This is a genomic window from Aquincola tertiaricarbonis (assembly GCF_000969605.1).
Taxonomy (GTDB): domain Bacteria; phylum Pseudomonadota; class Gammaproteobacteria; order Burkholderiales; family Burkholderiaceae_C; genus Aquincola; species Aquincola tertiaricarbonis.
The window spans coordinates 55,902-113,267 of record NZ_JZUE01000020.1; the positions used below are offsets into that span (position 1 = coordinate 55,902).

Annotated in this window: 45 protein-coding genes (2 of these 45 running past the window's edge); 15 read left to right on the forward strand and 30 right to left on the reverse strand. The window is 71.3% G+C overall.

Annotated elements, in window-relative coordinates:
- A protein-coding gene (locus VO99_RS20455; protein ID WP_046114772.1) for a cupin domain-containing protein crosses the window boundary here: on the forward strand, positions 1-358 show its 3' portion. It extends 62 nt beyond the left edge of the window; only the last 358 of its 420 coding nucleotides appear in the window; its start codon lies beyond the left edge, outside the window; the stop codon is at positions 356-358.
- A gap of 19 nt (positions 359-377) precedes the next feature.
- Here the strand turns inward: VO99_RS20455 and VO99_RS20460 are convergent, their stop codons facing one another.
- Positions 378-1,034: a glutathione S-transferase family protein gene (locus VO99_RS20460; RefSeq protein ID WP_046114773.1), complete on the reverse strand. Its 657-nt coding sequence runs from the start codon at positions 1,032-1,034 to the stop codon at positions 378-380.
- An 83-nt stretch (positions 1,035-1,117) separates the two neighbouring features.
- Here VO99_RS20460 and VO99_RS20465 point away from each other — a divergent pair, with 83 nt between their 5' ends.
- Positions 1,118-2,335: a polyhydroxyalkanoate depolymerase gene (locus VO99_RS20465; RefSeq protein WP_046114774.1), complete on the forward strand. Its 1,218-nt coding sequence runs from the start codon at positions 1,118-1,120 to the stop codon at positions 2,333-2,335.
- Positions 2,336-2,356: 21 nt separating this feature from the next.
- Here the strand turns inward: VO99_RS20465 and VO99_RS20470 are convergent, their stop codons facing one another.
- Both VO99_RS20470 and VO99_RS20475 read right to left on the reverse strand, forming a co-directional pair.
- Positions 2,357-3,715: a GNAT family N-acetyltransferase gene (locus VO99_RS20470; RefSeq protein WP_083440780.1), complete on the reverse strand. Its 1,359-nt coding sequence runs from the start codon at positions 3,713-3,715 to the stop codon at positions 2,357-2,359.
- 117 nt (positions 3,716-3,832) lie between these two features.
- Positions 3,833-4,876, reverse strand: coding sequence for an isocitrate/isopropylmalate dehydrogenase family protein (locus tag VO99_RS20475; RefSeq protein ID WP_046114775.1), 1,044 nt, complete (start codon positions 4,874-4,876; stop codon positions 3,833-3,835).
- A 180-nt stretch (positions 4,877-5,056) separates the two neighbouring features.
- Here VO99_RS20475 and VO99_RS20480 point away from each other — a divergent pair, with 180 nt between their 5' ends.
- Positions 5,057-5,617 carry a PEP-CTERM sorting domain-containing protein gene (locus VO99_RS20480; protein ID WP_046114776.1) on the forward strand — a complete coding sequence of 187 codons (561 nt, stop codon included), beginning with the start codon at positions 5,057-5,059 and terminating at the stop codon, positions 5,615-5,617.
- A gap of 43 nt (positions 5,618-5,660) precedes the next feature.
- Here VO99_RS20480 and VO99_RS20485 read toward each other — a convergent pair whose 3' ends face one another.
- The 10 genes from VO99_RS20485 to VO99_RS20530 form a co-directional block, all read right to left on the reverse strand.
- On the reverse strand, positions 5,661-6,731 hold the full coding sequence (locus VO99_RS20485; protein WP_046114777.1) for a diguanylate cyclase domain-containing protein: 1,071 nt from the start codon (positions 6,729-6,731) through the stop codon (positions 5,661-5,663).
- Positions 6,732-6,831: 100 nt separating this feature from the next.
- Positions 6,832-7,842, reverse strand: coding sequence for an aldo/keto reductase (locus tag VO99_RS20490; protein WP_046114778.1), 1,011 nt, complete (start codon positions 7,840-7,842; stop codon positions 6,832-6,834).
- A gap of 78 nt (positions 7,843-7,920) precedes the next feature.
- Positions 7,921-8,724: a hypothetical protein gene (locus tag VO99_RS20495; RefSeq protein WP_052736496.1), complete on the reverse strand. Its 804-nt coding sequence runs from the start codon at positions 8,722-8,724 to the stop codon at positions 7,921-7,923.
- Positions 8,721-11,858, reverse strand: coding sequence for an efflux RND transporter permease subunit (locus VO99_RS20500; RefSeq protein WP_198157001.1), 3,138 nt, complete (start codon positions 11,856-11,858; stop codon positions 8,721-8,723). The genes VO99_RS20495 and VO99_RS20500 overlap by 4 nt, the downstream gene beginning before the upstream one ends.
- Before the next feature lie 37 nt (positions 11,859-11,895).
- Complete coding sequence (locus tag VO99_RS20505) at positions 11,896-13,110, reverse strand: efflux RND transporter periplasmic adaptor subunit (protein ID WP_046114779.1); 1,215 nt, start codon at positions 13,108-13,110, stop codon at positions 11,896-11,898.
- Positions 13,107-14,576: an efflux transporter outer membrane subunit gene (locus VO99_RS20510; RefSeq protein ID WP_083440782.1), complete on the reverse strand. Its 1,470-nt coding sequence runs from the start codon at positions 14,574-14,576 to the stop codon at positions 13,107-13,109. The genes VO99_RS20505 and VO99_RS20510 overlap by 4 nt, the downstream gene beginning before the upstream one ends.
- 243 nt (positions 14,577-14,819) lie before the next feature.
- Positions 14,820-15,530: a hypothetical protein gene (locus tag VO99_RS20515; RefSeq protein WP_046114780.1), complete on the reverse strand. Its 711-nt coding sequence runs from the start codon at positions 15,528-15,530 to the stop codon at positions 14,820-14,822.
- The gene (locus VO99_RS20520; RefSeq protein ID WP_052736497.1) at positions 15,527-19,633 is read right to left on the reverse strand and encodes an RHS repeat-associated core domain-containing protein; all 4,107 of its coding nucleotides are present in this window, start codon (positions 19,631-19,633) and stop codon (positions 15,527-15,529) included. Before VO99_RS20520 ends, VO99_RS20515 begins: the two co-directional genes overlap by 4 nt.
- A complete protein-coding gene (locus tag VO99_RS20525; RefSeq protein WP_046114781.1) occupies positions 19,630-21,168 on the reverse strand; it encodes a tetratricopeptide repeat protein in 1,539 nt (512 codons plus the stop codon). Before VO99_RS20525 ends, VO99_RS20520 begins: the two co-directional genes overlap by 4 nt.
- A gap of 4 nt (positions 21,169-21,172) precedes the next feature.
- Positions 21,173-23,230, reverse strand: coding sequence for a type VI secretion system Vgr family protein (locus VO99_RS20530; protein ID WP_157039675.1), 2,058 nt, complete (start codon positions 23,228-23,230; stop codon positions 21,173-21,175).
- Positions 23,231-23,457: 227 nt separating this feature from the next.
- On the opposite strand from VO99_RS20530, the gene VO99_RS20535 reads away from it, so the two are divergent.
- The 4 genes from VO99_RS20535 to VO99_RS20550 all read left to right on the forward strand — a co-directional run bounded on the left by VO99_RS20535 (position 23,458) and on the right by VO99_RS20550 (position 29,844).
- Positions 23,458-26,211 carry a M1 family metallopeptidase gene (locus VO99_RS20535; RefSeq protein ID WP_052736498.1) on the forward strand — a complete coding sequence of 918 codons (2,754 nt, stop codon included), beginning with the start codon at positions 23,458-23,460 and terminating at the stop codon, positions 26,209-26,211.
- Positions 26,212-26,332: 121 nt separating this feature from the next.
- Positions 26,333-27,028 (forward strand): PEP-CTERM sorting domain-containing protein, encoded by a 696-nt coding sequence (locus VO99_RS20540; protein WP_046114783.1) that lies wholly within the window; start codon positions 26,333-26,335, stop codon positions 27,026-27,028.
- A gap of 24 nt (positions 27,029-27,052) precedes the next feature.
- A complete protein-coding gene (locus tag VO99_RS31405; RefSeq protein ID WP_083440784.1) occupies positions 27,053-27,616 on the forward strand; it encodes a PEP-CTERM sorting domain-containing protein in 564 nt (187 codons plus the stop codon).
- 35 nt (positions 27,617-27,651) lie between these two features.
- Positions 27,652-29,844 carry a phosphocholine-specific phospholipase C gene (locus tag VO99_RS20550; RefSeq protein ID WP_046114784.1) on the forward strand — a complete coding sequence of 731 codons (2,193 nt, stop codon included), beginning with the start codon at positions 27,652-27,654 and terminating at the stop codon, positions 29,842-29,844.
- Positions 29,845-29,980: 136 nt separating this feature from the next.
- On the opposite strand, the gene VO99_RS20555 is transcribed toward VO99_RS20550, so the two are convergent.
- From VO99_RS20555 to VO99_RS20590, 9 genes are all read right to left on the reverse strand, one after another.
- On the reverse strand, positions 29,981-30,487 hold the full coding sequence (locus VO99_RS20555; RefSeq protein WP_046114785.1) for a response regulator: 507 nt from the start codon (positions 30,485-30,487) through the stop codon (positions 29,981-29,983).
- Complete coding sequence (gene nosR, locus VO99_RS20560; RefSeq protein ID WP_046114786.1) at positions 30,484-31,779, reverse strand: response regulator c-di-GMP phosphodiesterase, NosR family; 1,296 nt, start codon at positions 31,777-31,779, stop codon at positions 30,484-30,486. The genes VO99_RS20555 and nosR overlap by 4 nt, the downstream gene beginning before the upstream one ends.
- Entirely contained in the window at positions 31,776-32,678 is a 903-nt protein-coding gene (locus VO99_RS20565; RefSeq protein ID WP_046114787.1) for an ATP-binding protein, read from the reverse strand. Before VO99_RS20565 ends, nosR begins: the two co-directional genes overlap by 4 nt.
- A 5-nt stretch (positions 32,679-32,683) precedes the next feature.
- Positions 32,684-33,535: an HDOD domain-containing protein gene (locus tag VO99_RS20570; protein WP_046114788.1), complete on the reverse strand. Its 852-nt coding sequence runs from the start codon at positions 33,533-33,535 to the stop codon at positions 32,684-32,686.
- Positions 33,532-33,672: a hypothetical protein gene (locus VO99_RS30415; RefSeq protein WP_157039676.1), complete on the reverse strand. Its 141-nt coding sequence runs from the start codon at positions 33,670-33,672 to the stop codon at positions 33,532-33,534. The genes VO99_RS20570 and VO99_RS30415 overlap by 4 nt, the downstream gene beginning before the upstream one ends.
- Complete coding sequence (locus VO99_RS29110; protein WP_083440786.1) at positions 33,669-36,569, reverse strand: EAL domain-containing protein; 2,901 nt, start codon at positions 36,567-36,569, stop codon at positions 33,669-33,671. Before VO99_RS29110 ends, VO99_RS30415 begins: the two co-directional genes overlap by 4 nt.
- A gap of 89 nt (positions 36,570-36,658) precedes the next feature.
- Positions 36,659-38,131, reverse strand: a complete 1,473-nt coding sequence (locus VO99_RS20580) for an aminotransferase-like domain-containing protein (protein ID WP_046114789.1) — start codon at positions 38,129-38,131, stop codon at positions 36,659-36,661.
- Between the two features lie 158 nt (positions 38,132-38,289).
- Entirely contained in the window at positions 38,290-38,745 is a 456-nt protein-coding gene (locus tag VO99_RS20585; RefSeq protein ID WP_046114790.1) for a fasciclin domain-containing protein, read from the reverse strand.
- 62 nt (positions 38,746-38,807) lie between these two features.
- Positions 38,808-39,329 (reverse strand): fasciclin domain-containing protein, encoded by a 522-nt coding sequence (locus VO99_RS20590; protein ID WP_046114791.1) that lies wholly within the window; start codon positions 39,327-39,329, stop codon positions 38,808-38,810.
- Between the two features lie 147 nt (positions 39,330-39,476).
- Between VO99_RS20590 and VO99_RS20595 the strand changes: the two genes are divergently transcribed.
- Positions 39,477-40,133 (forward strand): TetR/AcrR family transcriptional regulator, encoded by a 657-nt coding sequence (locus VO99_RS20595; RefSeq protein WP_046114792.1) that lies wholly within the window; start codon positions 39,477-39,479, stop codon positions 40,131-40,133.
- 15 nt (positions 40,134-40,148) lie between these two features.
- On the opposite strand, the gene VO99_RS20600 is transcribed toward VO99_RS20595, so the two are convergent.
- Complete coding sequence (locus VO99_RS20600) at positions 40,149-40,445, reverse strand: polyhydroxyalkanoic acid system family protein (RefSeq protein WP_046114793.1); 297 nt, start codon at positions 40,443-40,445, stop codon at positions 40,149-40,151.
- A 254-nt stretch (positions 40,446-40,699) separates the two neighbouring features.
- Here VO99_RS20600 and VO99_RS20605 point away from each other — a divergent pair, with 254 nt between their 5' ends.
- Positions 40,700-42,874: a hypothetical protein gene (locus VO99_RS20605; RefSeq protein ID WP_046114794.1), complete on the forward strand. Its 2,175-nt coding sequence runs from the start codon at positions 40,700-40,702 to the stop codon at positions 42,872-42,874.
- Between the two features lie 10 nt (positions 42,875-42,884).
- Here VO99_RS20605 and VO99_RS20610 read toward each other — a convergent pair whose 3' ends face one another.
- From VO99_RS20610 to VO99_RS20630, 5 genes are all read right to left on the reverse strand, one after another.
- Positions 42,885-46,028 carry an efflux RND transporter permease subunit gene (locus tag VO99_RS20610; RefSeq protein ID WP_046114795.1) on the reverse strand — a complete coding sequence of 1,048 codons (3,144 nt, stop codon included), beginning with the start codon at positions 46,026-46,028 and terminating at the stop codon, positions 42,885-42,887.
- Between the two features lie 10 nt (positions 46,029-46,038).
- Complete coding sequence (locus VO99_RS20615) at positions 46,039-47,211, reverse strand: efflux RND transporter periplasmic adaptor subunit (RefSeq protein WP_046114796.1); 1,173 nt, start codon at positions 47,209-47,211, stop codon at positions 46,039-46,041.
- 166 nt (positions 47,212-47,377) lie between these two features.
- Positions 47,378-48,658, reverse strand: a complete 1,281-nt coding sequence (locus VO99_RS20620; protein WP_046114797.1) for a cyclic di-GMP phosphodiesterase — start codon at positions 48,656-48,658, stop codon at positions 47,378-47,380.
- Positions 48,659-48,725: 67 nt separating this feature from the next.
- Positions 48,726-49,835, reverse strand: coding sequence for a chorismate synthase (gene aroC, locus VO99_RS20625; protein WP_046114798.1), 1,110 nt, complete (start codon positions 49,833-49,835; stop codon positions 48,726-48,728).
- 87 nt (positions 49,836-49,922) lie between these two features.
- Positions 49,923-50,402, reverse strand: a complete 480-nt coding sequence (locus VO99_RS20630) for a CBS domain-containing protein (protein ID WP_046114799.1) — start codon at positions 50,400-50,402, stop codon at positions 49,923-49,925.
- Between the two features lie 110 nt (positions 50,403-50,512).
- On the opposite strand from VO99_RS20630, the gene VO99_RS20635 reads away from it, so the two are divergent.
- The 3 genes from VO99_RS20635 to VO99_RS20645 are packed head-to-tail and all read left to right on the forward strand — an operon-like array spanning position 50,513 to position 52,841.
- Positions 50,513-51,811, forward strand: coding sequence for an O-acetylhomoserine aminocarboxypropyltransferase (locus VO99_RS20635; protein WP_046114800.1), 1,299 nt, complete (start codon positions 50,513-50,515; stop codon positions 51,809-51,811).
- A complete protein-coding gene (locus VO99_RS20640) occupies positions 51,808-52,656 on the forward strand; it encodes an alpha/beta fold hydrolase (RefSeq protein ID WP_046114801.1) in 849 nt (282 codons plus the stop codon). Before VO99_RS20635 ends, VO99_RS20640 begins: the two co-directional genes overlap by 4 nt.
- Positions 52,653-52,841, forward strand: a complete 189-nt coding sequence (locus VO99_RS20645) for a hypothetical protein (RefSeq protein WP_046114802.1) — start codon at positions 52,653-52,655, stop codon at positions 52,839-52,841. Before VO99_RS20640 ends, VO99_RS20645 begins: the two co-directional genes overlap by 4 nt.
- Before the next feature lie 4 nt (positions 52,842-52,845).
- Here VO99_RS20645 and VO99_RS20650 read toward each other — a convergent pair whose 3' ends face one another.
- Positions 52,846-54,075, reverse strand: coding sequence for a YihY family inner membrane protein (locus VO99_RS20650; RefSeq protein WP_046114803.1), 1,230 nt, complete (start codon positions 54,073-54,075; stop codon positions 52,846-52,848).
- Between the two features lie 19 nt (positions 54,076-54,094).
- On the opposite strand from VO99_RS20650, the gene VO99_RS20655 reads away from it, so the two are divergent.
- Together VO99_RS20655 and VO99_RS20660 are read left to right on the forward strand one after the other, a co-directional pair.
- A complete protein-coding gene (locus VO99_RS20655; protein WP_046114804.1) occupies positions 54,095-54,505 on the forward strand; it encodes a DUF2069 domain-containing protein in 411 nt (136 codons plus the stop codon).
- Positions 54,505-55,989, forward strand: coding sequence for an FAD-binding oxidoreductase (locus VO99_RS20660; protein WP_083440788.1), 1,485 nt, complete (start codon positions 54,505-54,507; stop codon positions 55,987-55,989). Before VO99_RS20655 ends, VO99_RS20660 begins: the two co-directional genes overlap by 1 nt.
- On the opposite strand, the gene VO99_RS20665 is transcribed toward VO99_RS20660, so the two are convergent.
- Complete coding sequence (locus tag VO99_RS20665) at positions 55,925-56,575, reverse strand: LysE family translocator (RefSeq protein ID WP_046114805.1); 651 nt, start codon at positions 56,573-56,575, stop codon at positions 55,925-55,927. The genes VO99_RS20660 and VO99_RS20665 overlap by 65 nt on opposite strands.
- A 48-nt stretch (positions 56,576-56,623) precedes the next feature.
- Between VO99_RS20665 and VO99_RS20670 the strand changes: the two genes are divergently transcribed.
- On the forward strand, positions 56,624-57,366 hold the 5' portion of the coding sequence (locus VO99_RS20670; RefSeq protein ID WP_046114806.1) for a protein kinase family protein. Its footprint extends 349 nt past the window's final position; 743 of the gene's 1,092 nt are visible here — the first part of the coding sequence; the start codon lies at positions 56,624-56,626; its stop codon lies beyond the right edge, outside the window.

The window sequence follows — 57,366 nt, forward strand, 5'->3', positions numbered from 1 at the left end:
CGAGGGCCTGCGGGACTTCTTCCTCTACCGCGACCTGGGCGTGGCCGAGGCCACCCACGGCCAGGTGATCGCGCAGCTGGTCAAGGCCAACGAGGCGCCCGAAAAAGGCACCGGCTGGCACCGCCACGAAGCCAGGTTCCACCTGGTGTACATGCTCAAGGGTTGGGCGCGTTTCATGTACGGCGACCAGGAAACCCGGGTGGAAGCGGGCGACATGGTGCACCAGCGCCCCGGCATCGTGCACTTCCTGTTCGACTACTCACCGGACATGGAGTACCTGGAGATCGTCAGCCCGGCCGACTTCGGCACGCTGGACGCCGAGGCCCCGGCCGCGGTGCCGGCGCCCGGGAAGTGGTGACAACGCCGCGGCAGCCGGTTCAGAACTCCATCTGCAGCTCTTCGATGTCGTCAGGCTCCTCCAGCGCGGCGCGGGTCCATTCCTGCATCTCGGGCTCGGCCAGCAGCCGGGCCGCGTAGGCGCCGCACACCTCGTCCAGGCCCACGTGGTAGGTCTTGAAGCGGGTGGCCACCGGCGCATACATCGCGTCGGCCATGCCGCGCTTGGCACCGAAGAGATAGGGGCCGCCATGGGCCTGCAGGCAGTCGCGCCAGATCTCGAGCACGCGATCGATGTCCGCCTGCGCGCGGTCCCAGATGCGGAAGCCCGGTGAATCGCCCTTCAGGTTCATCGGCAACGCCGAGCGCAGGTTGTTGAAGCCGGAGTGCATCTCGCCGCACACCGAGCGGCAATGCGCGCGCGCCACGCGGTCGGCCGGCAGCAGGCCGGCGGCGGGCTTGAGCTCGTTGAGGTATTCGCCGATGGCCAGCACGTCCCACACGGTGGCGCCCTCATGGCGCAGGCAGGGCACCAGGATGGAAGGCGACATCAGCAGCAGCTCCTTGCGGGCGGCGATGTCGTCGGGCGCCACGCGGATCTCGTCGAAAGCCAGGCCCGCATAACGCGCCATCAGCCAGCCGCGCAGCGACCAGGACGAGTAGTTCTTGCTGCTGATCGTCAGACTGGCGCGGGCCATTGCAACTCCTGGTAGCCATCAACGGGTGCGACGCGGGACGCAATCGCTGTGCCACGCTGGCGCATTAGTTGCGTGTCCGGCCCATGCTGTACGACACCTACCAGGCGCATGCCGACCTGATGTGGCCCTGGCGCGCAATGGCCAGGACCAGCCTGCCGGTGCTGCAGGGCCCGCTGAAGGCGCTGCTGGACGTGCCGGCGGTGCGCAAGGCCGCCGCCGCGCTGGACGTGTTCGCGCTGGCCGAGGTGACGCACCAGCGGCTGCCCTTCGGCATCCACGAGGTGCTGGTGCATGGCCAGCCGGCGGCGGTGGAGGAAGAGGTGGTGTACGCCACGCCGTTCGCCACGCTGCTGCATTTCAGGAAGCCGGGCATCGACGACCAGCCGCCGCTGCTGATCGCCGCGCCGATGTCGGGCCACTTCGCCACGCTGCTGCGCGAGACGGTGCGCACCACGCTGCGCGACCATGACGTCTACATCACCGACTGGCACAACGGCCGCGACGTACCGCTGGCGGCGGGCCGCTTCGGGCTGGACGAATACACCGGGCACCTGATGGACTTCATGGCCCGTATCGGCCCCGGCGTGAACCTGCTGGCCATCTGCCAGCCCTGCGTGGCCGCGCTGGCCGCCACCGCGCTGATGGCGGAGGACGACCATCCCGCCACGCCGCGCACGCTGACGCTGGCCGCCGGCCCGCTGGACTGCCGCATCAGCCCCACCGCGGTGAACAAGCTGGCCGTCACCAAGCCGATGTCGTGGTTCGAGCAGCGGCTGATCTCGCGGGTGCCGGTGCGCTTCCGCGGCGCGCTGCGGCGGGTGTACCCGGGCTTCGTGCAGCTGAGCGCCTTCATGAGCATGAACCTGGAGCGGCATGTGCACTCGCTGCGCGAGATGTATGCGCAGATCGCGGCCGGCGAGCATGAGAAGGCCGAGCCGGTGCGCCGGTTCTACGAGGAGTATTTCGCCGTGGCCGACCTGCCGGCGGAGTTCTACCTGGAGACGGTGCAGCGCGTGTTCCAGGACTACGACCTGCCGCTGGGCAAGCTCACCTGGCGCGGCCGCCCGGTGCGGCCCGCGGCCATCCGCCGCACCGCGCTGCTCACCATCGAAGGCGAGCGCGACGACATCTGCGCCGTGGGCCAGACGCTGGCCGCGCACGACATGTGCAGCGGCCTGCGCCCCACTCTCAAGGACCACCATGTGCAGCCCGGCGTGGGCCACTACGGCGTGTTCAGCGGCCGCCGCTGGGACACGCAGATCTATCCGCTGCTGCGCGACGTGGTGTACCGCTGGCGTTGAAGGGGGCGCCGCGCCGGGGGCCTACCCCAGCGCCACGTCCGCCAGCCGCGCGGCGGTCGGGCCCACCGGCGTGGCCACGGCGATGGGCATCGGCCGCATCAGGTCGGCCGCGGTCTGGCCCTGTTCCAGCGCGGCCACGCAGCGGCGCCACACCTCGTCGGTGGCTTCCAGCTTGAAGCCGTAGAAGCCGCCGTACTGCGAGCTGGGCCCGCCGTTGCGCACGATGCGCACCTGCACCGTGGAGCAGTCGCGCGTGCCCAGCTCCACCTGCGCGATGCCGTCGGCATCCAGCGGCAGCGGCACCTTGGACTCGGCCTGGAAGCCGCCGGCCGACAGCTCGATCACCGTCAGCGGCAGCGGCGCATCGTCGCCCAGCACCAGCTGCGCCGGGCAGCGCAGCGAGAAGCGCTGGTGCCGGCGCAGCGGATGGTGGCCGGCGACCGAGGGCGGCGTGGGCGGCAGCACCGCGTCGTAACCCGGCAGGCCGTAGATGGAGCGCAGCAGCAGCCGGCGGCGCTCGTCCAGCTCGGCGAAGCCCTGCGTCTGCTGGTTGAAGAAGTGGTCCAGGATCTCCGGCGTCATCACCGGATCGTTGGTGGTGTGGTAGCGCCGGCGCGGGCTCTGGATGTTGGGCAGGCGCGTCTGCACGAAGTACTTGAACAGGTTCTTGCGGGTGCTGCGGCCGCCGTACACCTGCTCGAACAGCGCCGGCGCATGGGCCAGGTCGAGCGTCGCGCCCACCGCCGGCGCGCCGTTGGCGAAGTCGTAGCGGTCGACCACGTTGTCGCGCAGCCGCTTGAAGAACAGCAGCGACTCGTAGAGCTCGATCTTGTCCGGGTTCACCGCGATGACCAGGTGCCGCGTGTCGAAGTACTCGGTGCAGTACTCGTACATGAACTTCATCAGCGGAAACAGGATGGCGCCGCCGGTCTTGCGGTAGTCGGGATGCACCGCCAGCGCGCTGATCTCGGCGATCTGGCCTTCCTTGGCCCGCACCTCGCTCAGGTCGAAGGCGGCCTGCAGCGGAAAGCCGAACACGCCCTCGCGGATCATCGACATGGTGCCCACGACCACGCCATCGATCTTGGCGCACAGCGTGGTGGTGGTGGGCAGCGCGTGGTACTGCGTGACGCGCATGCCCGAGGGATGCGGCTTCATGAAGCCGCTGCCCACGTAGGCGTCGTGCAGCAGCGCGAAGCAGGCGGCCAGCTCCTCGCGGGTGTCCGCGATCTTGAGCTGCAGGTTGGCCGGCGGCGCCGGATCGCAGTCGATCATGCGGCGGTACAGCGCGAAGCGCCAGGCCGTGGGCAGCACGTTGAGTGCGTGCCGCAAGGCCTGTCGCAGTTGCTTGCGGATGCTGGATCGTTGGATGCGCGACATGCTGGGCCTCGGTGGTGACGTGAGCATCGTCACAACTTCGGCCCTACTTGAGCGGGCGAAACGTCTTGATACCGCCGCGCAACTGCCGACAGGGCGGCGCCGCGCAGCGGGCCGCGGTCAGCCGGCCTGGATGCGAGCGACCACTGCCTGCGCGAACTGCGAGGTGCTTGCCTTGCCGCCCAGATCGCCGGTGCGCACCTGGTCGATGTTGAGGGCCTGGTCGATGGCGGTGCGCAGCCGCGTGGCCAGGTCCTGGCGCTTCACGTGGTCCAGCATCATGGCCGCGGCGAGCATCAGCGCCACCGGGTTGGCCTTGCCCTGGCCGGCGATGTCGGGCGCCGAGCCGTGCACCGCCTCGAAGATGGCCGCATTGGCGCCGATGTTGGCGCCCGGCGCCATGCCCAGGCCGCCCACCAGGCCGGCCACCAGGTCGGAGATGATGTCGCCGAACAGGTTGGTGGTGACGATGACGTCGAACTGCCAGGGGTTGAGCACCAGCTTCATCGCGCAGGCGTCGACGATCACCGTCTCCAGCTCGAACTTGCCCTTGTACTTGGCCTCGTACAGTTCCTTGCCGGTCTCCAGGAAGATGCCGGTCAGCGCCTTCATGATGTTGGCCTTGTGCACCACCGTCACCTTCTTGCGGCCGTTGGCCAGCGCATATTCGAAGGCGAACTCCAGCGCGCGGCGGCTGCCCTGGCGGGTATTGATGCCGGTGGCCATCGCCACGGCATGCGGGTCGTCGTCGATCTGCACGTAGTGCTCGTGGCCGATGTACAGGCCTTCCAGGTTCTCGCGCACGATCACCAGGTCGACGTTGTCGTAGCGGCCGCCGGGCACGATGGAGCGGGCCGGGCGCAGGTTGGCATACAGCTGGAATTCCTCGCGCAGGCGCACGTTGGAGGAGCGGTAGCCGCCGCCCGAGGGCGTTTCCAACGGTCCCTTGAGCGCCAGCCGGGTGCGGCGGATGCTGTCCAGCGCCGCACGCGGCAGCGGATCGCCCGCGGCCTGCACACCGGCCAGGCCAGCCACCTGCGTGTCCCATTCGAACGGGGCGCCCAGGGCGTCCAACGCGGCCAGCGTGGCCTCGACGATCTCGGGTCCGATGCCGTCGCCGGGAATCAGGGTGGCGGGAATGGGGGAAGCGTTGGAAGCGGCCATGGTTCGGTCTGGGTCGGAGGTCAGGAAGGGGCGTTGCGGCTCATGGTATGCCATCCCCCTTCGAACGTGGGGGCTGGCGTAACCGCTTGTGAACACGGCTTGAAGCGCCCGGCGGCAGCGACGAATCTGAGGCTTGCGGCCGCGTGTCGCGTGCCGCGCCAAGGAGTGGAGGATCACGCCATGAAGTCGCTCGTCACCGTGCTGGGCTCGAGCCTGGCCGCCGGCATGCTTGTGTGCAGCGCACCCGCGCAGGCATTCACGCAGCCGGTGATGTTCAACCTGCTGCAGGCCTCCGGCACGGTGCAGACGCCGCTGGGCGTGGACGACTCGCTGTTCGTCGACACGCTGGTCACCACCGAGGTGGGCGCGCTGCTGCAGCAGGTGACCTTCACCGTGGCCAGCGGCGTGTCGATGCTGGAAGGCTCGGCCGTCTGGCAGATCAGCACCGCCACCGGCGCCGGGCCACGGCTGGTGGGCGTGAACATCGACATCCTGGATGCCGGCAACAACGTGGTGCTGAGCGACACCTTCGCCGGCGTGCTGGCCGGTTATGCCCACTCCACCCTCACCGGCCCCATCGGGCCGGGCACCTACACGCTGCGGGCCACCGGCAACGGCGTGCGGGATTCGTCGCTGGACATTTCCATCACCATGGCGGTGCCGGAGCCGTCGACCTGGGCGCTGATGCTGGGCGGCGGCCTGGGCATGTGCTGGCTGGCTGCGCGGCGCCGGCAGGGTTGATGGCACCCTGGCCGCGGCGTCGCGGCCGGGGCGTGCCCCCTCGTCAGGCGGCGCCGGCCTCGCTGCGGCTGGCCACCAGGCGCAGGGCGGGCGCTTCCAGCAGCTTGCCCACCATGTTCACCCGGCGTTCCAGCCGCTCGGCGGCCAGGCGCTGGGCACGGTGGGCGCGGCCGAACAACTGCGCGGCGGACACCACCTCGTCGTCGTAGGCACCCACGCCCAGCGACAGGCTCACGCCCAGCGATTGCCCATCGCCCAGCTGCACCGGCTCGGCCATCGCCGATTCGATGCGCGCGGCCAGCGCGCGGGCCTCCGCCTCGGCGCCGTGGCGCATCACGATGCCGAATTCGGCCTGGCCCAGGTGCGACAGCAGGTCGCCCACGCGCACCTGCTGCGCCAGCCGGCGCGACACCTCGCGCAGCACGTCGTCGGCCACGCCGCGGCCGAAGCCGGTGACGATGTCGGTGTGGCCGTTGATGGCCAGCGACAGCACGCTGAACGGCTCGCCGGTGCGCATGGAGTACTGCAGCTCCACGTCCAGCGCCTCGTCGAAGCGGCGGCGGTCGGCGGTGCCGGTGACCGGATCGGACTTGGCCGCGCGTGCCAGCGACACCGCGCGGTAGTGCGCGGTGAGCGCGGTGCCGGCCAGCAGCGCGGCGTCCTGCAGGCGCTGCAGCTCGGCCGGGCCGAAGGCGCCGGCGCTCGCCGACAGCACGCCCAGCGTGCCCAGCTGGCGGCCGGCTTCGTCCAGCAGCGCCACGCCGGCATAGGCATGCAGGCCATCGGCCAGGCTGCGCAACGCGCGGGCGGTGGGGCCGGGCTCGGTGGACAGGTCGTGGATCACCCGCAGCGGCTGGCCGGCGTGGGCGGCATCGGTTCCGGCCTGGGCCAGGTCCACGCCCATGGCCGACTTGAACCACAGGCGGTCGGCATCCAGCAGGCCGATGAAGGCGGCGCAGGCGCCGGTCAGCGCGGCGGCGCTGCGCACCACCGCGTCGAATGCCGGGTCCTGCGGCGTGTCCAGCAGCTCGTGTGCGTACACGGCAGCCAGGCGGGCCTGCTCATCGGAAGCGCCGGCGGTGGCGGAACGGTTCTGAACAACGAGTTGCGACATGGAATGAGCCTTTCTTGGCAGATTCCACCGTATCGGCAGCGCGGCCAGAAAACCAAGTGGCCGGTGAAAACGGAGGCTGTAACAGCCGGCCGCGCCGCCTTCAGCCGCGCAGCACCCGCCCCGTCACCGGATAGGCCGGATCGGTGTAGTGGTGGGTGGAGGCATGGCCGGGCGGCACCAGGCCGTCGACAAAGGCCTCGTCCTGCGGCGTGAGGCTGACCTCCAGCGCGCCCAGGTAGTCCTGCCACTGCGCCAGGGTGCGCGGGCCGGCGATCACGCCGTCGATCAGCCGGTTGTTCAGCACCCACGCCACGGCGAACTGCCCGGGCGTCAGGCCGCGCTGCGCCGCATGGGCGGCCAGGCGCTGGGCCCCGTCCAGCGACTCGGGCCGGAACTCGGTCTGCAGCAGCCGCGTGTCGGCGCGGGCGGCGCGTGTGCCCGGCGCCGGCGCCTGGCCCGGCAGGTACTTGGCGGTGAGCACGCCGCGGGCCAGCGGGCTGTAGCTCACCACGCCCACGCCATAGTGGGCGCAGGCGGGCAGCACCTCGACCTCCACGCCGCGGCTCATGGCGTTGTAGGGCGGCTGGCACACGATGGGCGGCGGCACGCCCATGCGCTGCGCCGTCTCCACCAGGCGGGCGATGCGCCAGCCGCGAAAGTTGGACACGCCGTAGTAGTGGATGTGGCCGTCGTCGATCAGCCGCGCCAGCGTGGAGAGGGTTTCCTCCACCGGCGTGGCCTCGTCGTCGCGGTGCAGGTACAGCACGTCGATCCAGTCGGTGCCCAGCCGGCGCAGGCTGTCCTGCACCGCCTGGCGCAGATGGCGGCGCGACAGGCCGCGGTCGTTCGGCCCCGGGCCCATCGGATTGAAGGCCTTGGTGGCCAGCACCCAGCGGTCGCGGTCGCCGGCGATCAGGCGGCCCACCATGCGCTCGGACTCGCCGCGCGCATAGGAATTGGCGGTGTCGATGGCATTCAGGCCGGCGTCGCGCGCCAGGTCCAGCATGCAAGCGGCCTCGGGCTCGGCCGTCTGGTCGCCGAACATCATCGTGCCCAGCCACAGCGGCGAGACCTGCAGGCCGCTGCGGCCGAGGGGGCGGTAGGCCGGCATCTCAGTGCCGCCAGGCCGCCCGAAGGCACTGAACGCCCCCATGGGGGGCAGCGAGCGGAGCGAGCTTGGGGGCTGTCATCACACCACCACCTCCGCGATGGAGAAGACGACGCGCGCGTCGCCCAGGCGGCCCTCGTACGTCCCCGGCTTCATCGTGTCATGCGGCCGGATGAGCGTGCCGGTGGTCACCAGCGCGCCGGCCGGCACGGCCAGGTCGAGGGCGGCGGCATGGGCCCAGAAGTGCTGCATCGCAGCCAGCGGATCGGTGCGGTCGTCGCCGGCCAGGGCCGGGCCCACCACCTCGCCGTAGTGCAGCAGCTGCGCCGGCGCCGCCAGCAGCGCCGAGGCCGCGCCCTGCGGCAGCGCGTCGCCCTTGACGAAGGCATGGAAGCCGGCGTTGTCGCCGATGAAGCTGGGCACGCCCACCGCCTTGCGGTCGATGAAGCGACTGCACACCACCTCCACCGCCAGGTAGGCGGCGTCGATCATCGTGGCGGGCTCGAACACCTCGGCCGACGGGCGGCAGGCGCGGGCGAAGCGCAGCGCGATCTCCACCTCCAGCGTGAACACCGCGCCATTGGGCGGCGCGGCCAGCACCGCGCCCGACGGATGCACGCAGGGGTCGCGCAGGTAGCCGAACACCGGGGCGCCGTGCGGCGCCGCCTTGATGCCGCTGACGCTGGCGCCTGCGATCTTCCAGCCGGCACTGCCGTCGGCCATGCGCCGCTGCAGCGCGGCCTGGATGGCATAGCCCTGGCTGATGCCGGCCGGCCGCTCGTCGGCGGGCAGCTCGGTCAGCCGTCGACGGTGGCGCCAGGCCTCGGCCAGCCGGGCGGCGGCGGGTTCGGGGTCGAAGTCTTGCAGCATCTCGGTCGAGGTCATGGGGCACGCTCCGGGGCGGTGGGGGTGTGCACGGGGGGCACGGCAGGCCCATGCGGCGCGGGCGCGGCATGCGGCGTCCTGAAAGTGTGCTTGCGCAGGAAGTTCACCATGTCGTCGACATAGGTGAACACCACCGGGATCACCAGCAGGCTGAGGAAGGTGGAGGTGATGAGGCCGCCGATCACCACGATGGCCATCGGCGCGCGGAAGCTGGGGTCCACGCCGATGCCCAGGGCAATGGGCAACATCCCGGCGCCCATGGCCACGGTGGTCATCACGATGGGCCGCGCGCGCTTGTGGCAGGCGTCCAGCAGCGCTTCCCAGCGCGTCATGCCGCGGTCGCGGCGGGCCACGATGGCGTACTCCACCAGCAGGATGGAGTTCTTGGTGGCGATGCCCATCAGCATGATCATGCCGATCATCGACGGCATGGACAGCGCGGTGTTGGTGACGAACAGCGCCAGCGCCGCGCCGGGCAGCGACAGCACCAGCGCGGCCAGGATCGTCACCGGCTGCACGAAGTCCTTGAACAGCAGCACCAGCACCACGTAGATGCACAGCACGCCGGTGAGCATGGCCAGCGAGAAGCTCTGGAACAGCTCGCCCATCGCCTCCGCATCGCCCACCGCGGTGACGATGACGCCCGGCGGCAGGTTGGCCAGGCTGGGCATGGCCAGCGCCTGCTGCTCCACCTTGCCGAGCGGCTGCTGGTTCAGCTCGATCTCGAAGTTGATGTTGCGCAGCCGGTCGTAGCGGCCGATGACGGCCGGCCCGCTGCCGATGGAGATGTCGGCCACGTTGCCCAGCATCACCGGCCCGCGCGCGCCGGGGATTGCCAGGCGCGCGATGAGGTCGGGGTCCTGCCGCGCCTCTTCCTTGAGCTTGACCAGCACCGGCACCTGCCGCTGCGACAAATTCAGCTTCGGCAGGTTCTGCTCGTAGTCGCCGGCGGTGGCGATGCGCAGGGTGTCGGCGATGGCGGCCGAGGTGACGCCCAGGTCGGCCGCGCGCGCCGCATCCGGCCGCACGATCAGCTCCGGCTGCACCAGGCTGGCGGTGGAGGTGACGTTGCCGATGCCGGGGATGGTGCGCAGGTCGCTCAGCACCTTGGTGGCATGGCTGGCCAGGGCGTCGCCGTCCTCGCCCGCCAGCACCAGCACGTATTTCTCCGACGAAGCCCCCAGGCCCACCTTCATGCGGGCGCCGGGCAGCACCGCCAGCGACTGGCGCAGCTGCTCCTCGATGGCCTGCTTGCTCAGGCCGGGGCGGTCGCCGCGCGGCGTCATGTTGATGGTGAGCGTGGCCTTGCGCACCTGCGGCGGGCCCTGCGGCGCGAAGGGATCGCCGCCCGCGCTGCCGCCGCCGATGGCGGTGTAGACCAGCTTCACATGCTCGTTGCGCTGCACGATCTCGCGCGCCTGCTCGGCCAGCGACAGCGTCTGCTTCAGCGTGGCGCCGGGCGGCAGCTCCAGCGTCACCTGCGTCTGCGAGAGGTCGTCGGGCGGGATGAAGCCGGTGGGCAGCAGGCCCATCAGGCTCAGCGAGCCGAAGAAGAAGGCCACCGCGGCCAGCGCGGTGAGGATGCGGTGCTTCAGGCACCAGGTGACCCAGCGCATGTAGCTGCGCATCACGCGGCCGTCCTGCTCCTCGTGTCCGCCGGGGCGCAGGATGTAGGCCGACATCATCGGCGTGAGCATGCGCGCCACCACCAAGGAGGCGAACACCGCGATGGCCGCCGTCCAGCCGAACTGCACGAAGAACTTGCCCGGCACGCCGCCCATGAAGGCGGTGGGCAGGAACACCGCGATCAGCGTGAAGGTGGTGGCGATGACGGCCAGGCCGATCTCATCCGCCGCTTCCATCGCGGCCTGGTACGGCGTCTTGCCCATGCGCAGGTGGCGCATGATGTTCTCGATCTCGACGATGGCATCGTCCACCAGGATGCCCACCACCAGCGACAGCGACAGCAGCGTCACCACGTTGATGCTGAAGCCCAGCAGGTACATGCCCGCGAAGGCCGGCAGGATGGACAGCGGCAGCGCGGTGGCCGCGACGAAGGTGGCGCGCCAGTCCCGGAGGAACAGCCACACCACGATGACGGCGAGGATGGCGCCCTCGTACATCAGCTTCATCGAGCCGTCGTAGTTCTCGACCACCGGGTCGACGAAGTTGAAGGCCTCGGTGATGGTGATGTCGGGGTGCGCGGCCTTGAGCTGCTCCAGCTTCTCGCGCACGCCATCGGCCACCGACACCTCGCCCGCGCCGCGGCTGCGGGTGATCTCGAAGCCCACCACCGGCTGGCCGTTGAGCAGCGCGGCCGAGCGGATCTCGGCCACGGTGTCGCGCACGCTGGCGATCTGGTCCAGCCGCACGCGGCGGCCGTCGGACAGCGGGATCTCCATGCGGGCCAGCTCTTCGGCGGTGGCCACGGTGGCGATGGTGCGCACCGACTGCTCGGCGCCGCCCAGGTCGGTGCGGCCGCCGGAGGCCTCCTGCTGCACCTGGCGCAGCTGGCGCGAGACGTCGGCCGCGGTGGCGTTCAGCGCCAGCATGCGCGCCGGATCCAGCTCCACCGCCACCTGGCGGGTGACGCCGCCCACCCGGCCCACCGCGCCCACGCCGGGCACGCTGAGCATGGCCTTGGCCACATCGTGGTCCACGAACCAGGACAGCGCCTCGTCGTCCATGCGGCTGGAGGCCACGGTGTAGGTCAGGATGGGCAGGCCGGCCAGGTTCACCTTGCTGATGACCGGGTCGCGCAGCTCGCCGGGCAGGTCGGAGCGCACCCGTGCCACCGCATCGCGCACGTCGTCCACCGCCTCCTGCGTGGGCTTCTCGAGCCGGAACTCCACCGTGGTGCTCACCAGGCCATCGGTCACCGAGGTGTAGATGTGCTTGATGTCCTGCAGCGTGGCGATGGAGTTCTCCAGCTTGCGCGCCACCTCGGTTTCCAGCTGCGCGGGCGATGCGCCGGGCAGCGACGCGCTCACCGCCACCATCGGCAGGTCGATGTCGGGGAAGTTCTGGATCTTCATCGCCCGGAACGACATCAGCCCCGCCAGCGTGAGCATCACGAACAGCAGGATGGAGGGCGTCGGGTTGCGGATCGACCAGGACGAGACGTTGATGGCCATGGGGGCTCCGGCTCGGTTGTCTAGACAGCTCGCGCGTTCAGCGCGAGGCCGGGCGGGCCGGCGCGGCAGCAGCGGCCGGCGTGCCGTCCACCACCCGCACCAGGTCGCCATCGGTGAGGAAGCCCACGCCCTGCGCCACCACGCGCGCATCGGGCGCCAGGCCGCCGGTCACCTCCACCCGGTCGGCCAGCCGCCGGCCCAGCTGCAGCTTGGCCTGCTTGACCCGCCACAGCCCCGGCGCGGCCTCCGATTCCAGCGCGAAGGCGTACTGGAAGCCGTCGCGCAGCGCCACCGCCGCCTGCGGCAGCGTGAGCGCGGGCGTGCTGCCCAGCGCGAACTCGCCGCGGGCGAACATGCCGGCCCGCACCGCGGCCGAGGCCCCGGCCTGCGCCGCGGTGAGGTCCACGTACACCAGCCCGTTGCGGGTCTGCGGATCCACCGTGGGCGCCACCATGCGCACCCTGCCGGCGGTGGTGCTGCCGTCGGGCAGCTGAAGCTCGGCCTGCATGCCGGTGCGGATCTGCGACAGCTCGGCCGCGGTGACCTCGGCGCGCCACTCCAGCCGGCCGCCGCGGATCAGGCGGAACAGCTCCTGCCCGTTGCCGGCCACCGCGCCGACGGTGGCCAGGCGGGCGGAGATCACGCCGTCGTCCGGCGCGGCGATGGTGGTCTTGCGCAGCCGCAGCTCGTCGGACTGCAGGCGCGCCCGCTGGGCCTGCAGCCGCGCGCGGGCCGTCTTCTCGGCGGTGATGTACTGGTTGATCTGCTGCGCGCTGATGGCGCCGGTGGTCTGCAGCTGGCGGGCGCGTTCGGCATTGGCCTGCGCCTCGGCCAGCGTGGCCTCGGTCTCGGCCAGCGCGGCGCGGGTGGCCGCCAGCTCCACCTGCACCGTATCGACCGCCATGCGGGCCAGCACCTGGCCGCGCTTGACGCGGTCGCCCACGTTCACCAGCACCTCGGCCAGGCGGTAGCCGCCCTGCTCGGCGCTGACGATGCTTTCCTGCCAGGGCGCGATGCTGCCGTTGGCGCTCAAGGTGCGCGACCAGTCGCTGCGCTGCGGCACCACCACGCTGACGGTGAGCGCGGGCTTGCCGGCAGAGGCGGCCGCATCGGGCACCGGCACGCCGGTGGGGCCCGATGCGGCGCTCACCGGAGCGGCGGCGGGTTCGTCGCGGCCGCCACAGGCCACCAGGACGGCCGCCGTGGCCACGGACACGGCCAGCACGGCCACTTGTCTAGTCAACTTGCTCACTTGCTGTCCCCTGTCGTCATGGTGGCCTCGGTGCCTGCGGCAGCAGGCTGCCAGCCGCCGCCCACGGCCTTGTAGAGCGCCAGCCAGGCGCCCACCCGTTCGCGCCGCACCTGCACCAGGGTGGCATCGGCCACCAGGGCGCTGCGGCGGGCCTGCTCCAGGTCCAGCAGGCTGCCGGTGCCCACCTGGAACTGCGTCTGCGCCGCGGCCAGGAACTCGGCATAGCCCTCGGCGGCGCGGCGGGCATCGTCCTCCCGCTGGCCGGCGGCCTGCAGCCGCACCAGCGCTTCCTCGACCTCGCGCGCGGCACCCAGCACCCGTTCGCGCCAGGCGGCCACGGCCTCCTCGTAGCGGGCCTGCGAGGCATCCACCGCGGCACGCCGGCGGCCGCCGTCGATCAGCGGCGCCAGCAGGCCGGGGCCGAAGCTCCAGGTGTCGCCGTTGAAGGTGGCACCCCCGGCCCGCACGGCCGCGCGGCCGATGGAGCCGGTGATGGACAGCCGCGGCAGCCGGTCGGCCTGGGCGGCGCCCACGTCCGCGGAGGCGGCGGCGATCTCGCGCTCGGCCGCCGCCACGTCGGGCCGCTGGGCCAGCACCTGCGCCGGCACGCCGGGCACCTCGAAGGCCTGCGGCTGCGGCAGCCGCGCCCGGCCTTCGGCCAGCAGGCTGCGCAGGGCGGGCTCCGGCTCCACCGTCAATGCGGCCAGTTGCTTGACCAGCAGGTCGCATTCAGCCCGCTGTCCGACCACGCGGTTGGCCGCCTCCGCGGCGCCGGCCCGGGCCAGCGCTGCATTGGCCGGGGCCTGGAAGCCGGCGTCGGCCAGGCGTTGGGTGAGGCCGCTGGTCTGCGCGGCGGAACCGGCGTCCTGCTCGTACACCGCCAGCACCGCCTCGCAGGCGCGCAGGCCGACGTAGACGTTGGCCACCTCGGCGGCCAGGCTGACGCGGGCGTTGTGCCACAGCGCATCGGCGCCGGCCGCACGGGCCTGCGCGGCGGCCACGCTCTGGCGGGTGTAGCCGAAGAGGTCGATCTCCCAGGCCGCATCCAGCGTGGCGGTGCCGTAGCTCTGCTGGCCGGGCGTGGGCGGCAGGTCGGTGCTGGAACGCTGCAGCCCGGCATTGGCATTGAGCGCCGGCAACGCGGCCGCACCGGCGATGCGCGCCGCCGCACGCGCCTGGGTGATGCGGGTGGCGGCCTGGGCCAGCGTGGGGTTGTTGCGCTGCGCGGCATCCACCAGCCGGCCCAGCAGGGCATCGTCGAAGCGCTGCCACCAGCCGCTGAGCTGGGCCGCATCACCGCCGTGCGGCAAGGTGGCCTGCCATTGCAGCGGCACCGCATCGGCGGGTGGCGCGGCCGGCGGCGGGGTGGCGCAGGCGGTGAGCAGCAGGGCCAGCAGGCCCGTGGGCAGCAGGCCCGCCCTGCGCGGCCGGGTAAGGCCACGCGGGCATTCGTCTCTTGTTGTCATGGCTCGGTGGGTGACGGAGCGGGAGGCCGGCGGCAGTGTATCGGCGGCGCATGGGCCCACCGGCGCGCGGGTGGGTCAGGTCAATATGCGCCAGAGCTCGCGCAGGAAGTGGCGCACGGGCTGGGCCCATTCGGGCGGGATGAAGGGGTGCAGCAGCCAGGCCAACGCCAGCAGCGCTGCCAGCACGGCCCAGCGGTGCCGGTGCGGTGGAGGCGGCCACGGACGGCGCATGCTGCGGGCGCTTCAGCACAGCCGGCGGTCGAGCACGGGCGGCGGGTCGGCCTGCAGCGGCAGCTCGGGCACGGCTGCCAGCTTGTGCTGCGCCACCTGTGCCTCCACCGTGGCGCGCAATGCCGGGCCGGCGCCCGGGCTGCACAGCGGCGCCATGCGCTCGGCCCAGGCCTGCGGGCTCTTGATGATGTTGAAGGCCCGCGGCGGCCATTGCGCCATCTCGGCCAGCGCCGCTTCGCGTACGGCCTGGGCCAGCTCGGGCCGTTCCAGCCAGGCGCAGGCCTGCAGCACCAGTTCCACCGGCGCGGTCTGGAACGGCACGACGCCACCGAAGCGGCCAGCCACATAGTCGGCCACATGGTCCACCACCTCGGCCAGGCCGAGGCGCTGCTGCTGCAGCCAGGGGTGCGCCGCCAGCAGCGATTGCGCGGCCGCGGCCGCCTTGGCCTCGTCCTCCACCTTCACTTCCATTGCGGCCCCGCGTGCATCCAGTGCCGGCGCCGCAGCCGTGATGGAAAGCACCGGAAACGGCTGCGCCAGGTTGTGGAAGAACGCCCGGGGCACGTAGGCATCGGGCCGCAAGGTGGCGTCCAGGCACACGCCGCACAGCAGCGGGCCGTGGCGGCGCAGCAGGAACAGTGGCTGCACCGAGGCCAGTGCCGGCAGCAGGCCCAGCCAGCGCTGGGTGAGGGGCTTCTTGCCCTTGCTCAGGGTGGTGCTCATGGATTGATCTCGACTTGTCGAACGACACCGGGCACGTTGGCGGCGTTCTTGTTGACCTGGGAAGCGCGAAGACCCTGGCCCGGCTGGCCCACGAACTTGTAGTCGTAGATGTTGCCGGTCAGGGGGTCGAACACATCGGGCCGTGCACTGCCCTTGGTGCCATGCGGCACCTGCACGCCGCCGAGGAAACTGGTCTCGCGCAGCAGGTGCGTGCGCTGCCCGGTGAGGCGCTGGTAGCGCTCCAGCAGGTGGTCGGCATGGGCGTGCTTCTTGGTGCCCTGCACGGCGCCGGTGCCCGCGGCGCCGAGCCCGTTCCTTATACCGTAGCGCTCCGCGCGGGCCGCGATCTCCTTGAGGAACTGCTCGTCGGTCAGCGACGACAGGGCCTTGCAGCTCAGGCCCAGCGGATCGATCCAGTCGAACACGCTGCCCGCCATCGCATACAGCTGCTCACCGGCGGCCAGCCGGAGTGGATCGATGCTGATGAACTGGCCCAGCGCGGCATCGAAGTACCGGTGGCGGTTGTAGGCCAGTCCGGTTTCCTCGTCGAAGTACTGGCCCTGCAGCCGCAACGGACAGGCGGCGGCCTCGCCCTCGACGATGCGGGCCCGGCCGTGTGCGTCGTAGCCGGCGGCCCAGAGGCAACGGCCATCGGGCGCGCGCAGCTGGGCGGCCGCGCCATTGAGGTCGTCCAGCACCCAGGCCAGCGAGGCGGTGGCGGCGCCCGCCGGCTGCTCCAGCTGGGCCAGCGGCTCGAAGCCATCGGGCCGGTGCACCCAGGTGCGCACGCGGCCAGCCACCGCATCGGCAACACACAGGTCGCCGTCCCAGCCAAAGCGGGTGCGCAGCCCGCCGGTCTGCTTGAACAGGCGCCGGCCCAGCGGGTCGTAGCCGTACACCGTGGTGCTGTGGTGGCCGCCTTGCTCGCGGCGGCTGGCCACCAGGCGCTGGCTGCCGTCCCAATGCAGCTGCAGGCCGACGCCGGCCTCGTGCCGCTGCACCAGATCGCCGGCGGCGTCCAGCCGCCAGGCGATGCCGTCCACGCTGCCTTCGCGCTGGCCGGCCCGGCCCCCGGCCTGCACCGGCCGCAGGGCCATGCGTTCGCCGGCCGCATCGCGTGCAAACACATGCACCTGGCCGAGCGCGTCCAGATGCTGCCGGATGCGGCCCATCGGGTCGAGCTGCCAGCGCTCGCTGCCCAGCAGGCTGTCTTCCCGGGCCACCAGCCGGCCCGCGGCATCGAAGGCATGGCTGGTGGCCTGCAGCAGCGTGTCGCCCTGCCACAGGCCCTGGGCCCGCAGCCGGCCCACCGGGTCGTGCTCGTAGCGGCGTTGCAGGCCGTGGCCCAGCTGCTCGGCCGCCAGCCGGCCGGCGGCATCGCGCTGCATCAGCACCTGGGCCTGGCCGTCGATGTGCACGCCGCTGCAGCGGTTCAGCGCGTCGTAGGCATAAAGCACCTCGTGCACCTGCTGCGCAGGCGCCTCGCGGCCGGCTTCGGCCGGCAGCTGCAGCCGGGTGATGCGACGCAGCCGGTTGCCCACTGCGTCGTGCACTTGCTGCACGCTGAACAGCGTGCCGTCGGCATGCTGCTGCCGTTCGGTCAGCAGGCGGCCTTCGGCATCCAGCTCACGGCGCAGCACGACATGCGGGTTGGCTGCCTCCAGCAGCTGGCCGTTGGCGTCGTAGGCATAGGTCTCGCGCCAGGTCCGCGCGGCGTCGAAAGGGTCTTGCGACAGCTTGGCGAGCACCCGGCCCACCGGGTCGCATTCATGGCGCACGCGTTGCTGGTGGGCATCCTGCGACCACAGCGTGTGGCCGCCGGCGTCATAGCCATGCCGGCGGGTGTGGCCCCAGTAGTCGGTCTCGGCGACGATGCGGCCCAGCGCATCGCGCTGCAGCGCATACAGCTCGCCGCGGGCATTGCGCACGCCCACCAGGCGTTCCTCGGTGTCGTACAGGTACGCCACCACGCCGCCGTCCGGCTGCAGCCGCCGGCACAGCTGGCCCAGGCCGCAGTAGCTGAACAGGGTGCGGGCGCCCATCTCATCCACATAGGCCGACAGGCGCCCTTCGGCATCCCACTCGCAACGCACCGTTGCGCCGCTGGGCAACCGGGCCGCGGTCAGGCGGCCCAGGGCGTCGTGCTGGTAGTCGGTGCGCTGGCCGGCAGCGTCCACGCGACAGCGCAGCCTGCCCAGCACATCGTGCAGCAGGGTGCTGCGGCCGCCCGCCGCATCCACCACCTCGCTCGGCAGTCCGCAGGCGTCGTAGCGCAGCGCGGTGCGTCGGCCCAGCGCATCCACCTGGGCCACCACCTGGCCGTGGGCATCCAGCTCCTGCCGGCTCAGGTGGCCCAGCGGCGACCGCTCCTGCAGCAGCCCGCCGCGTTCATCGAAGCGGCGCTGCCAGCGTGCGCCCAGCGCATCCAGCGCCTCTACCGGCCGGTCGTCGGCATCGAACACGCTGCTCACCATGCTGCCGTCGGGCCGCTCGATGCGCAGCACGTTGCCGCGCTCGTCGTAGGTCCACGCCGTGCGCCGCCCGGCCGGGTCCACCACCGCCGTGGTGCGGCCGGCGTCGTCGTATTCGTACACCGTCATGCCGCCCAGCGGATCGATCTCGTTGATGGGCAGGCCGCGGTCGTCCAGCTTGACGAGGCTCACATGGCCCAGCGAATCGGTGATGCGGCGTTCGTTCAGCGCATCGAGGTACTGGAAGCGGTAGTCGTACAGGCCGCCGTCGCCCCAGCTGTGCACCACGCGCTGGCTGCCGTCGGGCGCGGGTTCGTACTGGTAATGGAAGCTCAGGCCGACACGGTTGGTGTGGCGCACCAGGTGGTGTGCGGTGGCGCCGCCGCCGTACGCAAATCGGTAGGGGGCGCCCAGCGCATCGATCGCCGCCACCAGGTCGCCAGCGGCGTCGTAGTCGTAGCGCACGAAGCCGTGCTCGGTGCGCGTGGCCTCGTCCACCAGCGTGACGGCCACCAGCCGCCCGTCCTGCATCGTCAGCGCCAGGCGGCGGCCGGCGGCTTCGGTGAGTGCATGCGGCAGGCCGTTGCGGTAGTCGATGGTGAGCGCATTGCCGCAGCGATCGGTGATGCGCCCGATCGGCACCAGGCCGCCGCCTTCGGCGGTGCGCCGCGCCAGATGCTTGGGGAAGCAGTGGATGCGGCCGTCCTTGGTGCGCACCTGCCATTCGTCGCCCTCGTCGGTGAGGCGGGCGCCGTCGGTCAGCTCCAGCTGCATGCCCGCGGCACCGGGCACGGCGGGCAGGCGCTCGAAGGCCAGCGGGCCGATGCCCGGGCCATGCAGCATCACGCTGCCGTCGGCCGCATCCACCTCCAGGCGGATGTCCAGCAGCGTCTGCCAGCCGGTGCCGCACACGCCCACATGGCGGTCGGCCGAGGAATAGCAGCGCAGCCAGTCCACGTCGATGCGGCCGGGCAGCTGGAAGTCCTGCTGTTCCAGGCTCACCGCGCCGTTGAGGATGTTCACCGGCTCGGCACGCAGCACGGTGCACTTGAGGAAGCCGGGCTTCAGGTTCTTGAACAGCTTCTGCCGCAGCCGCTTGAACACGCCGCTCTTGGCCAGCTTGCCCAGGCCGGCGAACACGCCCTTCATCGCCATGCCCATCAGGCTGATGGTGGGCGGCCCGCCGACGAACACCGTGGTGGGCGTGGCCAGGTTGAACACCGTGGGCAGCACCATTGCCCGCGGGCCGCCCTTCTTCTTCAGGCGGAAGGGGCTCATCATGCCGGCGGCCTGGCAGGACAGCACCGGATGCGAGATGTGCGACATCGGGTCGCCATCGGCCACCACGGTGCTGCTGCCCATGAACAGCTCGTCCTCGGTGTCGGGCAGCTTGGGCGCGAACGGAAAGCCCGGCGGGATGTGCACCACCTTGCCCGCAGTGCCGGCGGTGGCGCGCTTCATGCCGCACACGGTGATGGTGGCGCCGATCACCGGCACGTAGTCGAACGGATCGAACACCACCGACATGTGCGGCGTGGGCAGCGGCGTGGGCGTGGGTGCCGGCGTGGGCACCATGCACAGGTGGATGTCCACGCCCATCTGCACGTCGCCGTGCTTGGCGGCCGGCATCATGGCAAGGGCCCGGTCGACGGTTCGAATGGCGGCGGCAAGGCCAGGTCGCTGTCCACCAGCCAGGCCTCGCCCAGCAGGCGGCGGCCGTGCGCTGCCCACTGCTGCATCGGGGCCGGGCCCTGGGACACCAGCCCGTCGATCTGCTGGCGCGCCGCCGCCGCCGCGGCCTCGGCCTGCGTGGCCCGCAGGCCTTCCACCTGCGCCAGCGCATCGGGCCGCCGGCAATCGGTGAGCGCCAGGGCCAGCGCATCGGCGCGCTCGCGCACCTGCTCCAGCTGCTGCTGCAGCCAGCGCTTGGCCTGCTGCATCGCCTGCACGCGGGGCGGGTCGATCCAGCGCATCTGGTCCACCAGCGCCACCGCCAGCGTGGTGAGCCCGCGCGCCTCGGGCTTGAGCGCCTGGCCGAGCTGCAGCACGCAATGGCCGCGCTCCTGCGCGCCCGGCCGGTCGCCGGCCCGCGCGGCGCAGAAGGCCGCCATGCGAAAGGCCTCGATGGCGAGGATGGGGTTGGCATCGTGCTGCGCCACCTGCGCCGCTTCGTCGTAGCAGCGCATCGCCTGCGCGTCGTCGCCCGTGGCCAGGTGCACCGCGGCCTCGCCGAAGCAGGTCTGCAGCACCAGCTTGTGGCCGCAGGGGTGACGCGCGGCCACGGTGTCGTCGGCGGCCTGGCGGGCGGCGCGATAGACGGTCACCGCCTCGGCATGCCGGCCTTCCTTGAGCAGCGCACCGGCCACCATCACCCGCAGGGCCACTTCCTGGTCGGCCCAGCCCTGCTGGCGGGCGAACTGCAGCGCATCCACGGCCTTGGCCTTGACCTGGTCGGCGCCGCCGTGGGCCAGCAGCGCCACCACGCCCATCATCAGGTTGCGGAACACGGCCGCGGGCCCGACACCGCCTTCCTGCGCGAAGGTCTCCTGCGCCAGCGCCAGGCCATCGATGTCGATGCGCTGCACCTGCACACGGTCGTCGGCGGCGGCCAGCAGCGCGGCAAAGCGCGGCACCTCCTGCGCATCGGCCATCAGCACCCGCAGCCGCTGCGGCAGGCCCACGTCCAGCAGTTCGCGCACCCAGCGGGCGAAGCTGGCGGCATGGGCCACGGCAGTGGGCATGAGCACGATGCACAGCTGCGCGCCCGGCGCCATGGCCTGGTGGTGGCGCGAGCCGAAGGACCGCAGCGCCTCGGCGAACCAGGCGGCGGTGTCGGGCGTGGCCGCGGGGTCGTAGGGCCAGTCGGTGGCCATGCCCTGGGCGCGCAGCTCGTCCGCGCTGGCGTCGTAGATGCCGCGCAGCGCTTGCTTGAGCGCGCGGCCGTACTGCAGGCCGTGCACGAAGGGCTGCTTGAACAGCAGGAACACGTCGCCGGTGGCATAGGGCAGCTCCAGCTTCTGCGCCTCGACGAAGCATTCGGCCAGGCGCAGCCCGCTTTCGGGCAGCTGCCACATCAGCAGCCGCGCCTGCGGCATTGCACGGAAGGCCTGCCACTGGTCGGCGAGCTGCATCAGCCGCCGCTCCACCGGGTTGAGGTCCGCGCCCATGGGCTCAACCGTTGAGCGAGATCTTGGGCGCGGTGATGCTCACGCCCGACGGATCGATCTTCACGGTGGACGGCCCGCAGCTCAGCGTGATGCCGCCCGGCGCCAGCTCGATGGTGGAGGGGCCGACGTGGATCGTGATCCTGGCCTTCGAGGTGACGTCCATCTCGCCGGTGGCGTCCAGGCCCAGCGTGCCCTGGACGGTGACGGTCTCGTTGCCGCTGACATCGGCGGTGCGGTGGCCGGTGACGGTCTCGCTGCGGTTGCCGCCCACCGTGAGCGTGTCGTCGGCGGTGATGTCGGTGCTTCGCCGGGCCTTGACGGTGACGGTCTGGTCGGCCGTCACCGTCTGCGTGTGCTTCGATTCGTAGGTCTCGGCGACGTCGCCCTTGACGTGGTAGGTGGCCGTGTTGGCCGCCACGTCGTGGCTGAAGCTGCCGGCGCTGATGGTGATCTTCGTGTCCTGCTTGATCGTCTCGGTGTGGGTGCCGTCCACCGTGATGGTGCGGTGGTTGTGCACCGTCTGCGTGTCGTCATGCTCCACCGTGGTGGCCATGTCGTGCTGCGCATGCACGGTGATCTTTTCCTTGCCGGCGGTGTCGTCCATCGACATCTCGTTGAAGCCGGCGCCCTTGTGGCTCTTGGACTTGATGCCGCTGGTGGCGGCCGCGGCCGGCAGGCCGTAGGGCGGCGGCATCGCACCGTTGTAGACGCGGCCGGTGACGATGGGCCGGTCGGGGTTGCCCTCCAGGAAGTCGACGATCACCTCCTGCCCGATGCGCGGGATCGATACCGAGCCCCAGCCCTGCCCCGCCCACGGCTGCGACACCCGCACCCAGCAGCTGCTGTTCTCGTCGCGCCGGCCCAGCCGGTCCCAGTGGAAGTGCAGCTTCACCCGGCCATGCGCGTCGGTGAAGATCTCCTCGCCCGCCGGACCCACCACCACCGCCGTCTGCGGGCCGCTGACCCGCGGCTGCGGCGTGCGGGCGCGGCTGCGCCACACCTCGTCGCCGCCGATGGCCTTGAAGCGGCAGCGGAAGAAGGGCACCGCCGTGCCGGAGCGGTGGCCGGCCGCGGCCATCTCGATCTCGGTGGCGATGGCCAGCCATTCGCGGTTCTGCGCGGCCTGCGGATGCTCGGCCAGCGCAAAGCGGCCGCCCGCGGCCAGCGTGCGCATCAGGCCTTCGCCGTCGATGCGCAGCACCCGCGCATCGAACACCTGCTGGCGGATGCCGGCGTAATGATCGCCCTCGGCCTTGCTGGCGTAGTCGCAGGGGTAGTCGTAGATCTCCAGCGCCGGCAGGCCCTGCGGCTGCGGCGCGGCGCTGCCGGCATGGGCCTCGGCCTGCAGCGAGGTGTCGGGCCTGGCGAAGTCGTAGTCGGTGATGGCCACGCGCAGCGGCTGCACCCGCTGACTGGCGCGCCATTGCGTCACCGGCTCCAGGTCGGTGGCGCTGTCGGCCGTTTCGCGGTAGACGAACTCATGGCCGCCTTCGCAGGGCATGTGCGCGCCGGGGGCATCCACCAGCACCAGCGTGTGGCGCTGTGCCTCGTGGCGGAAGAAGTAGTAGATGCCCTCCTTCTCCATCAGCCGGCTGGCGAAGGCGAAGTCGGTCTCGCGGTACTGCACGCAGTACTCCACCGGGCCATAGCGGCCGGTGAGCTGGAAGTCCACCTCCACCGCGAACGGCTCCAGCACCTTCTTCAGGATGTCGGGCACCGACAGCGCCTGGAAGATGCGGGTGTCGGCCCGCCGCGTGAGCAGCCACAGCGCGGGCCGCAGCACCAGCCGGTAGCTGAAGCGGTCCTCGCCGGATTCGCCCAGCAGGCCCATCTCGGCCACGATGCCATGGAAGAAGCGGTCCTGCCCGTCGGCGCGCTGCAGGGCCACGCAGGCCGGCTGGCCCAGCAGGTCCACCGGCGCCAGCATGGGGTCGGCCGAACTCGCCTCCACCTCGAACTCGAAGGGCTCGCCCAGGGCCTCGCGGGCCCGCATGCGCCTGAACATCAAGGCATCGCCCAGCGGGGTGGTCAGCCGCATCAGCAGGGGCGTGGGTTGGGGCAATGCAGTCTCCGGCGTGTCGGGGCGGGGCCATGGTGGCCGCGCGCGGCGGCGCCCACATCCCCCATGGGCCGGAAGCCGGCCCGCCCGCCGGAGGGGAAGTTGTGAACAAACGTCACACGCGGCTTGCCCGATGGACACGGCCCTTACGATGCCGCGCTCACCGCAGTTCCGATCAAACAGACCACGGCCGCTGCCGACCGCACGCGCCGTGCCGAGGAGGACTTTCCATGACGCTCACCAGCGTGCTCTGCGGTGGCCGGCGTGCCATCCGCATGCTGAAGACTGCCGCCGTCTGCGGCCCCCTCATGGCCCTGCCCATGGCCCTGCCCCTGGCTCTGCTGCCTGCCACCACGGCGGTGGCCCAGCCCCGCTTCGACTTCGCCGCGACGCCCGGCCGGCTGTCCAAGCAGGTGGTGCCTACGCACTACCAGCTGCTCATCGATGCCGACCCCGCGCGCGACGGCTTCCAGGGCGAGGTGACCATCCGCGTGGACGTGAGGCAGCGCACCGACGCCATCGTGCTCAATGCCCACCAGCTGCAGGCCACCGGCGCCATGCTGCACGACGCCAGCGGCCTGCGACCACTGGACGTGGTGCCTGACGAAGCCCGCCAGACCTGGCGCCTGGTGCCGCAGGACGGCCAGCCCATCGCCGTGGGGCCGCAGCGCATCGAGATCGACTACACCGGCACGGTGCAGAAGACCGGCCAGGGCCTGTTCCGGGCCGACTACCGCGACATCACCGCGCCGGCCGATGCGCCGGCTGCACGCACGCTGGCCACCCAGCTGGAAGCCATCTACGCCCGCAGCGTGCTGCCCGCCTTCGACGAGCCGGTGTTCCGCGCGGTGTTCGAGCTGAGCGTGCGCGCGCCGGCCGGCCAGCAGGTGGTGGCCAACATGCCGCTGCAGGCCGAGACGCCCGAGGCCGACGGCCGCGTGCTGCACCGCTTCGCGCCCACGCCGCCGATGCCCAGCTACCTGCTGGGCTTCACCATCGGCCGCTTCGATGTGCTGGAGGGCAGCGCCGGCGCGCTGCCGCTGCGCATCCTCACCGCGCCGGGCAAGCGGGAGCAGGCGCGCTTTGCGCTGACGGCCACCGAGCAGCTGCTGGGCTATTTCACCGACTACTTCGGCCAGCCCTATGCGCTGCCCAAGCTGGACCAGCATGCGGTGCCCAGCACCCGCTGGGGCGCGATGGAGGACTGGGGCCTCATCTCCTATGCCGAGGGCGGCCTGCTGGTGGACCCGGCGCGCAGCACGCCCGATACGCCGCGTCGCGTGTTCAACCTGCTGGCCCACGAAATCGCGCACCAGTGGTTCGGCAACCTGGTCACCGCCGCCTCCTGGGAGGAAATCTGGCTGAACGAAGCGTTCGCCACCTGGATGGCCACCCGTGCTTCCGAGCACTTCCACCCCGAGTGGCAGGTGCGGCTGCGCGAACGCGGCTGGGTGGAGGAGACCATGGCCGAAGACAGCGGCCAGGCCACGCGCGCCATCCGCTCCGGCCGGGTGGACGAGCAGGCCATCTGGGACGTGTTCGACAACATCACCTATGCCAAGGGCGGCGCAGTGCTGAGCATGATCGAGCAGTGGCTGGGCCCCGAGGTCTTCCAGCGTGGGCTGGCGGCCTACATGGCCGATCGCCGCTTCAGCAATGCCACAGCGGGCGACCTGTGGCACCACATCGGCCAGGCCGCGGGGCGCGACGTGCGCCGCGTGGCCGCCAGCTGGACCGACCAGCGCGGCTTTCCGCTGGTACAGCTGAGCAGCCGCTGCGTGCGTGGCCGCACCGAGGTCACCCTGGCGCAGCGCCGCTTCACCGCCGGACCGGCCGACCGCATGCAGCGCACCTGGCACATCCCGGTGCGGCTGGCCCGCGTGAGCGGCGGCGAAGAGCCGCCGCATACCGTGATGCTCGACCAGCCCCGGCGCACCGTGCAGCTGCCCGGTTGCAGCGACGCACCGCTGCTGGCCAATGCCGGCGGCCGCGGCTTCTATCGGGTGCAGTACACGCCGGCCCACCAGCGGGCGCTGGCCGCCGCCTTCACCGAGCTGGCGCCGGCCGACCGCGTCGCCCTGATGGCCGATGCCTTCGCGCTGGCGCGCGCCGGCGAGGCACCGCTGGACGGCTGGTTCGCGCTGCTGGCCGCCGCACCGCGGGTGCAGGACGACAGCCGCGGCGCCCTGCTCACCATGGCGCTGCATTCGCTGGAGGCGCTGGATGCGGTGGTCGAAGGCCTGCCGGTGCAGGCCCGGCTGCACGAGGCCGCACGCGCGCTGCTGGCCCCCGAGCTGGCCCGCCTGGGCTGGCAGGCGGCCGATGGCGAAGGCTCCGAGCCGCGGGCGCTGCGCAACCTGCTGATCCGCCAGCTGGCCGGCTTCGGCGATGCCGAGGTGCTGGCGCGGGCGCAGGCGCTGTTCGATGCCGACGAGGCCGGCCGCGAGCCGCTGCCCGCGGCCATCCGCAGCGGCGTCATCGGCGCGGTGGGCGCACGCGCCGACGGTCCGCGCTTCGGCCAATTGCTGCAGCGCCTGCAATCGGCGCAAGGCGACGAGGACCGCTGGACCTATGCCCGCGCACTGGCTTCCGGCCGCGACGAGGCACAGGCGCGGCGGCTGCTGGAGGCGGCCCTGGCCGGCATCGCGCCGCCCAACGTGGCGTCGACGCTGCCCTCGCTGCTGGGCACGCAGGGGCCCTTCGGCGAGATGGCCTACCGCCATGTGCTGGACCACTGGGCCGGCTATGAGCCGCTGGCCGGCATGCAAGGCCGGCAGTACCTGCTGCCGGGCGCGGCCGGGCGCTTCGTGCAGGCTGGGCAGGCCGCTGCGCTGCTGGCAGACCAGGCCCGGCTGGTGGGCAAGGGCGGCGCCCTCACCGCCGGCCGGCAGGCCGAGCAGATCCGGCTCAATGCACGCATGCGTCAGCGCGACGTGGCGGCGCTGGACACGCTGCTGAAAGGATGGCGGCCCGGCGCGCCGTGAGGCGCCCGCCACTTGTCTAGACAAGCCGGCAGCGCCGGCTTTCTTCTGCCCGTCACATTGCCTGGCTAACGTGGCTGCGCGGGGGCCTCGATGCCCCCGGCAACGCCAGGAGGGCAATCACATGAAGTACTCGACCGCCCAGGTCGCGGCCGCCGCATGGCTGGCCATTTCCGCCTGCGCAGCACAAGCGGCTGCCTATGAGACCAACCTCATCGTCAACGGCAACGCCGAGCAGGGCACGGCCGGCTGGCAGGCCTATGACGGCACGCCGCTGTTCAGCGCGGTGGACTACGGGCCCAACTGGGTGCAGCCCAGCCAGCCCGGCCCGGCCGACCGCGGCGCCAACCTGTTCGTGGGCGGCAGCGGCGTGCCCTATGCCGCCGGCTACCAGCTGCTCGACCTGGGCGCCAACGCCGCCGCCATCGATGCCGGCCGGGTGAGCTTCGCGGCCAGCGGCTGGCTGGGCGGCTGGACGAACCAGGCCGACAACGCGCTGGTGTTCATCAGCTTCATGGACGTGGCCGGCAACACGCTGGCCAATGCGATGCTGGGCCCGGTGACGCCGGCCGACCGCAACAACACCACCGGCCTGTTCGCGGTGAGCACCAGCGGCTGGGTGCCGGTGGGCACCACCAGCGCCAGCTTCGCGCTGTCGATGGAACGCCTGGTCAGCGGCGACAACGACGGTTATGCCGACAACCTCGCCTTCAGCATCTCGGCCGTGCCCGAGCCAGGCACCTACGCGCTGATGCTCGGCGGCCTGGCCGCCGTCGGCCTGTTCGCCCGCCGCGCCCGCCGCAGCGGCGCCGCCGCCTGACACCCATCCACTGGAGCACCTCACATGTCTAGACAACTCACCCGCCTGGCCGCCGCCGTGGCCTTCGCCCTGCTCGCACCGCTGGCCTCGGCCGCCACCGTGCTCAGCTTCGACGACCTGGCCGACGGCGCCCTGCCCTCGGGCTACGGCGGCCTGCAATGGTCGGCCGCCTGGCTGTCGTTCGCCGATGCCGGCGAGCCCTTCGGCACCCATTCGGGCAACCGCCAGCTCGCCACCGACTGGGGCGCCGACAACACCGCCACGCTGATCCGCTTCGGCCAGGCCGCCACCTTCCAGGGCGCCTGGTTCTCGGGCTACGAGGACGCCGCCGTCAGCTTCAGCCTGTACTACCAGGGCCAGCAGGTCGCCACCTCGGCGCTGCTGACCCCGGCCCCCAGCTCGGCCTTCCTGGCCAGCGGTTATGCCGGCCTGGTGGATGCAGTGGCCGTCAACAGCGCCGCACACGGCGGCTTCGGCATGGACGACTTCACCTTCACCGCCGCCGTGCCCGAGCCCGAGACCTACGCCCTGATGCTGGCCGGCCTGGCCGCCGTGGGCCTGGCTGCCCGCCGTCGCCGCGCCGCCTGAGCGCGCGGCCAACGTCATCCTCCAAGGACCTCTACATGACCCAGAACGACCGCCGCGGCTTCCTGCGCAGCATGGCCACGGCCACCGGCGCCACCGCCGTGATGACGACCTTTCCGCCGGCCATCCAGCGCGCGCTGGCCATCGAGGCCAACAACCGCACCGGCACCCTCCGCGACGTCGAGCACATCGTCGTCCTGATGCAGGAGAACCGCTCCTTCGACCACTACTTCGGCACGCTCAACGGCGTGCGCGGCTTCGGTGACCGGTTCCCGATCCCGGTGGCCGATGCCGGCAGCATCGTGGGCCGCACGGTGTTCGTGCAGCCCAACCCGCAATCGCAGCAACAGCCCGGCCGCCCGCCGGTGGGCGGCCCGCCGGCCATCGCGCCGTTCGCGCTCAACACCCAGCAGACCTTCGCCCACATGCGCGTGGCCGGCACCCCGCACAGCTGGACCGACTCCCAGGCCGCCTGGGACCAGGGCCGCATGAACCGCTGGACGGTGGCCAAGAACAACCACTCGCTGGGCTACTACACCCAGGCCGACCTGCCTTTCCAGTTCGCGCTGGCCAATGCCTTCACGCTGTGCGACGCGTACCACGCTTCGTCGCAGACCGGCACCAACACCAACCGCCTCTTCCAGTGGACCGGCACCAATGACGGCCTGGGCCTGGGCGGCGGCCCGGCCACCGACAACAGCCGCGACTGGTTCAGCGAGGACCGCAGCACCGACTACACCTGGACCACCTACCCCGAGCGCCTGCAGGCCGCAGGCATCTCGTGGCAGGTCTACCAGAACATGGCGGACAACTTCACCGACAACCCGCTGGCAGGCTTCCGCGCCTACCGCGACGGCTGGTACAACCGGCCCGGCCATTCGGTGGCGCTGAAGGAGCGCGGCATCTCCACCCGCGACCTGGACAAGCTGCGCGAGGACGTGCTGGCCAACAAGCTGCCGCAGGTCTCGTTCATCGTGGCCACGGCCGAGGGCTCGGAGCACCCGGGCCCCTCCAGCCCGGCGCAGGGCGCCGACTACACCGCCAAGGTGCTGGAAGCGCTGACCGCCAACCCCGAGGTGTGGAGCAAGACGGTGCTCTTCATCAACTTCGACGAGAACGACGGCTTCTTCGACCATGTGCCGCCGCCTGCACCGCCGGCCTGGACGGCCGCCGGCCAGTACGCCGGCGCCACCACCGCCGATGCCACGCCCGAGTACAACGAGATCCTCAAGGGCTCGTCGCCCACCTACCTGCACCGCACCTATGGCCTGGGCCCGCGGGTGCCGATGTACGTGGTGTCGCCGTGGAGCAAGGGCGGCTGGGTCAACTCGCAGGTGTTCGACCACACCTCGGTGCTGCGCTTCGTGGAAGCCCGCTTCGGCGTGATGGAGCCCAACATCAGCGCCTGGCGGCGCGCGGTGTGCGGCGACTTCACCTCCGCCTTCAACTTCAGGAACCCGAACGACAACGCCTTCTTTGCGCAGCTGCCCGGCACGCTGGCGCTGGCCAACCAGGCCCGTGCGCTGACCCACACCACCACGCCGCCCACGCCGGCCAGCCTGGCGCTGCCGTCGCAGGCGGTGGGCTCGCGCCCCTCGCGCGCCCTGCCCTACGAGCTGCATGCCAGCTGCCGCGTGGTGGCACCGGCACGCCAGCTGGCGGCGGTGCAGGTGGAGATCGGCTTTGCCAACACCGGCGCGCAGGCCGCGGTCTTCCATGTGTACGACCGCAAGAATTTGTCGGCCATCCCCCGCCGCTACACGGTGGAGCCGGGCAAGCAGCTCAGCGGCCAGTGGGCCCCGCAGGCCAACGGCGCCTACGACCTGTGGGTGCTGGGCCCCAACGGCTTCCACCGCCACTTCACCGGCAATGCGCGGCGCGCGGTGTCGGCGGCACAGCCCAATCCTGAAGTGCAGGTGAGCTACGACAAAGCCACCGGCGACCTGGTGCTGCGGCTGCACAACCCGGGCAGCGGCCCATGCAGCTTCAGCATCGTGGCCAATGCCTATTTCGCAGCCACGCCGGGTGTGTACAAGGTGCTGGCGCGCAGCGAGCAGGTGGTGCGCTGCCCGCTGCAGGCCAGCGGCTTCTGGTACGACTTCACCGTCAGCGTGGCCGGCCAGGCCGACTACAGCCGGCGCGTGGCCGGGCGGATGGAGACGGGCGTGGATGGGATCAGTGATCCGGCGATGGGGGGCGTGGCGATCGCGGATCAGGTGAAGGTCGGCTGATCGCCGGCACGCGTGTGCCCCGCAGTGGACCCGGGTTGGCATCCGGGCCCGGGCAGCGAACGAACGCCGCGAACGTGGCAAGCCGGTTCAGCGGTCCCGTGCGTCGGCTGCATCCATCGGCCGGCGCATTCGCGGACTAACGGACCCTCGGCAGGTCGCCTGGCATTAGCACCTCTCCGTTGGGCCCCCAGTCGACCCGGGTGATGCCGGGTTCCAGCGCCTCCAGCCGGCGTCGTTCTAGTTCGCCCACGCTCGGCATGGCGCTCGGGTCGAAGGCCAGCGCGGCCCGCAGGTCCGCCAGCAGCTGCGGCTCGCTCCACGGCTTCGGGATGTAGCGGAAGACGCCAGCCAGATTCACCGCGTCGACGACGGCGCCGAAATCGGCCGATGCGCTGAGCATCATGCGCACGGTGCGCGGGTCCAGGTCCCTGGCGCGGGCAAGCAGGCTCACGCCGTCCAGCTGAGGCATCCGGTAGTCGGTGACCAGCACGTCGAACCGCGCCCGGTGCAGTCGCTGCAGCGCCTTCAGGGGATCGTCAAAGAGCTCCACCTCGAGCTGCTGCGGCTCGAAGTGCCGGCGCAGCAGCCGGCGCAGTGCGTGCAGCACCGGCGTCTCGTCGTCGACGATCAACAGGCGCTTCACCGTTCGACCTCCCCGGGCGCATGGACCGTCAGCGTCACCGCCAGGCCATGCTTGCGTTCGAAGGCACGGATGCGGCCGATCAGGTCCTCGGACAGGTGCTGTCCGGCCGACAGCAGCAGCACGCCCTCGGGCGACACGAAATCCTGCGCCAGCGTGTGGCCGGCGCGCAGGTCCGCGCTGCCCAGGCGCAGCGTCGACCGGGCTGCCCGGGCCGGTGCGGCCGAGAACAGCCGGTCGAAGGCGTCGACGACCGCCGGGTCGAAGCGGCTGCCGCGGCCGGCATGCACGACCTGGCGCGCCTCGTGGATGCCCAGCGCCTGGCCGTCGATGCGGCCCCCGCGCAGATCCTCGAAGGCATCGGCCACCGCCAGGATGCGGGCCCCGAGCGGGATCGCCGCCCCGCGCAGGCCGTCCGGAAAGCCCTGCCCGTCCCAGCGCTCGTGGTGGGCGCGGATCAGCGGCGCCACGCCCTGCATGTCGTCGCTGGCCAGCAGGGCCTGCTCGCCGAGCACCGGGTGCAGCCGGTAGCGCTGCAGTTCGTCGCGGTCGAGGCGGTTCACCGGCCGCGCCAGCACGGCGTCGCTGAGGCCGATGTGCCCGATGTCGTGCAGCAGCGCCGCGATCGGCAGGTCGTGGGCGGTGGCGGCGTCCACCGTCATCGCCTGCGCGATGCGCCGCGTCAGGTCCGCCACCTGGCGCGCATGGCCGAACTGCGCACTGCCGCGCAGGTCGATCAGGGCGGTGAAGGCCTTGATGGACGTCAGGTAGTTGCGCTTGAGCCGGTCATTGGCCGCCGCCAGCTCCACGGTGCGCAGCCCGACGCGCGCCTCCAGCTCCGCGTTCAATGTCTTCAGCTCTTCGTTCTGCCGGTGCGTCAGCCGCTCCAGCGCCGCCTTCTCGGCCTCCACCTGCTGGCCTTGTGCGACCTGGCGCAGCGTCAGCACCAGCTCGTCGTCGTTCCAGGGCTTGGTGATGTAGCGGTGCAGCCGGCCGCGGTTGATGGCGGCGATCGTGGCGCCGAGGTCGGCCTGCCCCGTCAGCAGCAGCCTGGCGGTGCGCGGCCAGCTTCGGCCGACCTCTGCGAGCAGCTGCACGCCGTCCATGCCCGGCATGCGCATGTCCGAGAGCACGGCGTCGACGGGTTCCGTGGCGAGCAGCGCCAGCGCCTCTTCAGCGTGCCCCGCCGTCAGGAAGCGCCAACCGGTGGCGCGGAACAGCCGCCGCAGCGCGGCGAGGATGTTCGGCTCGTCGTCGACGGCCAGCAGCGTCCACGGCGCATCGGTGGCGTTCATTTGGCGCCCGCCTCGCCGGTCGGCCGCCGCACCGGCAACGTCACCCGGAAGCAGGAGCCGCGGCCCGGTTCGCTGCGCACCTCGATGCGTCCATGGTGCTTCTGCACGATGCCGTAGGCCAGCGACAGGCCCAGGCCCGTGCCGCGGCCCACCGGCTTGGTGGTGAAGAAGGGGTCGAAGATGCGCGGCCGGTGTTCGGGCGCGATGCCGCAGCCGTTGTCCTCGACCTCCACCCAGACCTCGTCGCCGGCGTCGCCGCTGCGCACCACGATCAGTCCCCGCTGCGGCCCGATGGCATGGGCCGCATTGACCAGCAGGTTCAGGAACACCTGGTTCAGCTCGGAGGGCAGGCATTCGACATTCGGCAGGTCGCCGTACTCGCGGCGGACGTCGGCGCGGTACTTGATCTCGTTGGCGGCAATGTTCAGCGTCGAGTCGATGCCCTGGTGCAGCGAGGCCGAGACCCATTCCTGGTGGGTGTCCACCCGCGAGAAGTCCTTCAGGTCCTGCACGATCTTGCGCACGCGCGACAAGCCCTCCTTCGACTCCCCGAGCAGCAGCGGGATGTCCTGCTTGAGGTAGTCCAGCTCGACCCGCTCGCGGATCGCCGCGAGCCTGGCCGCGACGGCCCCGTCGGCCAGCGCGGGTTCCGCCTGCTCGTAGGCCGCCAGCATCTCGAACAGCCGCTGGAGGTAGACCTCCAGCGTGCCGAAGTTGGAGAACACGTAGCCGATCGGATTGTTGATCTCGTGCGCCACGCCGGCGGCGAGCTGGCCGATCGACGCCAGCCTTTCGGCCTGCAGCAGCTGGTGCTGCGCGCTGCGCAGGCTTTCGTTGAGCGCGCGCAGCTCCTGGTTCGCGCGCTGCAGGGAGACGAGTTCGGGTTCGGAGTGGGACATGGTCTTCAATGGAACAGTGCGTCGCACAAGGTCTGGAACTGGCGCTCGGTGTGCGAGAACAGCCGCATGCAGGCCGCGTCGTCCAGGCCGCAGGCGGCCCAGAGCGGCAGCATCAGCGTCGGCACCGCCTCGTCCGCGTCGCCGGCCAGTCCCAGTGCATGCGCGATGCCGTCGGCCACGTGCGCCAGGCCGGTCAACGTGAGTCCGGCCTCCGCCGGCGGTGCGTGGTGCTCGCGGATGGCATCGACGATGGCCGGCGCGAAGTTCCACTGCCGTGCGATCAGCCCGCCGACCTCGGCGTGATCGAGGCCGAGCACCGCGCGCTCGGCTTCGCAGGCGGTGCAGTCCGTGTCGCGCCGCCACCGTTCGGCTTCGGCATAGGCCGGCGCGAACGCGCTGGCCAGCGCCATCCGGCCGATGTCGTGCAGCAGGCCGACCGTGAAGGCCAGGTCGGCGTCGTTGCGGCCCAGCTCGACGGCCAGCGCCTGCGCGCACAGCGCGCTGCTGATCGAGTGGCGCCAGAAACTGTCGTGGTCGAAGCCTGGATGGCGCCGGAAGCTGCCGGCCAGGCCCGCGGCCGTGACCACGCCGCGCACCGTGCGCAGGCCGAGCACGCCGATCGCCTCGGACACCGAGCGCACCTGCCGGCCACGCCCGTAGAACGAGGAGTTGGCCAGCCGCAGCGTCTTGGCTGCCAGGGCCTGGTCGCGGGAGATCTTGGCCGCGTACTGCCCGGCGCTGAGCTCCTCGTGGCCCAGCGATTCCACCAGTTCCATCACCACCGAGGGCAGCGGCGGCAGGTCGCGCAGCGCGGCATGCAGCTCGTCACGGGCGATCGGCAAGAGGGTCGTGGTCATCGGGCAGGCGCCTGGCGATAGCGCTGCACGACGTGCAGCAGCGGGTGCACGCGACCGTCGCGCAGGCTGTGGCGGAACAGGTGGGTCAGCGCCTGCGGCAGTGCCGCCGGTGCGGCGGGAATGACGGGAGTGCTCATCGGGCAGCCCCGGACTGCGGCAGCAGCACCAGCAGGCGGCCGCGGGCGTGGCCGGTCAACGCCCGGCTCATCGCCCACCAGCGGCGATCCACCAGCGTGACGAACAGGGCCTGGCCCTCCAGCGCAGGCTGCAGCACCGGCGGCAGTTGCTCGACCGCAGGCGCGCCCAGCAGGTCGCCACCGCGTTCGCACAGCACCCGGGCCGGCGCGTTGGCGAACACCAGCAGGCCTTCGTCGTCGATGCCGAACACCGGCACGGGCACGGCGTCCAGCAGCTCCTGTGCCGCCTCCCGGGTGCCGACCTCGCGCTCGTTCTGTTCGCGTTGTGCCGCCAGCAGCGACTGCAGGCGCGCGTTCAGCTCGGCCAGTTCGCGGTTGGCGGCCTGGACCTCCTGGTCGAGGCGGTGGTTGCGGTCGGCCAGCTCCTTCAACGCGAAGGCCTCGCGCAGGTGGGCCCGCAGCTCGTCGTCGTCCCAGGGCTTGGCGAGGAACTTGTAGATGGCACCCTCGTTGATCGCATCGGTGATCGACTGCAGCTCGGTGTAGCCCGACAGCACCAGCCGGATCGTGTCCGGATAGAGCTGCCGGGCCCGCCGCAGCAGCTCGACGCCGGTCATCCCGGGCATGCGCTGGTCGGACAGGATCACGTCGATCGGGTGGCGGGCCATGAGCTGCAGTGCCTGTTCGGCGCTGCAGGCGCTGAGCACCCGCCAGCCCTCGGCGCGCAGCAGCCGGCGCAGCGCGGCCACGATGTTGTCCTCGTCGTCCACCAGCAGCAAGGTGCGCTGCCGGTCGCGCTGGCCCAGCAATGCGGGATCGATGTGTCGGCCTTCCTGCAGCATCGCCTCGACGGCTGCGGCGGGCATCGCGGCGCTGAACCAGTAGCCCTGCATCTGGTCGCACTGGTTGGCGGCCAGCAGCGCCGCCTGGCCTTCGCTCTCAACACCCTCGGCCAGCACCTTCATCCGCAGGCCGTGTGCCATCGTGATGATGGCGCGCGTGATCGACACGTCCTCCGCCGGCGCAGTGACATCGGGCACCAGCGAGCGGTCGATCTTCACCACGTCCACCGGCAGCCGGCGCAGGTAGCTGAGGCTGGAGTAGCCGGTGCCGAAGTCGTCGAGGGAGACCTCGACGCCGAGCGCGCGCAGCGCCTGCAGGTGCCGCACCGCCTGGTCGAACTTGGCAATCAGCATGCTCTCGGTGACCTCGACGCCGAACAGCCGCGGGTCGAGGCCGGACGCGGCGAGCAGGCATTCGATGCGCCGCGCCAGATCCGGCTGGTGCAGTTGCCGCGCCGACAGGTTGACCGCCATGCGCAGCGGCGGCAGCCCAGCACGCTGCCAAGCCGCCGCCTGCTCGATGGCGCGCCGCAGCACCCAGTCGCCGATGGCGACAATCAGGCCGGTCTCCTCGGCGATCGGGATGAACCGATCCGGCGCGATGCGGCCCAGCGTGGGATGCTGCCAGCGCAGCAGGGCCTCGACGCCGACGATGCGGCCATGGACGAGATCGATCTGCGGCTGGTAGTGCAGATCGAGCTGGTCGTCGCGCAGCGCATGGCGCAGCGCGGTCTCCAGCACCAGCCGTTCGGGGTCGTCCTCGTGCGGCATGCCGGCATAGACGCTCACCTGGTTGCGGCCCAGCAGCTTGGCCTGGTGCAGCGCGGCATTCGCGCGGCGCAACAGGGTGTCGGAGCGGTCGCCATCGGCCGGCGCGGTGGCGATGCCGATGCTGCAGGTGATGTGGACCTCATGCCCTTCGATGACCATGGGCCGGGCGATGCCTTCGAGCAGGGCCTGCGCCGTGTGCAACGAAGGCACCGACGGCGCCGGCATCACGATGACGAACTCGTCGCCGCCGCGTCGCGCCACCAGGTCGGTGCTGCGCACGGTGGCAGTGATGCGCTGTGCCGCTTCGCGCAGCACCGCATCGCCGATGTGCGGGCCCAGACCGTCATTGATGCGCTTGAAGCGATCGAGCTCGAGCACCAGCACTGCAGTGTGGCTGGTCGTCTGCAGCATCGTGCCCAGGCGCTCGAACAGCAGCTGGCGGTTGGGTAGCCCGGTGAGTTGGTCGAACTGCAGCAGCTGGCGGATGCGGCGCTCCGCGGCCCGACGCTCGCGGATGTCGTCGATGCAGACGTGCGCGAAGGAGGTGCTGTCGCTGGTCACCAGGCTCACGGACACGTCGACCGGAATCTCGTGCCCCTGCTGGTGGCGCACGCTGGTCTCGAAACGCAGGGAACCGCTTTCGCACAGCGCGTGCCAGCGCTGCGGCCAGTGGGTCATGTCGACCTGCGTGTCGATGTCGGGCACGCGCAGCCGCAGCAGCTGCTCCCGCGACAAGCCCAGCAGCCGGCAGGCGGCAGCGTTGGCATCGCGGAAGGCGCCGTCGGGGCCCACCTGCAGCAGCGCGTCGTTGGCCTGCTCGACGGCATGGCGCGTGAGCTGCAGCTGATGCTGCACCTGCTCCCGTTCGGTCACGTCGCGCGCCGACGGGATCAGCCAGGCCACCCGGCCCTCCGTGTCGTAGAGCGGCAGCAGCGAGAAGTCCATCGCCAGCAGCGCGCCGCTGCTCGTGGCCACCCGCACGTCGAAGCGCGAGGCTTCGCCGCGCAAGGCGCTTGCCACGGCCTGCTGCAGCCGTTGCCGCGACTGCTCGCAGGCCTGCCACCAGGGGGTGGTGTCGAAGCGCCTGCCGAGCACCTGCTCCGGCGAGCTTTCAATGGCACTGAGCGCCGCCTGGTTGGCATAGCGCAGCACGCCCTCGGTATCGAGCAGGCCGGCAAAGATGGATGGCCCGAGCCGATCCAGTACCTCGTGCAGGGCGGTCTCAACGTCGGACGGCCGTGGGTCGGCCTCCGCTGGCGTCAATGCGGGCGGGCAGGGTGGCATGGGCGTGACGGCTCGGATGTGCACATGGCCGCAGTCTGCGCGGCCGTCGGCGTCGGCGGCCCGAGCAGTTGCGGGCCTGGCCGACCGGATCAGATCGACGGCTGCCCGGCGGCCTCTGCGCGCACGGCGTCCGCGGCGAGACGCGCCAGCGTGCGAACGGCGCCCTCGAGCGTCGCGTCCCACGGCTGGCCGCCGTTCAGCCGGATGTGGTGCTGGAAATCGGCCCGAGCCGAGAACATCGGGCCCGGAGCCAGGCTGATGTGCTGCGCCAATGCGGCGCGATGCAGCGCCATCGCATCCACGCCGACGGACAGCTCGACCCAGAGGAAGTAGCCGCCCGCCGGCCGCACCGCCCGCGTGCCGTCAGGGAAGTGCCGGGTGACGGCATCGAACAGACTGTCGCGACGCGACTGCAGCGCCAGGCGCAGGCTGCGCAGGTGGCGGTCGTAGCCGCCTTCCTGCAGGTATTCGGCCACCGCCGCCTGCACGGGAATCGACCCGGAGAGGCTCGTCATCAGCTTCAGCCGCTGCACCTCGTGCGCCCACCGGCCGGGCGCGGCCCAGCCGACCCGGTAGCCAGGCGCCAGGCACTTGGAGAAGGAAGAGCAGTGCAGCACCAGGCCGCGGCGGTCGTAGGCCTTGGCCGGCAGGGGCGCAACGTTGCCCTCGTACAGCTCGGCATAGACGTCGTCCTCGATCAGCGGCAGGTCGTGGCGGGTCAGCAGGTCGACCAGGTCGCGCTTCTTCGTCTCGGGCATCAGGCTGCCGAGCGGATTCTGGAAGTTCGTCATCAGCCAGCAGGCCTTGGGCCGGTAGAGCTCGATCACCTGCGCCAGGCGCCCGAGATCGATGCCCTCGCGGCAATGCGTCGGCACCTCGATCGCACGCAGGCCCAGGCGCTGCAGCGCCTGCAGCGCGACGTAGAAGGTGGGCGACTCCACCACCACCGCATCCCCCGGGCGCGTCACCGCGTTCAGGCACAGGTTCAATGCCTCCATCGCGCCGTGAGTGAGCACGATCTCCTCGGTGGCGATCGGAAGACCCTGCCGCAGATAGCGCTTGGCGATCTCCCGCCGCAGCCGCAGGTTGCCCGGCGGCAGGTCCTCGACCATGTTCCAGGGCTCGAGCCGCCGCGTGCTTGAGACCAGCGCGCGGCGCAACCGGTCCAGCGGAAACAGGTTGGGGTCGGGAAAGGCGGAGCCGAACGGCACGATGTCGCGGGCGCGCGCCGAACCCAGGATCTCGCACACCAGGTCGTTGACCGCGACGGTCCGGGCGCCGGAGTCCGGCTCCGTGGTGCGCGGCTCGGCGAGCAGCACGCCATCGGCACGCGCGGCCACGAAGTAGCCTGAGCGCGGCACCGCGCGAACGAGGCCGCGCGATTCGAGCAGGTAGTAGGCCTGGAACACCGTGCTGGGGCTGAGCCCCCGGCCTGCGCGGGTCTGGCGCACGGAAGGCAGCCGGTCACCGGGGCGCAGAACGCCGGTCGCGATCTGGTGCTCGATCTCCCGGGCCAGCACCTCGTACCTGGGAACGGACGCGGATGTGGAGGATGTGGGCATGGTGGCAGCACCGCGCCTCAGTCCAGCCGCTGGCAGCGTAGGGGAGCGTTGAACCAGTCTAGACGTTCAATCGCGCGTTGCAATCAAGCCTTGCCCCAGCGGGTGGCCCGGGCCGCGGCTGATGCCCAGGCGGCCACGCCGGCCGCCCGAGCCCGGGCTTACATCGCCGGCATCACCACCGTGTCGATCACGTGGATCACGCCGTTGCTGGCAGCGATGTCGGTCTTCACCACCTTGGCCTTGTCCACCATCACGCCGCCGGTGGTGCTGACGGTCAGCTCCGAGCCCTGCACCGTCTTCACCTTGCCGGCCTTCACGTCGGCGGCCATCACCTTGCCCGGCACCACGTGGTAGGTCAGCACCTTCGTCAGCGCGGCCTTGTCCTTCAGCAGCGCATCCAGTTGTGCCTTGGGCACCTTGGCGAAGGCCTCGTCGGTGGGCGCGAACACGGTGAACGGGCCCGGGCCCTTCAGCGTGTCCACCAGGCCGGCGGCCTGCACCGCAGCCACCAGGGTCTTGAACGAGCCGGCGGACACGGCGGTGTCGACGATGTCGGCGGCCATGGCGGTCATGGCGCCGAAGCTCAGGGCGGTGGCAATCAGCAATTTCTTCATGGTGGTGTTTCCTTCGGGGTTGACGAACGGGACGGGATGGAACGGGGGAAAGGGCCGGCGGCTCACACCGCCGGCAGCAGAACCTTGTCGATGACGTGGATGACGCCGTTGCTGGCCATCACGTCGGTGGCGGTGATGGCGCTTCGGCGGCCGCGCTGGTCGGTGATCACCAGGTCGCTGCCCACGGTGAAGCTGCCGCCCTGCACCGTGGTGATGGGCGTGCCCACCGGCACCTGCGCGCGCAGCACGCGGCCGCTGACCACGTGGTAGGTGAGCACGGCGGTGAGCAGGGGCTTGTCGGCCAGCAGCGCCGCCTTGGTCACGCCCAGCTCGGTGAGCAGCGCGGCAAAGGCCGCATTGGTGGGCGCAAACACGGTGAAGGGGCCGGGGCCGCTGAGCGTGGTGGCCAGGTCGGCCGCGACCACGGCTTCCACCAGGATGCTGAAGTCGGGCAGGCTTTGCGCCACCTGCACGATGTTGCGATCCTCGTGGTCGTCATCGTCATCGTTGCCGCAGGCGGCCAGCAGGGTGCTGCCGGCGCCCAGCGCCGCGGTGAGCAACAGGGAACGTCTCCTGAACTGCATGTGTGCTCCTGGTTGTGTACTGGCGAGGCCGGATACTAACCATTAAGGCCACAAGTAGACTGTGCAGTATCATTTGCGACCGAAGCGTGTGGTTATTGACGTGGAGGTTCGGCTGAAGCACCATGTCGCCGGGGTAAAAGGGTGGGCATGGCAAGCAAGATCAGACAGGAAGCCGGCGTGGCGCCGGCCAAGCGCAGCTTTCGCGCGCAGATGCATGAGGCACGGGAGGACGCCATCGTGCAGGTGGTCAACCGCCTGCTGGCCGAGCGCGGCTATGAGGCGATGACGGTGGACGAGGTGGCCGCCGAGGTGGGCATTGCCAAGGCCAGCCTGTACCGCCACTTTCCCAGCAAGGAAGACCTGGCCGCCGCCGCCATGGTGCGCACGCTGGAGCGGGCCCAGGCCTTCGTCGACGCCCTGGATGCCGAGGCCGCCGAAGGCGCGCCGGCCACGCCGCTGAACAAGCTGAAGGCCGCCGCCCGCTGGACCATCACCGCGCAGCTGCAGGGCGAGATGCCTTCGCTGCCCAGCCAGAACTCCGGCCTGCGCAGCGCCCTGATGAACAACGAGGCCTACGTGGGCGGCCTGATGTCACTGAGCGACCGGCTCGGTGCCTGGATCGAGGCCGCACAGGCCGACGGCAGCCTGGACCAGCGGCTGCCGCCCATCGTGGTGCTCTACACGCTGTATGCCCGCGGCTGCGACCCGGTGCTGGGCTTCCTGCAGGGCACCGGCGAATTCACCGATGCGCAGATCACCGAGATGGTGCTGGGCACCTGCTTCAACGGCCTGGCGGCGCGCTGACGGGCAGCGGGCGCCTCAACCAGCGGGGCCGAGCAAACGGTCGAGGTTGGCTTCGATCTGCGACTCGATGCGGCCCTGGTAGGCACTGAGCAGGAAACCCAGCTGCGCCTGCAGGTCGAAGCGGTCGGCGCTCACGTGCAGCTCGCCCGACACGCCGCTGCGGCGGAACAGCACCCGGTCCTGCGCCTCGCCCGCCTGGTAGTCGCAGCGCAGGCCATAGTCCCGCTCCGCCTGCGCCACCCACTCCTTCGCGCGCTCGCGCGCCTGGGCCAAGCCCAGGGTGTGAGTCCGGTGTACTGCCAACTGCGCCATGGTGTCCCTGTCTGGTGGAGGCCGCCGGCCGATCCGCTTCGGCCGCCGGCGTTGGAGGGCTTCGGCCGATGGGGGTTCCGCCGGGTCGACAGGACCGGCCATGCCGACAAGCTAGGGAGGAATTCCCTCCGAAGGGGTGGCACCCGCCCCCGAAGGGCGTTGGTGGTGCCCGCAGCAGCCGCCTAAGTTGGTTCCACGCATGCAGTGCCGCGGGCCGTCCCGGTCCGTTCGGGCCCGTGCGACAAGGAGCTCTCATGGAACAGCGTCACCCCCCGGGCCGTGGTGCCGAGCCGGTCGTGCTGCAGGTCACCACCCGCCAACGCCCCGATTTCCAGCAACCGCTGATGGCATGGCTGTTCGATGGCGGTGGCCGGCTGGCCGCGCGTGTCGAGGTCAAGGACGGCCGGCTCGAACTGCCCGCCACCGATGGCGGCGGCCATGGCCGCCTGTTCATCACGCCGGTGGACGAGCGGCTGGTCGAGACCGAGCCCACGACCGCCATGCTGGAACGCCTCGGCGCCTACGAGCCGGTGCTGCTCATCGGCGAGCGGCTGAAGCCCGTGATCGACATTCCCGGCCTCGTCATCGACCACTGGCCGTTCTGCTTCTGCTGGCTGCGCGGCCGCGTCGAGCGCCTGTCGGACCATCGCGCCATCTGCGGCGCCCGGGTGCATGTGTGCGAGGTGGACCGGCTGCCATGGTGGATCCGCCGGTTGCCCGAGCGGGACATCTTCAAGCTGCGCGACGACCTGCTGGAGGTGCTGCGCCGCCCGCCGGTGCCGCAGCCGGTCCCCGGTCCCGAGCCCTTCGACCCGCGCCCGCTGTTCCGCAGCGGCATGCCGCAGGCGCTCAATCCGCAGCCGCTGCCGCCGCAGGACAGCATCGAGCTGCCGGCCGCGCTGCAGGCCAGCCTGCGCAGCCGCTCGGCCCAGATGGTGCGCAGCACGCTCGCCGACCATGCCCAGCTGCTGCTGCCGTGGCTGTGCCTGTGGCCGCACTGGTGGTGGCGGCTGCGCTGCGACGAGATGGCAGTGCTGACCACCGACAACCAGGGCCGCTTCGAGACCACGCTGTTCTACCCCTGCCACGGCGACCACCCCGACCTGTACTTCTGGGTGGAGTACGACTTCGGCAGCGGCTTCGAGACGGTGTACCGGCCCGGCATGGCCTGCAACACGCACTGGAACTACGCCTGCGGCACGCCGGTGACGCTGCGCGTGCCCGACCCGCGCGTGCCGGGCTGCGAGGAGGAACCCGACCTGCCCGGCCGCCAGGTGGTGGTGCTGTCCATCGGCCGCGGCGTGGCGGTGCGCGAGCTGCAGGCCACGGGTGCCGGTGAAGGCCTGACCACCGCAGGCGAGCCCTTCGGCGGCACGCTGGAGCCGCGCGTGGACTTCAGCCGCTCGGCCCTGATCGGCGGCGGCATTCCGTACTACCGCTGGTCGTACCGCCGGCTCAGCGGGCCCGACGGCGTGGCCGCCACGGTGGACGCCGCCTCGGTGCCGCTGGGCGTGTGGTCGGTGATGTCGCGCGACGTCTACCGCCACTACAAGCTGGACACCAGCTTCCCGTCGGAGCGCATGGGGCCGATGCCCACCGCGGGTGCCGATGCCGCGCCGCTGCCCAACCTGTTCCGCATCCGTCCTGTGGCCCCGCCCGCCGGCACCGAGTGGGTGGTGCTGGACGAAAACGTGGACCTGGCCACCGCCTACCTGGACAGCCACATGCTGGCCGGCGCACCCACCGCGGCGCCCTGGCCCGACGACCTGGCCGCCGGCCGCTACGAACTGAAGCTGGAGCTGTTCGACAGCGCAGGCGCCCTGGTGGACTGGACGGCGCAAGGCATCGACCTGCGCATCACCGACCAGGACGCGCCCTTCGGCACCGGCACCGTCACCAGCTCCACCGCACCGGCCCACAACCGGGTGCTGGTGGGCGGGGCGACGATGGGCTTCCGCATGGTGCTGCGGGTGGACAACAACCGCTGCTCGGCCGACATCCAGCCGGTGGGCGGCACCGTGTCGCCCGATCCGGTGTGCGGCTTCCACAACTATGCGCAGCCCAGTGACACGGCGGGCCTGTCCTTCGAGGCGCGGCACCCCAACGGCTTTGCCACCTACGGCTTCAGCGTCACCCGCGGACCGGGGCCGGCACTGGCCGTGGCGGGCACTTCGGGCGTGGCCGGTGCGCCGGGCAGCAACGGCTACCTGCAGACGGGCAGCTTCAGCTATGGCAAGGCGGTGACGGTCTCGGCGTTGCTGGGCCCGTGCAGCAACGCGGCCTACGCCGAGCGGCTGGAGGTCAGCGCGATGGCCACCAACGGCTACGGCACGCTGACCCAGTACAACGCGGCTGACAACGCGGCCTTTGCACTGGCCATGCCCTGCCCCGCCTGCGAGTGCACCGAGGCGGAAGGCGGAACGGCCTGAGCCGCCCGGCTCAATGCCGGTCCGCCGGCGCCAGGCCGCGGTCGCCGCCCAGTTGGGGCGCGGCCGCGGCCGGCGCCCGCTTGTCGCGCACCAGGTACGAGTACAGCACCGGCACCACCACCAGCGTCAGCAGCGTGCTGGTGATCACTCCGCCGATGATGGCGCGGCCCATCGGGGCCTGGATCTCGCCGCCTTCGTTGAGCGCCAGCGCCAGCGGCAGCATGCCGAACACCATGGCGCCGGTGGTCATGATGATGGGCCGCATGCGGATCAGGCCGGCCTGCAGCACCGCATCGGCCACGGTGGCGCCGCCGCGCCGCGCATGGTTGGCGAAGTCCACCAGCAGGATGGCGTTCTTGGTCACCAGGCCCATCAGCATCACCAGCCCGATCATGCTGAACAGGTTGAGCGTGCTGCGCCACAGCAGCAGCGCCAGCATCACGCCGATCAGCGCCAGCGGCAGCGAGGCCATGATGGCCAGCGGCTGCAGGAAGCTGCCGAACTGGCTGGCCAGCACGATGTAGATGAAGATGGCGGCCAGCGCCATCGCGGCCACCACGGCGCCGAAGGCCTCCTGCTGGTCCTTGGTGGCGCCGCCCACGTCGAAGCTGTAGCCCGGCGGCAGCCGGGTGGCCTGCACCAGCTTCTGCACGTCGGCGCCCACGTCGCCGCCCGGCCGCCCTTCCACGCCGGCGAACACCGCCTCGCGCCGCTGCAGGTTCTGCCGGCGGATCACTTCCGGGTTGACCACCGGCACGATGTCGGCCACCGCTTCCAGCGTGATGGGCGTGCCGTTGGGCGCGAAGGCCACCGGCAGCTGGCGCATCTGCACCACGCGCTCGCGCAGGTGCTCGGGCAGGCGCAGCAGCACCTCCACCTGCTCGCCGTCGGGCGTGGTCCAGTGGGTGGCGGCCTCGCCGTTGACATAGGCGCGCAGGCTGGAGGCGATCTGCGGCGCCGTCAGGCCCAGCTCACGTACCGCATCGGGCTTCAGCCGCACCGCGTAGGCCGGCAGCCCGGGCTTGGCGGACACCTCCACATCCACGATGCCGGGGATCTTGCGCACCTGGTCGGCAAATTCGTTGACCAGCCGCACCAGGCCTTCGGGGTCGGTGCCCAGCAGCGCCACGTAGATCGGCCGCTCGAAGCCCACCGACATCTCGATGCCCGGGATGCGCGCCAGCTCGGCGCGGATGGCGTCCTCCACCTGCTTCTGGCTGCGGCTGCGCTCGGCCCGGGGCTTCAGGCCGACGTTGAGCGTGCCCACGTTGCGGCCGACGTTCAGGCCTTCGCCGTCGCCGCCCACGGTGGTGCTCACGCTCTTGACCTCCGGCATCGCCATCACGATCTGCTCCACCTGGCGGAACTTGTCGTCGGTGCGCGCCAGGCTGGCGCCCACCGGCATGCGCACCGACAGCTGGGTGAAGCCCTGGTCCGTCTGCGGGATGAATTCGGTGCCCACCAGCGGCACCAGGCCCAGGGCGGCCACGAAGCTCAGCACGCCGGTGGCCAGCACGATGCCGCGGGGCGACACCGAAGCCCGGCCCCAGCCGTAGCGCCGGCCGCTGAAGGCCCAGCGGATAAGCCGCTCGTACACCGCATGCAGCAGGTCCATGCCGCGGTCGGTGGCGCGGATGGCATGGCCCACCACCGGCAGGCGCTTCAGGCGCGCGCTGGGCGGGTCGTGCCATACCGACGACAGCATGGGGTCGAGCGTGAAGCTGACGAACAGGCTGACCAGCACCGCCACCGTCACCGTGATGCCGAAGGGATAGAAGAACTTGCCGACGATGCCGCCCATGAAGGCCACCGGCACGAACACCGCGCAGATGGCGAAGGTGGTGGCCATCACCGCCAGGCCGATCTCCGCGGTGCCGTCCAGCGACGCCTGGCGATGGTCCTTGCCCAGGCCCACATGCCGCACGATGTTCTCGCGCACCACGATCGCATCGTCGATCAGCAGGCCGATGCACAGGCTCAGCGCCATCATCGTCATGAAGTTCAGCGTGAAGCCGAAGGCATGCACCGCGATGAAGCTGGAGACCACCGCGATGGGCAGCGTGAGCCCGGTGATGACGGTGCTGCGCCACGAATGCAGGAATAGGAAGACGATGGCCACGGTGAGCAGCGCGCCTTCCACCAGCGTGCGCTGCAGGCCCTTGAGCGAGTTCTTCACCCAGTCGCTGTTGGCATAGATGAGCTGCAGCTCCATGCCGGCGGGCAGCGTGGCGCGCAGCTCGTCCAGCGCGGCCTTGATCTCGTCGCCGGTGGCCACGATGTTGGCGTCCTGCTGCTTGAAGATGTTGAAGGTGACCGCGCTCTGGCCGTTGACGCGGGCCAGGGTGGTGGGCTCCTGCTCGCGCTCCACCAGGGTGCCCAGGTCGCCCAGCCGCAGCGGCAGGCCGTTGCGCAGGCCCACCACCGTGTCGGCGAAGCGCTTGGGATCGCGCACCATGCCTTCCACCCGCAGCATCGCGTCCTGCACCGGGTTGCTGAGGATGCCCACCGCCTCGTCGCGGTTGGCCGCGGCCAGCTGCGTGGCGATCTGTGCCGGCGTGATCTGGTAGGCCCGCAGCCGCGCCGGGTCCAGGTCGATGCGCAGTTCGCGCTTGGTCAGGCCGGCCACGTCCACCCGCGCCACGCCGCCCACGCGCACCAGGCGCTTGCTGGCGGTCTGGTCGGCGTAGATGGACAGCTCGCGCGCGCTGCGGCCGGTGGACAGCAGCGCGGCCACCACCACCGGCTGGCTGTTCTCGTTGTCCACCCGCAGCACCGTCGGCGGCTTGGCATCGCGCGGCATCAGCGACTGCACCGCGGCCACGCGGTCGCGCACGTCCTGCAGGCCACGCGACATGTCGGCGTTCAGGTTGAACTCCACCTGCGTCTGGCTGCGGCCTTCGAAGCTGCGCGAGGTGATGCGCTTGATGCCGGCCACCGCGTTGACCGATTCCTCGACCAGCTTGGTGACCTCGCGCTCCACCGCCTCGGCCGAGGCGCCGGGATAGCGCACGTCGACATAGGCCATCGGCGGCGCCACGTCGGGCAGCTGCTCCACGCCCAGCCGCAGGTAGGCGAACAGGCCCAGCACGCACAGCGCGGCCATCACCATGGTGGCGAACACCGGGTTGTTGATCGCGACGCGGGTCATCCACATGGCGCGCTCCTCACTTCACCAGCGGTGCCGAGGCGCCGCTGGCGGCCACGGAGCCTGCCTTGCCCGGCAGCAGCAGCGCGCGGGTGCCCTCGCGCAGGTTGTCGAAGCGTGCGGCCAGCACGCGGGCATCGGGGGCCACGCCCTGCAGCACCTCCACCCGGCCGCCGGCCTCGTCGCGCCGGCCGGTGATCACCGCCCGCCGCGCCAGCACGCCGCCTTCGATCAGCCACACATGCTCCTGCCCCGACTGGCTGCCGATGGCACTGGCTGGCAGCGTGAGCCGCTGCTGCGCATCCGGCAGCACCACGCGGGCCACGGCGTACTGCCCGGCGCGGAAGGTTTCCTTCGGGTTGTCCAGCACCACCGTCACGCCGATGGCGCGGCTGCCGGGCTCGGCCGCGGGCGCGATGCGCGCCAGGGTGGCGGCCACCGGCGTGGCCACGCCTTCCACGTTCACCTGCACCGGCTGGCCCGGCGCCAGCAGCGAGACCTCGTGCGTGCCCACGCTGCCGGCCAGCTCCAGCCGTGCCAGGTCCACCAGCGTGAGCACCTGCTGCTCCGCGGCCAGCTTCTCGCCGGGCACCACATGGCGGCGCGCCACCACGCCGGCGATCGGCGCCACCAGGGCCGCATCGCGCTGGGTGACCCGCAGGCTGTCCACCTGCGCCTGCGCCGCCTGCAGCTGGGCACGGGCGGTGTCGAGTTGCGCGCGCGAGGTGTCCAGCGCATTGGCGGAAATGAATTGCTGGTCGGCCAATCTCAGGTTGCTCTGGTAATTGCGCTCGGCCTGCGCCCATTGCGCCCGCGCCGATTCCAGCATCGCATGGCGCTCGTTGACGCGGCTGTCCAGCTCCGCCAGGTCGATGCGGCCCAGCAGCTGGCCGGCCCGCACGCGGCTGCCTTCGTCCACCGACAGCGACAGCAGCGTGCCGGCGGCCTTGGCGCGCACCACGGCCGTCTGCGGCGCCACCAGCGGGCCGGAGAACTGCAGCACCAGCGGCAAAGCCGTGGACTGCGGGTGCACCACCTCGCGCGGCGAGAACTCCAGCGTCACCTCCGGCTTGGCCGCTTCCGGCTTGGCCCGCTGGGTCCACATGGCGCCGGCCAGGCCGCCTCCCACCAGCAGCAACAGCACCACCACGGCCGCTGCCTTGGCCTTGGATCTGGGCGCCTGCTTGCGCATTCCACGCTCCTCGCTTCTCGTGTTGTGTGGCAATGCAGCTCGTGGCGCATTGCAATTCGCGGGGCAGTGTAGAAGGCGCCGCACGGCCTGCAAGTGGCCATGCGACGGAGTGCGGATGGATGCGACGGACTGCAGGCCGGCTCGGCGGCCGGCCGCGGCGGGCCGCTCAGCGGCGGGCGGGCGCCGCGTCCCCGGCCCACAGCTCGGCCAGGTGCGGGAAGTTCCACTGCGCGGGCGATTCGCGGCCGACGATGCGCTCCCGCGCGCCGGCCTGCGACAAGTCGATGCGCGCCACGCTGATCGGCATGTTGGAGCGGGTGGAATAGAACGCCTTGACCACCGGCGCCACCAACGTGCCGGGGTTCTGCTCCACCACCACCGCCAGCTTGCCCGACTCCAGCCGCACCAGCGAGCCGACGGGGTAGATGCCCAGGCTCTTGACGAAGGCGCCGAGCATCGCCTCGTCGAAGTGCCCCTTCCAGGACATCATGCGGGCGATGCTCTCGGCCGGATCCCAGCCCGGCTTGTAGGGCCGGTTGGAGGTGATGGCGTCGTACACGTCGCAGATGGCGCCCATGCGGGCCACCGCGCTGATGCGCTCGCCGGGCAGCCGGTGCGGATAGCCGGTGCCGTCGATGCGCTCATGGTGGTGCAGGCACACGTCCAGCACCGAATCGGGCGCGCTGCCGCCCAGCAGCATCTCGTGGCCACGCTCCGGATGGGTGCGCATCACCGCGAACTCCTCCTCGGTGAGCTTGCCGGGCTTGTTGAGGATGTCCAGCGGCATGCTGGCCTTGCCCATGTCGTGCAGCAGCCCGGCCAGGCCGGCTTCGCGGCAGGCGGCGGTGTCCAGGCCCAGTTCGCGTCCCAGCGCCACCATCAGCGCGCACACGGCCACCGAATGCATGTAGCTGTACTCATCGCGTGTCTTCAACCGCGCCAGGCTCACCAGCGCGCCGGGGTTGCGGAAGACGGACTCGGAGATTTCCTCCACCAGCGGCAGGCACTGCTGCGCATCCAGCGCACGGCCCAGCCGCGCCTCGTTGAACATGGACTGCACCGCCTGCTTGCTGCGCCGGCACAGCTGCTGGGCCTTGCGCAGTTCCTCCTGCAGGCTGGCCGACGGGGGTGGCGGCATCGGCGATGCGGCCGGCGGCGCCGCGGGCGGCGTCACCGCGGCCGTGGCGGCGGAGGCATCGGCGCCATGCGCCGCGGGGGCCGACGCCCGCGCCGGTACCGGCAGCGACGGCCGGCCATCGGCCACGTCCAGCCCCTGGCTGGTGTCGATCCAGCATTCCGCGATGCCGCTGTCCAGCGCGGCCCGCAGGTCGGCCACGTCGGTGAGCACGAAGCGCGACTTCCAGAAGGGATGCCGAACCCAGGAACTCTCGAAGGCATGCAGGTGCATGCCCAGGCGAAGGTCCGCCACCTGAATCTTTTTCAACATCGGGGAACTGCCGTTTCAAGCGTTAGCCATCATTTCGGCAAGAACCCCGCCATGCAAAAGGGGATTCTTAGAGGGTTTCACCCACCTGGCCGGGGATGGCAGGCACCGGCAGCACCACGTCGGCGTTCTGCGCCCGGTGGCGCAGCGCATGATCCATCAGCACCAGCGCCAGCATCGCCTCGGCGATGGGCGTGGCGCGGATGCCGACGCAGGGATCGTGCCGGCCGAAGGTTTCCACCGTGGTGGGCTGCAGCGCGCGGTCGATCGACGCCTTGGGCGTGCGGATGGAGCTGGTGGGCTTGATGGCGATGGACACCCGCAGGTCCTGCCCGGTGGAGATGCCGCCGAGCACGCCCCCGGCGCGGTTGGCGCGGAAGCCCTCGGCGCTCAGCTCGTCGCCATGCAGGCTGCCGCGCTGCGCCACCACGCCGAAGCCATCACCGATCTCCACGCCCTTGACGGCATTGATGCCCATCATCGCGTAGGCGATGTCGGCGTCCAGCTTGTCGTACAGCGGCTCGCCCAGGCCCACCGGCACCTGGTGCGCCACCACCTCGATGCGCGCGCCGCAGGAGTCGCCCTCCTTGCGCAGCGCATCCATGTAGGCCTCCATCTCGGCGATCTGGCTCACGTTGGCGGCGAAAAACGGGTTGTTGGGGATGTGCGCCGCATCCTCGAAGGCCACCGGCAGCTCGCCCAGCTGGCTCATCCAGCCGGTGAAGGTGGTGCCGTGACGCTCCAGCAGCCACTTGCGCGCCACCGCCGCCGCGGCCACCGTGGGCGCGGTGAGGCGGGCCGAGGAACGGCCGCCGCCGCGCGGATCGCGCAGGCCGTACTTGCGCCAGTAGGTGTAGTCGGCATGGCCGGGGCGGAAGGTGTCGAGGATGTTCCCGTAGTCCTTGCTGCGCTGGTCGGTGTTGCGGATCAGCAGGCAGATCGGCGTGCCGGTGGTGCGGCCTTCGTACACGCCGGACAGGATCTCCACCGCATCTGGCTCGTTGCGCTGGGTGACGTGGCGGCTGGTGCCGGGGCGGCGGCGGTCCAGCTGCGGCTGGATGTCGGCCTCCGACAGCGCCAGCCCGGGCGGGCAGCCGTCGATCACGCAGCCGATGGCCGGGCCGTGGCTTTCGCCGAAGTTGGTGACGCGAAACAGTTCGCCGAAGGTGGAGCCGGGCATTGCAAGAACCAGTCAGCTAGGAATGAATAAGGCCCGGCACCTGCACGGCGCCGGGCCCCGGATTGTGCGTGGACTCCGCTGCGTGACTCAGAGCTTGGGCTGCACGCCCGCGGCCTCGACCGCCGAATCCTGGTCCACCGGCCAGTCGCGGATGTAGGCCTTGAGCATGCGGTTCTCGAAGTCCTGGCTGTCCACCACCGCCTTGGCCACGTCGTAGAACGAGATCACGCCCATGAGCGTGCGCTGGTTGAGCACCGGCATGTAGCGCGCATGGCGCTGCAGCATCATGCGGCGCACCTCGTCCAGCTCGGTCTCGGGCGTGCAGGTCAGCGGCTCGTCGTCCATGGTGCTGCGCACCAGCAGGTCGCCCACGGTGCCGCCATTGCGCACGATGGCCTGGATGACTTCGCGGAAGGTGAGCATGCCGGTGAGCTCGCCATGGCTCATCACGCACAGGGAGCCGATGTCCAGCTCGGCCATGGTCTTCAAGGCCGTGGCCAGCGGTTCGTCGGGGGTCACGGTGTAGAGCGTGTTTCCTTTGACACGCAGGATGTCGCTGACTTTCATGGCAGTGCTCCGGGACAGGGTTCGGCGCCAACATAGCACACAATCTTTCGCATGGCGCCCGGCAGTTTCACCGCTGACGCCGGGGCACGACAACACGACAAGGAGACTGCATGCCCGGCCCGTCCGACCCCGGTTTCGACACCCTGGCGCTGCATGCCGGCGCCGCGCCCGACCCGGCCACCGGCGCCCGCGCGCTGCCCATCCACCTGAGCACCAGCTTCGTGTTCGAGAGCAGCGAGCACGCCGCCTCGCTGTTCAACATGGAGCGGCCGGGCCATGTGTACAGCCGCATCAGCAACCCGACCACCGCGGTGTTCGAGGAACGCATGGCGGCGCTGGAAGGCGGCGTCGGCGCCATCGCCACCGCCAGCGGGCAGGCGGCGCTGCACCTGGCCATCTGCACCATCGCCGGCGCCGGCTCGCACGTCGTGGCCAGCAGCGCGCTGTACGGCGGATCGCACAACCTGCTGCACTACACGCTGGCGCGCTTCGGCATCACCACCACCTTCGTGAACCCGCGCGACGTGGACGCCTGGCGCGCCGCCATCCGGCCCGAGACGCGGCTGCTGTTCGGCGAGACCCTGGGCAACCCGGGGCTGGACGTGCTGGACATCCCGGCCGTGGCCGCGGTGGCGCATGACGCCGGTCTGCCGCTGCTGGTGGACAGCACCTTCACCACGCCCTGGCTGATGAAGCCCTTCGACCATGGCGCGGACCTGGTGTACCACTCGGCCACCAAGTTCCTGTGCGGCCACGGCACCGTGGTGGGCGGCGTGCTGGTGGACAGCGGCCAGTTCGACTGGGATGCCTCCGGCCGCTTCCCCGAGCTGAGCCAGCCCTATGCCGGCTTCCACGGCATGACCTTCACCGAGGAGAGCACGGTGGGCGCCTTCCTGCTGCGCGCGCGGCGCGAGGGCCTGCGCGACTTCGGCGCCTGCATGAGCCCGCACACCGCCTGGTTGATCCTGCAAGGCATCGAGACGCTGCCGCTGCGCATGGCGCGCCATGTGGACAACACCCGGCGCATCGTCGAGTTCCTGGCGGCGCATCCGATGGTGGCCGGCGTGGCCTACCCCGAGCTGCCCGGCCACCCCGACCATGCACTGGCCCGGCGCCTGCTGCCGCGTGGCTGCGGCGCGGTGTTCAGCTTCGACCTGAAGGGCAGCCGCAAGCAGGGCCAGGCCTTCATCGAGGCGCTGAAGCTCTTCAGCCACCTGGCCAACGTGGGCGATTGCCGCTCGCTGGTGATCCACCCGGCCTCCACCACCCACTTCCGCATGGACGACGCCGCGCTGGCGCAGGCCGGCATCGGCCCCGGCACCATCCGGCTGTCGGTGGGCCTGGAAGACCCAAACGACCTGCTGGACGACCTCAGGCGGGCGCTGAAGGCCGCGGAGAAGGCGCAATGAAGATCCTGGTGAACGGCCAGGCGGCCTACGCCTACACCGGCGGCAAGCCCTTCGACCCCACGCTGCCCTGCGTGGTGATGGTGCACGGCGCACTCAACGACCACAGCGTGTGGACGCTGGCCGCACGCTGGTTCGCGCACCACGGCTTCGGCGTGCTGGCGGTGGACCAGCCCGGCCATGGCCGCAGCGCCGGCCCGGTGTTGCCCAGCGTGGAGGCGCTGGCCGACTGGCTCTGGGCGCTGCTGGACGCAGCCGACGTGCAGCAGGCCACGCTGGTGGGCCACAGCATGGGTTCGCTGATCGCGCTGGAAGCCGCGGCCCGCGCGCCGCAACGCGCCACCGGGCTGGTGATGGTGGGCACCGCCTACCCGATGAAGGTCTCGGATGCGCTGCTGGCCACCGCGCTGGCCCAGCCACTGGCCGCCATCGACATGGTGAACACCTTCTCGCACAGCACGATCGCCGCCAAGCCGTCGTACCCTGGCCCCGGCAGCTGGCAGCACGGCGGCGGCCGTGCACTGATGCGCCGGCTGCTGGCGCTCGGCGAGGCCAGCGTGCCGGCAGGCAGCAACCTGTTCCACCACGACTTCACGCTGTGCGATGCCTACGCCAATGGGCTGCAGGCCGCCGCCGCCGTCACCTGCCCGGCCACGCTGGTGCTGGGCGGGCGCGACCAGATGACCCCGCCCAAGGCCACTCGCGACCTGGCCGGCGCGTTGAAGGCCCGGGTGGTGACGCTGCCCGCGGCCGGGCATGCGGTGATGCAGGAGGCGCCGGAGGCGCTGCTGGGGGCGTTGAGAGGGGCGTTGCAGACGGTGCCGGCGAGCGCGGGGAGCGCACGATGAGCCGCCGACACGACCAGCGCACGCAGCTGATGCTGCTGGAAGACGCCCGGCGCGGCCTGGCCGACGTTGCCGCCGGCCGTACCGTGGACGCCGACGAAGCGATCAGGCAGCTGCAACTGCGGCGGGCCGAACAGCGTGCCGGGCAGCCTGCTGCGCCCGTACCTCCCCGCCCGCCCGCCGGCTGACCCCCTACAGCACCTCTTCCAGCCGCAACGCCTCCACCCCCACCTTCTGCCTGAACGCCCGCGTCGCCGGGTCGGGCACCAGCAGCAGTTCGTCCAGCAGCGGCTGCAGCGGCGTGCGCTGCGGGTCGACCAGCAGCACATGGCGCTGGCCACCCTCCTCTTCCAGGCGGCCCACCCAGTCGAGATCCACCAGCGCGTCGATCACCGATTCCACCAGCAGCTGGTCGGTGCTCAGCGCCTCGGCCAGCTGGCGCAGCGTCAGGCCGTGGCGGCGGCCGCCGTGGGCCTCGCTCAGCAGCCGCAGGGCGCCGATGGCCAGCGAGAACTGGTGCCCCGGCACCGCCACCCGGCGCACGATGCGCATCGACAGGCTGGGCGCATAGGCCGCGATCACCGCGCCCAGCAGCACGATCACCCAGCCGATGTACATCCACAGCAGCAGGATGGGCAGCGTGGCGAAGGCGCCGTACACCGTGGAATAGGTGGGCACCAGGCCCACGTACCAGCCCAGCACCTTCTTGGCCACCTCGAAGCCCACCGCGCAGAACAGCCCGCCCGCCAGCGCATGGCGCCAGCGCACGTCGGTGTTGGGCACGTAGTGGAACAGGCCGGTGACGGCCGCCGCCTGCAGCGAGAACTCCAGCAGGTTGAGCAGGAAGTTCACCGTGTCCGGCATGGCGCCCACCAGGCCGCGGCTGGCGGAGATCGCATAGCTGGTCATGGACAGGCTGACGCCCAGCACCAGCGGCCCCAGGGTGATGGCCGCCCAGTACACCAGCACCCGCTGCGCGATCGGCCGCGGCCGGCGCACCCGCCAGATGGTGTTGAGCGTGCGGTCGATGGTGAGCATCAGCGCCAGCGCGGTCAGCAGCAGCACCACCAGGCCCAGCGTGCCCAGCTTGGTGGCCTGCCGGGCGAACTGCGTCACCGCGGTGAGCACCGGCTTGGCGATGTTGTCGGGCACCAGCGTCTGCAGAAAATAGCGCTCCAGCGACACCTGGAAGCTGGAGAAGATCGGGAACGCCGAGAACAGCGCCAGCATCACCGTGACCAGCGGCACCAGCGCGATCAGCGTGGTGAAGGTGAGGCTGCTGGCGGTGAGGCCCAGGCGGTCTTCGCGGAAGCGGTCGCGCAGGGTGCGCAGGGTGTCGAGCCAGGGCCAGCTGCGCAGCCGCATCAGGGCGCTCAGGGCCCGGTGGCGCCAGGGTCGGCGCTCGAGGGTCACGGGGGGCATGCGCCTATCATGCCAGCCCATGGCCGACACACCCGCCCTGCCCGACCGCACCACTTCCGTCACACGCAACGTCGCCGTGGCCAGCCTGCTGGCGCTCATCGTGCTGGGCCTGGCCTGGGAGCTGTGGCTGGCCCCCACCGGCCAGCGCACCTGGGCACTGAAGGTGCTGCCGCTGGCCATTCCGCTGGCCGGCTTCCTCAAGTACCGCATGCGCACTTACCGCTGGGTGAGCCTGCTGGTATGGCTGTACTTCACCGAAGGCGTGGTGCGCGCCACGTCGGAGCGCGGCGTGGGCGCCGGGCTGGCGGCGCTGCAGGTGCTGCTGTGCGTGGTGCTGTTCACCGCCTGTGCCTGGCATGTGCGCTGGCGCCTCAAGCGTGGCCATGCGGCCGAAGCCGAGGCCGCCGCGGCCGACCTGCCCGCCCGCTGATGGACGTCGCCCCGCTGGATGCGCTGCCCGCGGCCCTGCGCGCCGCGCTGGGGCCGGCCCATGTGCTCACCGGCACCGACGCCGCCGCCTACGAGCAAGACTGGCGCCAGCGCTGGCCCGGCCGGGCGCTGGCGGTGGCCCGGCCGGGCTCGGCGGAAGAGGTGGCCACGGTGCTGCGACTGGCCGCCCGCCACGGCGCCAGCGTGGTGCCGCAGGGCGGCAACACCGGCCTGGTGGGCGGCGGCGTGCCCGACGACAGCGGCCGCCAGCTGGTGCTGAGCCTGGGCCGCATGAACCGCATCCGAGCCATCGACGCGGCCAACCTGACGATGACGGCCGAGGCCGGCTGCGTGCTGCAGGCACTGCAGGAAGCGGCCGCCTCCCAGGGCCTGCTGTTCCCGCTGAGCCTGGCGGCCGAAGGCAGCTGCAGCATCGGCGGCAACCTGGCCACCAACGCCGGCGGCACCCAGGTGCTGCGCTACGGCAATGCGCGCGAGCTGTGCCTGGGCCTGGAAGTGGTCACCGCCCAGGGCGAGCTGTGGAACGGCCTGGCCGGCCTGCGCAAGGACAACACCGGCTACGACCTGCGCGACCTGTTCATCGGCAGCGAAGGCACGCTCGGCGTGATCACCGCCGCCACGCTGAAGCTGCATCCGCAGCCGGTGGCCACGCTCACCGCGCTGGCGGCCTGCCCTTCGCTGGAAGCCTGCGTGGCGCTGCTGATGCAGGCACGCGCCCGGCTGGGCGCCGGCCTCACCGGCTTCGAGGTGATGAACCGGCTGTCGCTGGCGCTGGTGGCAAGGCACTTCCCGCAGCTGGCGCAGCCGCTGCCGGACGCGCCCTGGACGGTGCTGCTGGAGCAGTCCGACGGCGAGAGCGAAGCCCATGCGCGCAGCCTGTTCGAAGGCCTGCTGGAAGCCGCCATCGAGGACGGCACCGTGCTCGATGCGGTGGTGGCCGAGAGTCTGGCGCAGTCGCGCGGCCTGTGGCACCTGCGTGAATCCATTCCGCTGGCCCAGGCCGCGGAAGGCACCAACATCAAGCACGACATCGCGCTGCCGGTGTCGGCCATCCCGGTCTTCGTCGCGGCCACCGACGCGGCGCTGGCCCGGGCCTTTCCCGGGGCCGCGCTGGTGAACTTCGGCCACCTGGGCGACGGCAACCTGCACTACAACCTGCAGGCCCCGCCCGGCATGCCGGCCGCCGAGTTCCTGGCCCGCCACGAATCCGCGGTGAACCACATCGTGTACGACGGCGTGATGGCCCATGGCGGCAGCATCTCGGCCGAGCACGGCATCGGCCAGCTCAAGCGGGACGAACTGGTGCAGCGCAAGAGCCCGGTGGCGCTGGCGCTGATGCGCAGCATCAAGCAGGCGCTGGACCCGCAGGGCCTGCTCAACCCGGGGCGGGTGATCGACGTCAGCGCGACGACAGCGCCAGCCGCAGGCCGAAGCCCAGGAACATCGCCCCGATCAGCCGGTTGAGCCATCGCACCAGGCGCCGGCTGGTCTTGACCCGCCGGCTGGCAAAGGCGGACGACACGGCCAGGAAGTGGCACCACAGCATTGCGTTGAAGTTGAAGATGCAGCCCAGCACCACGAAGGCCAGCGCCTTGTTCGGCGCCTCCGGCGCGATGAACTGCGGCACGAAGGCGAGGAAGAACACCGCCACCTTCGGGTTGAGCACATTGGTCAGGAAGCCCTGGCACCAGATGCGCCGCCAGGTGAGCGCCGCACCGGCATCCGCGACGGTGATGCCTTCGGCAGGCGGCGGCGACGGCCGCTCGCGCCGCAGCAGCATCGACAGCCCGATGTACACCAGGTATGCGGCCCCCAGCATCTTCACCACGGTGAAGGCGGTGGACGAGGCCGCCAGCAGCGTGGACAGGCCCAGCGCCGCGGCCAGCACATGCACCATGGTGCCGGCGCCGATGCCCAGCGCCGCGGCAGATCCGGCACGCCAGCCGTGGCGGGCGCTGCGCGACATGATGAGCAGCGAATCCGGCCCCGGTGCGACGTTGAGCAGCAGGCCCGAGATGATGAACAGCGGCAGATCCTGGATTCCGAACATGGCACGGCGCGGCGTTGATGGCTTGCGCGCATTCTCCCGGAGCCGGCCGTGAGCGCCGAGACCCTGCGCCAGCAGGCGCAGCTGGCCTTCCTGGCCAGCGGTGCGCAGATCGAGGTGGGCCGGCAGGACGACCTGCCGCTGCCGCTGGCGGTGCTGCGCACAACCACCGCCGACAGCCCGCATGTGCGCCAGGTGTTCCACGGCGGCCTCACCGCCACCGTGTACCAGCTGGAGGCCGGCGGCAGGCTGTGGGCGCTCAAGCGCCAGCGGCCGGAAAGCCTGGTGCGCAATGTCGATGGCCAGACCGCCTTCCTCAACGAGGTGCAGCGCCGGGCCGAGCTGCATGCGCTGCGCCACGACCCCGCGCTGCGGCACGTGGTGCCCACCCAGTACGCCTCGCTGCACGACGGGCTGATCCTGTCGCCCTGGATCGACGGCGCACCGCCGCGCCGCTTCGGCCCGCGGCTGTACCGGCAGCTGTTCGGCACCCTGGCCGCGCTGGAGCTGCACGGCTTCTTCGAATGGGACCTGTGCCCGGGCAACCTGCTGGACGACGGCACGCAGCTGATGCTGTTCGACTTCGGCTACATGTACCGCTTCGATCCGCTGCGCCAGTTCAACAACAACGGCCTGGCCACGCCGATGTTCCATGGCGTGGAGCGCTTCGAGACGCGCTGCTTATTCGGCCACCTGCTGACCAACCCCGACGGGCTGGACGAGGCCGGCCTGCTGGCCGCCTACCGCGAGGAGAAGGCCTGCGCGCTGCAGTACGCCCGGCACAAGCTGCAGCG

What these genes read in the sequence shown, in the direction of transcription:
- VO99_RS20460 (WP_046114773.1), bottom strand. Translation starts at nt 1,034, where the DNA reads ATGGCCCGCGCCAGTCTGACGATCAGCAGCAAGAACTACTCGTCCTGG.
- VO99_RS20465 (WP_046114774.1), top strand. Translation starts at nt 1,118, where the DNA reads ATGCTGTACGACACCTACCAGGCGCATGCCGACCTGATGTGGCCCTGG.
- VO99_RS20470 (WP_083440780.1), bottom strand. Translation starts at nt 3,715, where the DNA reads ATGTCGCGCATCCAACGATCCAGCATCCGCAAGCAACTGCGACAGGCC.
- VO99_RS20475 (WP_046114775.1), bottom strand. Translation starts at nt 4,876, where the DNA reads ATGGCCGCTTCCAACGCTTCCCCCATTCCCGCCACCCTGATTCCCGGC.
- VO99_RS20480 (WP_046114776.1), top strand. Translation starts at nt 5,057, where the DNA reads ATGAAGTCGCTCGTCACCGTGCTGGGCTCGAGCCTGGCCGCCGGCATG.
- VO99_RS20485 (WP_046114777.1), bottom strand. Translation starts at nt 6,731, where the DNA reads ATGTCGCAACTCGTTGTTCAGAACCGTTCCGCCACCGCCGGCGCTTCC.
- VO99_RS20490 (WP_046114778.1), bottom strand. Translation starts at nt 7,842, where the DNA reads ATGCCGGCCTACCGCCCCCTCGGCCGCAGCGGCCTGCAGGTCTCGCCG.
- VO99_RS20495 (WP_052736496.1), bottom strand. Translation starts at nt 8,724, where the DNA reads ATGACCTCGACCGAGATGCTGCAAGACTTCGACCCCGAACCCGCCGCC.
- VO99_RS20500 (WP_198157001.1), bottom strand. Translation starts at nt 11,858, where the DNA reads ATGGCCATCAACGTCTCGTCCTGGTCGATCCGCAACCCGACGCCCTCC.
- VO99_RS20510 (WP_083440782.1), bottom strand. Translation starts at nt 14,576, where the DNA reads ATGACAACAAGAGACGAATGCCCGCGTGGCCTTACCCGGCCGCGCAGG.
- VO99_RS20515 (WP_046114780.1), bottom strand. Translation starts at nt 15,530, where the DNA reads ATGAGCACCACCCTGAGCAAGGGCAAGAAGCCCCTCACCCAGCGCTGG.
- VO99_RS20520 (WP_052736497.1), bottom strand. Translation starts at nt 19,633, where the DNA reads ATGATGCCGGCCGCCAAGCACGGCGACGTGCAGATGGGCGTGGACATC.
- VO99_RS20525 (WP_046114781.1), bottom strand. Translation starts at nt 21,168, where the DNA reads ATGGGCGCGGACCTCAACCCGGTGGAGCGGCGGCTGATGCAGCTCGCC.
- VO99_RS20535 (WP_052736498.1), top strand. Translation starts at nt 23,458, where the DNA reads ATGACGCTCACCAGCGTGCTCTGCGGTGGCCGGCGTGCCATCCGCATG.
- VO99_RS20540 (WP_046114783.1), top strand. Translation starts at nt 26,333, where the DNA reads ATGAAGTACTCGACCGCCCAGGTCGCGGCCGCCGCATGGCTGGCCATT.
- VO99_RS31405 (WP_083440784.1), top strand. Translation starts at nt 27,053, where the DNA reads ATGTCTAGACAACTCACCCGCCTGGCCGCCGCCGTGGCCTTCGCCCTG.
- VO99_RS20550 (WP_046114784.1), top strand. Translation starts at nt 27,652, where the DNA reads ATGACCCAGAACGACCGCCGCGGCTTCCTGCGCAGCATGGCCACGGCC.
- nosR (WP_046114786.1), bottom strand. Translation starts at nt 31,779, where the DNA reads ATGAACGCCACCGATGCGCCGTGGACGCTGCTGGCCGTCGACGACGAG.
- VO99_RS20565 (WP_046114787.1), bottom strand. Translation starts at nt 32,678, where the DNA reads ATGTCCCACTCCGAACCCGAACTCGTCTCCCTGCAGCGCGCGAACCAG.
- VO99_RS20570 (WP_046114788.1), bottom strand. Translation starts at nt 33,535, where the DNA reads ATGACCACGACCCTCTTGCCGATCGCCCGTGACGAGCTGCATGCCGCG.
- VO99_RS30415 (WP_157039676.1), bottom strand. Translation starts at nt 33,672, where the DNA reads ATGAGCACTCCCGTCATTCCCGCCGCACCGGCGGCACTGCCGCAGGCG.
- VO99_RS29110 (WP_083440786.1), bottom strand. Translation starts at nt 36,569, where the DNA reads ATGCCACCCTGCCCGCCCGCATTGACGCCAGCGGAGGCCGACCCACGG.
- VO99_RS20580 (WP_046114789.1), bottom strand. Translation starts at nt 38,131, where the DNA reads ATGCCCACATCCTCCACATCCGCGTCCGTTCCCAGGTACGAGGTGCTG.
- VO99_RS20585 (WP_046114790.1), bottom strand. Translation starts at nt 38,745, where the DNA reads ATGAAGAAATTGCTGATTGCCACCGCCCTGAGCTTCGGCGCCATGACC.
- VO99_RS20590 (WP_046114791.1), bottom strand. Translation starts at nt 39,329, where the DNA reads ATGCAGTTCAGGAGACGTTCCCTGTTGCTCACCGCGGCGCTGGGCGCC.
- VO99_RS20595 (WP_046114792.1), top strand. Translation starts at nt 39,477, where the DNA reads ATGGCAAGCAAGATCAGACAGGAAGCCGGCGTGGCGCCGGCCAAGCGC.
- VO99_RS20600 (WP_046114793.1), bottom strand. Translation starts at nt 40,445, where the DNA reads ATGGCGCAGTTGGCAGTACACCGGACTCACACCCTGGGCTTGGCCCAG.
- VO99_RS20605 (WP_046114794.1), top strand. Translation starts at nt 40,700, where the DNA reads ATGGAACAGCGTCACCCCCCGGGCCGTGGTGCCGAGCCGGTCGTGCTG.
- VO99_RS20610 (WP_046114795.1), bottom strand. Translation starts at nt 46,028, where the DNA reads ATGTGGATGACCCGCGTCGCGATCAACAACCCGGTGTTCGCCACCATG.
- VO99_RS20615 (WP_046114796.1), bottom strand. Translation starts at nt 47,211, where the DNA reads ATGCGCAAGCAGGCGCCCAGATCCAAGGCCAAGGCAGCGGCCGTGGTG.
- VO99_RS20620 (WP_046114797.1), bottom strand. Translation starts at nt 48,658, where the DNA reads ATGTTGAAAAAGATTCAGGTGGCGGACCTTCGCCTGGGCATGCACCTG.
- aroC (WP_046114798.1), bottom strand. Translation starts at nt 49,835, where the DNA reads ATGCCCGGCTCCACCTTCGGCGAACTGTTTCGCGTCACCAACTTCGGC.
- VO99_RS20630 (WP_046114799.1), bottom strand. Translation starts at nt 50,402, where the DNA reads ATGAAAGTCAGCGACATCCTGCGTGTCAAAGGAAACACGCTCTACACC.
- VO99_RS20635 (WP_046114800.1), top strand. Translation starts at nt 50,513, where the DNA reads ATGCCCGGCCCGTCCGACCCCGGTTTCGACACCCTGGCGCTGCATGCC.
- VO99_RS20640 (WP_046114801.1), top strand. Translation starts at nt 51,808, where the DNA reads ATGAAGATCCTGGTGAACGGCCAGGCGGCCTACGCCTACACCGGCGGC.
- VO99_RS20645 (WP_046114802.1), top strand. Translation starts at nt 52,653, where the DNA reads ATGAGCCGCCGACACGACCAGCGCACGCAGCTGATGCTGCTGGAAGAC.
- VO99_RS20650 (WP_046114803.1), bottom strand. Translation starts at nt 54,075, where the DNA reads ATGCCCCCCGTGACCCTCGAGCGCCGACCCTGGCGCCACCGGGCCCTG.
- VO99_RS20655 (WP_046114804.1), top strand. Translation starts at nt 54,095, where the DNA reads ATGGCCGACACACCCGCCCTGCCCGACCGCACCACTTCCGTCACACGC.
- VO99_RS20660 (WP_083440788.1), top strand. Translation starts at nt 54,505, where the DNA reads ATGGACGTCGCCCCGCTGGATGCGCTGCCCGCGGCCCTGCGCGCCGCG.
- VO99_RS20665 (WP_046114805.1), bottom strand. Translation starts at nt 56,575, where the DNA reads ATGTTCGGAATCCAGGATCTGCCGCTGTTCATCATCTCGGGCCTGCTG.